The organism is Vibrio mimicus CAIM 602 (assembly GCF_000338875.1).
Taxonomy (GTDB): Bacteria; Pseudomonadota; Gammaproteobacteria; order Enterobacterales; family Vibrionaceae; genus Vibrio; species Vibrio mimicus.
Window position 1 is genome coordinate 230,685 of sequence record NZ_AOMO01000016.1, and the last position, 57,671, is coordinate 288,355.

Consider the following 57,671-nt stretch of genomic DNA (forward strand, 5'->3'; position numbering starts at 1 on the left):
GTCAGCAAAAAGCAAAAAACCCACCATAACACGAGGCTATGATGGGTCTGCAATAGGTGGAGTCGACATATAAGCCGGGTTCTGTTCCGCTTGCGCGGTAGTAGCCATTCCTCTAGGCCAGCAATCACTCACTGGCTCAAGCAACCTACCCGCCTCCTAACGCGAGCAACGCTATGTGGAGGCCTATTTGGTCTTGCTCCGGGTGGAGTTTACCCTGCTACGAACTGTTGCCAGTCGCACGGTGCGCTCTTACCGCACCCTTTCACCCTTACCTGATCCTATCCCGAAGGAGAGGCCATCGGCGGTTTGCTCTCTGTTGCACTTGTCGTAGGCTTGCGCCCCCCAGGCGTTACCTGGCACCCTGCTCTATGGAGCCCGGACTTTCCTCCCCCTTATCAGTCTCCCTGGCTATAGGCCAAGGGACGTCAATAAGGCAGCGACTACCCAGTCAACTCCGCGGCGGATTGTAGCGAGAAGTGTGAGCAGAGTCCAGAAACAATCGGTCAGCTCGTCAAATCTCGGTTTAACTGCTTACTTTGCATTCAATTGGGAATCAAAGGCGAAAAAAAACCGCTGCAAGCAGCGGTTTCTTCAAGCAAACACTTTTTAACCAAACCAGTGAATCAGAAATTACTTTTTCTTTTTCGCTTTGGCATTTGGCAGGTCAGTGATGGTGCCTTCGAATACTTCAGCAGCCAGACCAACAGACTCATGCAGAGTTGGGTGAGCGTGAATGGTCAGGGCGATGTCTTCTGCATCACAGCCCATCTCGATCGCCAGACCGATTTCACCCAGCAGTTCACCACCGTTAGTACCTACGATAGCACCACCGATCACACGATGAGTCTCTTTATCGAAGATAAGCTTAGTCATACCGTCTGCACAGTCAGAAGCAATCGCACGGCCAGAGGCTGCCCATGGGAAAGTCGCAACTTCATAGTTGATGCCTTCTGCTTTCGCTTCTTTTTCTGTCTTACCCACCCAAGCCACTTCTGGCTCAGTGTAAGCGATTGATGGGATCACTTTTGGATCGAAGTAGTGCTTCTTACCCGAGATCACTTCTGCCGCTACGTGGCCTTCATGCACGCCTTTGTGTGCCAGCATTGGTTGACCCACGATGTCACCGATCGCGAAGATGTGCGGAACGTTAGTGCGCATTTGCTTATCCACGCGGATAAAGCCTCGCTCGTCCACTTCCAGACCCGCTTTCTCAGCATCCAGCAGTTTACCGTTTGGTACACGGCCAATCGCAACCAGAACCGCATCGTAACGCTCAGCTTGTGCTGGTGCGCTCTTACCTTCCATTGAAACGTAGATACCATCTTCTTTCGCTTCAACGGCGGTCACTTTGGTTTCCAGCATCAGGTTGAACTTATCTTTGATGCGTTTGGTATAGACTTTAACCATGTCTTTATCCGCAGCAGGGATAAGTTGGTCAAACATCTCAACCACATCAATTTTAGAGCCAAGTGAGTGGTAAACCGTCGCCATTTCCAAACCGATGATACCACCGCCCATGATCAGCAGTTTTCCAGGCACTTCTTTCAGTTCCAGCGCATCGGTTGAATCCCAAATACGTGGGTCTTCATGCGGAATGAATGGCAGTTTGATTGGACGAGAACCTGCGGCAACGATCGCGTTATCGAAAGTCACAACAGTTTTGCCGTCTTCACCTTCCACTTCAATAGTGTTCGGGCCAGTGAATTTACCGTAGCCGTTCACTACGTTCACTTTACGCATTTTTGCCATACCAGCCAGACCGCCGGTCAGCTGATTGATCACTTTTTCTTTCCACAGACGAACTTTGTCGATGTCTGTTTTTGGCTCGCCAAACACGATACCGTGCTCAGTCAGCGCTTTAGCTTCTTCAATCACTTTTGCAACGTGCAGCAGTGCTTTAGAAGGAATACAACCAACGTTCAGACACACACCACCTAGCGTGTTGTAACGTTCGATGATGACGGTATCCAGACCTAAGTCTGCACAGCGGAATGCGGCGGAGTAACCAGCAGGACCGGCACCAAGCACCACGACTTGGGCTTTAATTTCTTTGCTCATTTCGACCTCTTGTAGTCAATATCCCTAACAGGCTGATGGGTGTTCTATCTAGTTGTTTTATTTACAAACGAATCAAAAACGAATGTTTCAAATCAAGCATGTAAAACGATTACTTTCAGACCGCAACAGTTTACAGAGATGTTAATGGTGTGAAAAGTAAATCCATGTAGCCTGTGAGCTAGACAACAATTCAACGGAAAAATCGGTTTCAACGTCAAATTGGGAGATAACCATTAAATCGGGTGGCTTTCGCCACCCGAGAATGCGCTTACAGTACCAGACGACGGATGTCGCTTAGACACTCGTTCAGGTAAGTAATGAAGCGTGCACCTTCTGCACCGTCGATCACGCGGTGATCATAAGACAGTGACAGTGGCAGTTGCAGACGTGGCGCGAACTCTTTGCCGTTCCACACTGGCTTCATCTCAGACTTAGACACACCCAGAATAGCAACTTCTGGTGCGTTAACGATTGGGGTAAACGCAGTACCGCCGATGCCGCCTAAGCTAGAGATAGTGAAACAGCCACCTTGCATGTCAGCTGCAGTCAGCTTACCGCCACGCGCTTTCTTCGATACTTCAGCCAGCTCTTTTGACAGCTCGTAGATGCCTTTCTTGTTCACATCTTTAAACACAGGAACCACCAGACCATTTGGTGTATCCACTGCGATACCGATGTTCACGTATTTCTTCAGGATCAAGCTTTCGCCGTCGTCAGACAGAGAAGAGTTGAACGCAGGGAAAGCTTCCAGCGCTTTAGCGGCTGCTTTCATGATGAAGACCAGCGGAGTGATCTTCATGCCTGTGTCGCGCTTCGCTTCCATCGCGTTTTGCTCTTGACGGAATTTCTCTAGCTCAGTGATGTCTGCATTGTCCCATTGGGTCACGTGCGGGATCATCACCCAGTTACGGTGCAGGTTAGCACCAGAGATTTTCTTGATGCGAGACAGTGGTTGCACTTCGGTTTCACCGAACTTGCTGAAATCCACTTTTGGCCAAGGCAATAAGCCCAGAGCAGCGCCATCACCTTTGCCTGAAGCGGTTGCTTGCGCGCCAGATTCCAGACGTTTCAGCGCTTCTTTCACGTAGCTCTGTACGTCTTCTTTCAGGATACGGTTCTTACGGCCAGAGCCTTTTACTTTGGCTAGGTTAACGCCAAATTCACGAGCCAGACGACGCACTACTGGAGAAGCGTGTGAGTACTCATGGTTTTCTTGGAATTCGCCACTTGCTGCTGGTGCAGCCGCCGCAGGAGCTACTGCTTGAGCAGGTGCTGCCGCTGGTGCAGAAGCTTGAACAGGTGCCGCTACTGGCGCTGCGCCAGCAACTTCAAACACCATGATCAGCGAGCCAGTTTTCACTTTATCGCCTGCTGCTACTTTGATCTCTTTTAGAGTACCGGCAAATGGTGCAGGTACTTCCATAGAAGCCTTATCGCCTTCTACTGTGATCAATGATTGCTCTTCGCTGATGCTGTCGCCCACGTTAACCATGATTTCCGTTACGGTCACTTCGTCACCGCCGATATCAGGTACTTGAACTTCTTTCAGTGCTGCAACGGCTGGAGCAGCGGCTACCGCTGGTGCCGCAGCTTGGACTGGTGCTGCAACTGGCGCAGCGCCTGCTACTTCAAACACCATGATCAGTGAGCCAGTTGATACTTTGTCGCCAGCTGCGATTTTGATCTCTTTAACCGTACCTGCAAAAGGTGCTGGTACTTCCATTGACGCTTTGTCGCCTTCAACGGTGATCAGAGATTGCTCTTCAGCAACCACATCGCCAACTTTAACCATGATTTCAGTCACTTCAACTTCATCACCGCCAATGTCTGGTACTTGCACTTCTTTCAGTGCAGCTGCCGCTGGAGCCGCAGCAACAGGTGCCGCCGCTTGAGGCGCAGGAGCTGGTGCAGCCGCTGCTGCACCTTCCGCTTCAAATACCATGATCAGAGAGCCAGTAGACACTTTGTCACCTGCAACCACTTTGATCTCTTTAACGATACCCGCTTGAGAAGCAGGAACTTCCATAGAAGCTTTGTCGCCTTCAACCGTGATCAGAGATTGCTCTTCAGCCACTTTGTCGCCTACTTTGACGAGAATCTCAGTGACTTCAACCTCATCCGCACCGATGTCAGGTACATAAATTTCGATTGCCATTACTTTTCCTACCTTCAATTAAGCGTACAGCGGGTTGGTTTTTTCAGTGTCGATGTCGAATTTCTTGATTGCTGCTGCAACCACTGATTTCTCAACATCACCACGTTTAGCCAATTCATTCAGCGCTGCGACTACAACGTAGCCTGCATTCACTTCAAAGTGACGACGCAGGTTTTCACGGCTGTCTGAGCGGCCGAAACCATCAGTACCCAGCACTTTGTAAGACTCAGCAGGAATGAACGCACGTACTTGATCCGCGTAGTTCTTCATGTAGTCAGTTGCTGCGATAGCAGGCTCAGTACCCATCACTTGTGCGATGTAAGGTACTTTCACGTCTGCTTCTGGGTGCAGCATGTTGAAACGATCACAAGCTTGGCCATCACGCGCCAGCTCGTTGAATGAAGTCACAGAGTAAACGTCAGACGCTACACCGTACTCTTCACTCAGAATTTGTGCTGCTTTACGCACTTCGTTCATGATGGTGCCTGAGCTCATCAGTTGAACTTTTGCTTTGTTACCTGCGTAAGTTTCCAGCTTGTAGATACCTTTACGGATACCTTCTTCAGCACCAGCAGGCATTGCTGGGTGAGCGTAGCTTTCGTTCATCAGTGTCAGGTAGTAGAACACGTTCTCTTGCTCACCGTACATACGACGGATACCGTCTTGCAGGATTACCGCAACTTCGTAAGCGAAGGTTGGGTCGTAAGAGATACAGTTTGGTACTGTGCCCGCAAGAATGTGCGAGTGACCATCTTCGTGCTGTAGACCTTCACCGTTCAGCGTTGTACGACCCGCAGTAGCACCCAGTAGGAAGCCACGCGCTTGCTGGTCGCCCGCCATCCACGCCATGTCGCCAACACGTTGGAAACCGAACATAGAGTAGTAGATGTAGAACGGGATCATCGGCAGGTTATTGGTGCTGTATGAAGTTGCAGCCGCAACCCAAGATGACATTGCACCCAGCTCGTTGATACCTTCTTGCAGTACCTGACCTGAAGTCGCTTCTTTGTAGTAAGAAACGATATCGCGATCTTGTGGAGTGTAGTTCTGACCGTGTGGGTTGTAGATACCGATTTGACGGAACAGACCTTCCATACCGAACGTACGTGCTTCATCCGCGATGATAGGAACAATGTTTTGACCAATGTTCTTATCTTTCAGCAGGATGTTCAGTGAACGGACATACGCCATGGTTGAAGAAATTTCACGGCTTTGCTCTTCCAGCAGTGGCTTGAAGTCTTCCAGTGCAGGCACGATGAATTCGCCAGTGAAGTTAGGCAGACGCTGAGGTGTGTAACCATGCAGTGCTTTACGACGAGCGTGCAGGTACTCAAGCTCTTTTGAGCCTTCTTCCAGTTTCAGGTAAGGCAGGTTCTTCACGTCTTCATCAGAGATCAGATCTTGCAGACCTAGGCGGTTACGCATTGCCAGAACATGGGTCATATCCATCTTCTTAACTTGGTGCGCAATGTTCTTACCTTCAGCTGCATCACCCATGCCGTAACCTTTAACAGTTTTCGCTAGGATAACGGTTGGGCGGCCTTTGGTGTCTTGTGCATTCTTGAACGCTGCGTACAGTTTAGATGACTCGTGACCACCGCGTTTCAGAGCGAAGATCTCATCGTCAGTCATGTCAGCAACCAGTGCTGCTGTCTCTGGGTACTTACCAAAGAAGTGCTCACGTACGTAAGCGCCATCTTTAGCTTTGAACGTTTGGTAGTCGCCGTCGATGGTTTCATTCATCAGTTGCAGCAGTTTACCAGTGCTGTCTTTCGCCAGCAGTTTGTCCCAGCCGTTGCCCCAAATCACTTTCACTACGTTCCAGCCTGCGCCACGGAACAGACCTTCCAATTCTTGGATGATCTTGCCGTTACCCATAACAGGGCCGTCCAGACGTTGCAGGTTACAGTTGATCAGGAAGCATAGGTTATCCAGCTTCTCACGCGCTGCGAAAGAGATCGCGCCGCGTGATTCTGGCTCGTCCATCTCACCGTCACCAAGGAAGGCGTATACGCGCTGTGCCGTGGTGTCTTTCAGGCCACGACCATTCAGATACTTCAGGAAACGAGCTTGATAAATTGCAGAAATTGGACCCAGACCCATAGATACGGTTGGGAATTGCCAGAATTCAGGCATCAATTTCGGGTGTGGGTAAGAAGGAAGACCTTTGCCATCCACTTCCTGACGGAAGTTGTCCAGTTGCTCTTCGGTCAAACGGCCTTCAACGAAAGCACGCGCGTAGATCCCTGGAGAGATGTGACCTTGATAGTAAACCAAGTCGCCACCGTCTTTCTCGTTTGGAGCACGGAAGAAGTGGTTGAAACAGGTTTCGTAGAAAGCAGCGGAAGATTGGAAAGAAGCCATGTGGCCACCCAGTTCCAGATCTTTCTTCGATGCACGCAGCACGATCATGATCGCGTTCCAGCGAATGATTGAACGGATACGACGTTCGATCGTGGTGTCACCTGGGTAAGCAGGCTCCTGCGCCGTAGGAATGGTGTTGATGTAGTTGGTGGTGACGCCTGTTGGCATGTCTACCCCATCCAAACGCGCTTTTTCCAGTACTTGTTCAAGCAGGTACTGCGCACGCTCTACGCCTTCTTCACGGACAACGGATTCAAGGGCAGCAAGCCACTCCTGAGTTTCCAGTGCATCTACGTCATGCTTCATGTCAGACATGGCGATCTATCCTTCTGTTGGTTGGATTTAAATTGAATCGCAATGGCCGCTATTGCGGCTCATTACCTTGCTGAATTCGACGCAGAGATCGCTCACGGCGAGTCTGTTCACGAGTCAAATCCAACAACGTTTCTTCGATATAAGCTAAGTGAGAATGGGACATTTCACGTGCCTTTTCTGGCAGACCCGAAACAATCGCATCCACAATGTTAGCCCGGTGTTTGCTTACTTTCTCTACCGCTTCAGGGCGGCGATGTAAGAGTTTAAAATTCTGACGAATATTCTGCTCAAGCAGTGGACTCAAGCTGCGTACAATGTGCAGTAGCACAACGTTGTGCGCCGCTTCAGTAATGGCAATCAAAAAGGCCATCACCCGCTCCGCTTCTTCATCCACATTGTTCAATGCCTGAGCTTCCGCGATACGCGTGACACAGTGTTGAATGCGAGCAAAATCTTCTTCGGTACCACGCAACGCCGCAAAATAGGCGCAAATGCCTTCCAGCGCATGACGCGCTTCCAGCAGATCCAGTTGAGTTTCGGAGTGGCTAGACAATAAATTTAGCAGAGGATCAGAAAAGCTCTGCCAAATACGGTCGCTAACGAATGTACCGCCACCTTGACGGCGGGTGAGCAAGCGTTTGGCTTCCAAGCGTTGTATGGCTTCTCTGATCGAGGGACGAGACACTTCAAACTGTTTAGCCAGCTCGCGTTCCGGAGGAAGTTGCTGACCGGGTGAGAGTGTTCCTTCCACTATCAGTCTCTCCAGTTCCTGTTCAATCACATCGGAGAGCTTTGGCTGACGAATCCTTTGATAAGCCATAATTTATTGTTCTTCTACTCTTATTCTTATTGCTGGCAATTGGTAATACCAATTTTAAGTTGGTGCAGAAATTAACATAATTAAAACGCCAGTGTCCAGCCGAAAATTGACCTAAATCATAGAACAGGTCACACATAAACATCTTGCTAACAATAGTTGATTAAAACAGCAAAAATATTGGTAAGACCAATTACAAGTTATATACAGATGGGGAGTTTCCGCGCTAGAAGTGTCAAAGCGTGGCAGCTTTTGAAGAAAAATGAAGGTTTTCTTAGCAAGAAAAATTTTTCTGATTTAAGCGAAATGGTAAACGCTGCTAAAAGAGGGTTGTGTAGCCTCATTTTCATCACTCACCACAAGATGCAATAAGATGTGTGGCGAGATTTCCCAATGAAACAAATCTTTACGCTTACCTTATACGCTCACCTCTCCTAAATTTGCTTATCTCTCACAATTCAATGCAACTCATTAAGTCATTTCATCGTTTTATCAACACCAATCACGTTTACTTATTATTCAATTGGTTAGTATGCAGTCGGTTTTAACTGATAACGTGACTGACAATGAAAAAAACAATTTTAACCAGCGCTATCGCGCTCTCCTTTGCTTTTCCAGCCCTCGCCGCCAATGGCGATATCCACAATGTCACCATTTTGGGCACTTCAGATCTGCACGGCCATTTCATGCCTTGGGATTACTCTGCAGATAAGCTCAATCTAAGTGGCAGCTTGAGCCAAATTGCTACCAAGGTGAAGACGATTCGCCAAGAGCAGCCGAACGTAATTCTGGTCGATGCTGGCGACACCATTCAAGGCAACTTTGTCGAGACCTTCAAAGATGAAGAGGTTGATCCCATGATGTTGGGCTTCAACGAAATGAAGTATGACGTCTGGGTTCTTGGTAATCATGAGTTCGATTTTGGCCTCAAGGTACTCAATCGCTCTTTAACTCAATTTAAAGGGCAATCTCTGGCGGGCAACATCCAGCGTTCTGATGGCAACCCTTTCCTGCCCGGCTACACCATTATTGAACGTGGCGGTATCAAGATCGGAGTGATCGGTATGGATACTCCGATGACTCAGGTGTTTGCCGAAGGGACTAACCGACTGGAAGGTATGACCTTTACTAACCCGACCCTCGAAGTGAAAAAGATCATCAAGCAAATTGATCCTCAAGTCGATGCGATTGTGTTAGTGGCACACATGGGGCTTGAGAATGAAAACGACATCGCCAACACCGGTGTAACCGACATTGCCAACGGCAACCCAGAGCTGGATGCGATTGTGGCTGGCCACATGCATACTCGCATTGATAAAGCCGTGGTGAACGGCGTGATCATCACCGAACCAGACAAATACGGACGTGCGCTATCGCGCATCGATCTGCAATTTGAAGAACAAAACGGCAAGTTCACTCTCGTCAACAAAGATAGCCTGACCTACAAAATCAAAGACATCACTTCCGACAGTAAGATGGAATCGATCTACGAGCCTTACCATAAACGCTTACGTGAAATGGCTAACCGCGAAATTGCCCAACTTAGTGGGGTGAACTTGGTGCCGGAAAACGAAATTCGTGGCATCCCACAAGTGCATGTGCAGGACACAGGCATCAGCGCACTCTTCCAAGAAGCAAGCTTTTTCTATGCACCAAAAGCCAATGTCATTGCGCTGCAAATTGATAACGACAATGCCAAATTGGATGTGGGCCCGATCAAAGCCAAAGACATCGCCTACAACTACCAATATGCAGGAGGGGAAATCACGGTTTACCAAATGACGGGCAAAGAGCTGAAGCAATATATGGAATGGTCGGCGGGCTATTTCAACTCCGTCAAACCGGGTGATGTCACTTACAGCTTTAACCCAGAGCGTCGTGCGTCAAAATACTCCACCAACGATTTCTTTGCTGGGGTGACTTACACCATCGATCTCACTCAGCCAGCAGGGCAACGCATTACCGAGTTGAAATTTGCTGATGGCACACCAGTAGCTGACAACAGTGAAATTCGCTTGGGTATGAACAGCTACCGAATGGGGCATCTCACCCAGAAAGGAGGCGTACTGGAAGGGCAACAATTCCCAGTGCTGTTTGATACCGAAGCCGAATACGGAGAAGAACAAGGCACCATCCGCAATCTAACCATTCGTTACCTCACCGAGCAAAAGCAAGGCAAGTATGAAGGTAAACCGATGCAACGTTGGAAACTGTCTGGCTTAGAAGGATTTGAGAAGGAACGTGAGATCGTTAAAGAGCTGATCAATAGCGGTAAAATTGATGTCCCAGCCAGCGCTGATGGCCGCTACACCAATATTGAATCAATTAATGTCCAAGACCTGATTTTGAAAAACTCAGAAGAGAAAAATGCTTCAATCATGAAGCGCTTATCCCGCTTGGAAACCGCGCCAAGTGACGAAAAAGCCACGCTAAAACGTGAGCTGATTTTGCTGGAAGCGCTCAACCCTTAAAACATTAAAACGCTCTCTTCTTTTTATTGGAGAGGGCGTTTCTTCAACTTAGGTTCTTTGTCGTTGAGATTTAGACAGTTTTAGCGCCTAACACTCACACGCAAATTACATCGCTTCGATGGCTTTTTGAATCGCTGGGCCAATTTGGCGCTTACGCGAAGTCACACCGTCTAGCACTAAAATGTCGCCTTTGATTTTTACATCGAACGCATTGGCAAGGACTTTCTCATCTTGCTTATCTGCCCACAGGATATTTGCGCGATTGTTTTTCGTGTCGGTGATAGAAAAGAAGAGGTAGTCTAGACCCTGTTCCTTTTTATATGCTTTTATCGCTTTCAGGAAATCATCTTTACGATCAACTAACTGCTGAGCCATCAAGGTTTCAGCCACACCAATCCCAACTTTCTTACCACCGAATTCAAAATTCTTGTAGTCCATCGTCAAAATGGTTTCTGCCGAGAAATGGCTTAAATCCGACTTCGCCACCAACATTTGCTGACCGAAATCTTGAATGTCTTTCACGCCAGCAATCTTCGCCAGCTTTTCGGCGTACTTTTTGTCGTACTCAGTTGTCGTGGAAGACTGGAATACCACCGTATCAGAAAGAATCGCGCCTAAACCCGCACACGCAACCGACTTAGGCAGTGTAACGCCCAATTTTTCTGCATTGTCAGCCAGAATTGTTGCGGTAGAACCCCAAGCACGAATATCCATGCTGACGATTTGCGGCATGCTGATTGGCTTACTGCCGAAAGCATGGTGATCGATGATCGCAACGATAGAGGTTGGATCAACCGATTTTGCCAACTGAGTAGATTGGTTGAAATCAAGCAGACCGATTTGGTGTGATGAGAAATCGGCTTTCAGTTTTGGCGCTTCGATACCACAATATTTGAAAACAAATTGACTCTCTGGGTTGATCTCTTCTGCAACGGCCGCTGTACCGCCATAGATACTCGCGGCAACCAGCACAGACGCAGCACTGTCAGTATCTGGGCTTAGGTGGCCAACCCAAACGAGGTTTTCAGTATTGTTGTTCTTTAGTGTTTCTAGATCCAAAGCCGCGTTTGCTACACCGCTAAGCGAAGCAAGAATAGTCAATCCAAGTAATGAGCGTTTCATCTGAGTCCTTAATATCGATAAGAATTGAAGGCAGGTAAGCTACCTGAGTTTTGCTGCAATTTAGATGCGTAAACATTTCAATTCATTAGATATTTACGAGAGGCTTTGTTTTTTTTCGACAAACCACACATTTACTAAATAGTTATTAAGGAAAACGCTTACTAATTAACCTAGGTCAAACACGGCAACGACTATGAATGCTACTGGCTTCGAGCTCGCTCCTAAAGGCACATCTCACCCTCTAGGCTAACTGCACCTTGCTCAACCACACGCTGTAAACCACTTTTTGTGATTGTGAAGACATGGTTTGCCGACAAATTCCATCACTCAGCATCTAAGAGTTTCAATACCAACCTACTTCGCTTCGATATGATCAATCATGAGCTGCAAAGACTGACTCCCACGAAACTCGTTAATATCGAGTTTGTAAGCCAAACGCACCGTCTTGACTGACGCATCCGGCCAGCGGCGTAAATCGACATTAAACGCAATACCATCAATCATCACATTGGTGGGAAAACCTTTATACAGCGGCTCTAACATCAGTTTGAGATGCTTTTCACCCACCAGTTTTTGGTGCAGCACTTTAAATTCACCATCAAACAGTGGCTCAGGAAACGCTTGTCCCCACGGGCCTCCTGCACGCAGCATCTCGGCCGTATGCAGAGAAAACTCTTCCGGTTTCAGTTCACCATCGCTGAGAATAATGCCTTTAAGTGCTGCTTCATCCAGCTCTTCACGCACCAAGTTGTCAAACAGTCGGCAAAAACGCTCAAAATTCTGCTCTTCAATGGTGAGACCCGCCGCCATCGCGTGGCCACCAAACTTGAGGATGATGCCCGGATTTTGGGTATCAATCTTATCCAGCGCATCACGCATATGTAGACCGGGAACCGAACGACACGAGCCTTTGAGTTTGCCATCGCCGCCTTCGGCAAATGCAATCACCGGGCGGTGGTATTTCTCTTTGATGCGCGAAGCCAGAATGCCGATCACCCCTTGGTGCCAATCGCGCTGAAACAGCACTAAACCGTAAGGTAATTCGCGATCATCGCTCAGTTGCAATCGCTCACAAAACGCGACTGCCTCTTGCTTCATCCCTTCTTCAATCTCTTTACGCGTTTGATTAAGGCCATCCAGTTCACTGGCCATACGCCGCGCGGCATGAATGTTGTTACACAGCAGCAGTTCGACACCAAACGACATATCATCCAAACGCCCCGCCGCATTAATTCGCGGCCCAAGTGCAAAACCAAAATCGGCAGCCACCAAACGGCGCGCATCGCGTTTGGCCACTTCAATCAGTGCTTGAATACCGGGACGTGCTAAGCCTGCACGAATACGCTGCAAACCTTGATGTACCAGAATGCGGTTGTTGTCATCCAGCGGTACTACATCGGCAACTGTGCCAAGCGCCACTAAATCAATCAGCTCCATCAATTTAGGTTCGGCAATGCCTTGCGCGGCAAACCAACCTTGCTGACGCATGTGTACGCAGAGTGCCATCATCAGATAGAACGCCACGCCCACCCCAGCAAGCGCCTTAGAAGGGAAAGCACACTGCTGCAAATTAGGGTTCACCATGGCATCCACTTCCGGCAGCTCTTGCCCCGGTAAATGGTGGTCGGTCACCAGAACTTGCAAGCCCTTCTGCTTGGCGTAACGGACACCTTCTAGCGAAGAAACTCCGTTATCCACCGTCATGATCATCTCTGCGCCACGCTCAATCGCTTGATCAACGACTTCTGGACTGAGGCCATAACCATCTTCAAAACGGTTCGGCACCAAGTAATCCACATTGTGACTACCCAACATGCGCAGCGCCAATACCGAAAGTGCCGAGCTAGTCGCGCCATCGGCATCAAAATCCCCTACCACTATGATGCGCTTTTGTTCGGCAATCGCTGCGAACAGCAGCTCAACCGCACGTTCAATGCCATGCAGTTGTTTAAATGAGTGCAGTGCTTTGGCGGCTTTTTCGAGTTGCACGATATCACGCACGCCACGGTTGAGGTAAAGCCTGCGCAATAGAGGAGCTATGGTGTCAGGAAGAAGAGAGAGATCGGGTTCAGGGCGTCGCTGTATTTCTATCATGCTGTGACAGGCCAAAGTTACCTCTGGCCTGTTTCCTTAATTAATTGGAGATTATTGTGTGGCTTGCAGGCGTTGCAGCAGTTGTGGTGCAGGCAAGTAACCGCCGACCATTTCACCATTTGGCAAGAAGATCGCTGGTGTGCCGCTAATACCTAGCTCATGACCGAGCATATAGTGCTGTGCAATAGTCTGCTGACACTGAGCAATATCTTTATCGGCAGTAATGGTTTTACGATTCACTTTCGCATCGTGCATCGCAGCTTTTGGATCATTAGAACACCAAATTGCGGCCATTTGATCTGCCACTTGACCTTTTGGTCCCTGACGTGGGTAAGCAAGGTAACGTACAGTAATACCTAAATCGTTATAGTCTTGGATCTGGCTATGCAGACGCACACAGTAACCACAAGTGATGTCGGTAAACACGGTAATCGCGTATTTTTCATTTGGTGCTTTGAACTCAATCATGCTGTCTCGTAACGCAGCCAGCTTCTTAGCATTCAGCGGAGCTTGGCGCTGCGCCAACACATCTACATAGCTACCATCAGCGTCCAGCGCATAAAGCGTTCCTGCAATAAAATGCTCACCATCCGGTGAGGAAAACAGTATCCCGCCGGAAGTCTGTACTTCGAGCAAGCCTTTAATATCAGCAGGTTTGATGTCTTGAACCTGTAATCCAAGCTTGGCAAAACGCTGTTCAAGCTCGGCTTTATTGAACTGGGTTGGTGCGGTGCTCGCTTGTACGTTGAATGCAATACTCAGTAAAGGAAATGCCAGCCATTTTAGTCGGCGCAGTACGCTCATGAAAATCACCTTATTTTCAAGCCCTTGGATGGTGCTCGTTGTGGAGTTGTTTAAGCCGCTCAGTCGCGACATGAGTATAAATTTGTGTGGTGGATAAATCACTATGCCCAAGCAGCATCTGCACCACCCGCAGATCCGCTCCGTAATTGAGCAAGTGAGTCGCAAACGCATGGCGCAGCACGTGAGGTGAGAGCAGCTCAACATCAATTTCTGCAATCACCGCATAGTGTTTGATGCGATGCCAAAACGTTTGACGTGTCATCTGTTGACCACGGCTACTAGGGAAAACAATGTCTGACGTCTGCTCCCCCAGGAGTAAAGACCGCCCCTTCTGCAAAAAAGTTTCAATCCATTCAATCGCATTTTCACCCATTGGTACGAGTCGCTCTTTACCGCCTTTACCAATCACTCGCACTACACCTTGGCGCAAACTCATGTTTTCCATGGTCAGCGACACCAGTTCCGTCACTCGCAAACCGGTAGCATATAGCAGTTCGAGCATGGCTTTATCGCGCAGCTCAATCGGTGTTTGTGGATCTGGCGCACTTAGGAGCGCTTCAACTTGCGCTTCGGTCAAATCTTTCGGTAAGCGAGTCGGTAATTTTGGGCTGATCAGCAGCGCACTAGGATCATCAGCGCGTACCTTCTCACGATGTAAATACTGAAAAAGACGGCGAATAGCAGAAAGCATACGGGCTTTAGAGGTTGGTTTGTAATTCTGCTCCGACAACCAACTTTGGTACTCCTGCAAACCGGAGAAACTGATAAAATCCAGCTGATACTGATGCTGTGCCATCCACTCCAGTAGTTTGCTCAAATCATTACGATACGAAGCAACGGTATTTTCCGCCAAACCACGCTCGAACCACATCGCATCTAAAAATTGTTCTACCAATCCCTGATCGGGAGACAAGGCTTCGCTCACTCTATCCTCAGCTTTAGCTATATCTTTACAGCGCGTTTAATAGCATAAAAAAGCGCGTGATGCAGGATATTGGCTGCATTCCGATCATTTTTATGGTTAGAATTTGCTATTCCTTCGCAGACAGATACAAATAATTGATGAAGATTGGTCTATTTTATGGCTCAACCACCTGCTACACCGAAATGACCGCGGAGAAAATTCGCGCCATTATTGGTGAAGAGCTAGTGGACATCCACAATGTAAAAGATTCTCCGCTCACTTTAATGAGTGATTACGATCTTTTACTGCTGGGCATTTCAACGTGGGATTTCGGTGAAATTCAAGAAGACTGGAGTGCGGTATGGGATCACATCGATGGCGTGTCGCTAAAAAACAAGTACGTCGCGTTATTCGGCTTAGGCGATCAAGAAGGCTATGGCGAATGGTATCTGGATGCGATGGGGCTACTGCACGACCAGATCAAGAAGAGCGGAGCTAAAATGATTGGCTATTGGCCAATTCAAGGTTATGAGTTCGAAGCATCAAAAGCCCTGACCGAAGATGGCCAACACTTTGTCGGTCTTGCGCTGGATGAAGATTCGCAATATGACTTGAGTGATGAGCGTATCGCGACTTGGGTTGAACAAGTGCTGACTGAGTATCACGACGCTATTTAGCTTCAACCAGCTGAACCGTTAAAATTCCTTCCCCTAATCGGGGAAGGAATACAACTTTATCGAGAAACCAACCCCACGCGAAAACGTCGCCAGTCAAAAACCAGGCCGGGGTCAGTCTTACGCAATGGTGCAATATACTGATGACCCGTAACACGCGGCAGAGTGATCTGCGGATAACGCACCATCAATGTTTGAGTAAGCTCGGTCAGAGATTGGTATTGCGCATCCGTGTATGGGACAAAATCACTCCCCTCCAACTCAATCCCAATCGAGTAGTCATTACATTTATCTCGCCCAGCGAAAGATGACACTCCTGCATGCCACGCTCGCTGATGAAACGGCACAAACTGCACTACTTCTCCATCACGGCGGATCACACAATGTGCTGAAACACGCATCTTGGCGATCACAGAAAAAAATGGGTGATCATTAGCATTCAGTTGGCCAAGGAAAAACTGCTCAATGTATGGGCCACCAAACTGTCCGGGCGGTAAGCTGATGTTGTGTACCACCAACAGTGAAACATCCTCACTATCACTACGTTCATCGCAATGCGGAGAAGGTACTATTCTGGCTCGGCTGTACCAGCCTTGGTGATCAATCATCCTTGCTCCTTCATTTGATATCTCATTGGTTGAAAACCTGCTCACCCAAATAACATGCGCCAGATTCTACCTCGCTGCGGGCGAAATGCGAGATTAGAGGCTGAATTTCTAGGCGACAGCCAGTATCATGGCACCGTTAGGTTTAATACTGCAATTAACACGGACATTCGACTTGCGATGAAAGAGACTCACAACAGTCAGGATCGCCTTGCGTACCTGAAACAGCAACTGCCTGCCGATATTACTCGCAGCGTGATAGATACTCTCAAGGAAGACTTAGGGGGAACACTCGATCCTGCCGCCGATATTACCGCAAGCCTGATCCCAGCCGGTCGCATCAGCACCGCGACTATCATCACTCGTGAAGCGGGCGTATTTTGTGGCCAATTGTGGGCGGATGAAGTGTTTAAGCAGCTCGGTGGTCAAGTCACTATTAAGTGGCATGTGCAAGATGGCGATACACTCTCGCCTAATCAAACCTTATGCACCTTAACCGGCCCGGCTCGCATTCTGCTCACTGGTGAGCGCAATGCAATGAACTTTATTCAAACCCTTTCTGGTTGCGCAACTATTACGGCTCGTTATGTACAAGAGCTGCAAGGCACGCAGTGTCGACTGCTTGATACGCGCAAAACCATTCCCGGCCTACGTAGCGCATTGAAATACGCAGTAGCCTGTGGTGGTGGTTATAACCATAGAATCGGCGTATTTGATGCTTACCTAATTAAAGAGAACCACATTATTGCTTGTGGTGGCATTACTCAGGCCATCCAGACCGCAAAACAGCTTAATCCGGGCAAACCCGTGGAAGTGGAAACTGAAACTTTGGCTGAATTGGAAGAAGCGATCAATGCCGGCGCTGACATCGTAATGCTGGATAACTTTAGCCTTGAGATGATGCGTGAAGCGGTCGTGATTAACGCAGGGCGCGCCGCATTGGAAAACTCGGGCAATATCACGTTAGAGAACCTGAAAGAGTGCGCCGAGACGGGCGTTGATTACATCTCGGTTGGTGCACTGACCAAGCACCTCAAAGCCTTAGATCTCTCGATGCGTTTCAAGTCGTAATACTTGAGACTAACCTCAAATATTTCAACTAGTTAACAGGAGGCTTTCAGCCTCCTGTTTTTCTTTCAAAACATTGATTTTCCAATATAAGCTTTTAACTGACTCGAAGTTTTTTGCATTCACTATGCAAATCAGTGAGTTAAAACCTTATTTGCCTCGAAGAGCGCTTGTGATTCGATTTCCCCTCCATCCGCCAAGGCATATGCTCACAGCGCTTCATACGCAAACACCTACGGAGGGAATTATGAAAGCGTATAAAAACAAACTGCAGAAAGGTTTTACCTTAATTGAATTGATGATTGTGGTGGCGATTATTGGGATTCTGGCAGCTTTTGCTGTACCGGCATACCAAGACTACACAAAGAAAGCGACATTGTCAGAGTTCCCTAAAGCAGCAGCAGCAGCCAAACTAGCTGTAGAACTTTGTGCTCATGAAAACTCTTCCGACTCAACTAGCTTTGGAACCAACTGTATTTCTGGAAGTAATGGCGTTCCTTCAACATTCACTTTAAATCAGATCGAAATTACAGTGAAGAAAGCTGCCGATGCGAGCGTTTCTGGCGCAATTGCTGTTGTGGCAAAAGCTGCAGCCAATAAAGGACCTATCGCACAGAATGAATCTTTCATTATGGCTGCCACATACAAGGCAGAAGGCCTTGAATGGGCAAACTCATGTAAAGATAAGAACGGAACAGCTCAAACGTCCTATTGCCCAGACTAAGTACCAATGCTCACCAATCTTGTTGCTATCTTGCGTCAGGCTGAGTTAATCAGCTCGACGCAAGAACAAGCGGTGGTCGAACAAGTCAGCGCTTCTGGCACTTCGGTGCCGGAAGCGCTGCTAGAGTTAAGTATTTTCCACGCTCAAGAACTCACTGAACAAATCAGCCATATTTTCGGCTTACCGGAAACCGATTTAAGCCACTACGATTACCCAAATCTCTGCCAACAACTTGGTTTACGCGAGCTGATTACCCGTTATGAAGCGCTCCCCATTGCCAAACAAGGCAATCTGCTTCAACTCGCCGTCTCTGACCCCACTTTACTGCAAGCTGAAGAAGAGTTTCGCTTTGCCACCGGATTGCAAGTGGAGTTGGCACTCGCAGATCATCGTGCACTTCAAGCAGCCATTCGTCGTTTGTATGGCCGTTCCATTCAGGGGGCTGCCAACCAAGGTAAAGAGATCAGCCAAGATGAACTAGCCAATCTCGTCAAAGTCGGGGATGAAGAACTTCAATCAATTGAAGATCTAAGCCAAGACGACTCTCCAGTCAGCCGCTTTATCAACCAAGTGCTGCTGGATGCGGTGCGTAAAGGAGCTTCGGATATTCATTTCGAGCCTTATGAAGCGCAATATCGCATTCGCCTGCGCTGCGATGGGATCTTGGTGGAAACCCAACAACCTGCCAGCCATTTAAGCCGTCGCTTAGCCGCCCGAATTAAGATTCTCTCTAAACTGGACATTGCTGAACGCCGCTTGCCACAAGATGGCCGAATAAAGCTGCGCCTTAATAGTGATACTGCGATTGATATGCGCGTATCAACTTTACCCACCTTGTGGGGTGAAAAAATTGTATTGCGTCTGCTCGATAGCAGTGCTGCAAATCTGGATATTGATAAGCTTGGTTACAACCCGCAGCAGAAGCAACTTTATCTCAATGCACTAAAAAGACCGCAAGGAATGATATTGATGACGGGGCCGACTGGGAGCGGCAAAACCGTCTCACTCTATACTGGACTGCGCATTCTTAATACCTCGCAAATTAATATTTCCACCGCCGAAGATCCGGTGGAAATTAACCTCTCCGGCATTAACCAAGTGCAGGTGCAACCGAAAATCGGTTTTGGCTTTGCCGAAGCACTACGCTCTTTTCTACGCCAAGACCCCGACGTGGTGATGGTCGGTGAAATACGCGATCTGGAAACCGCTGAAATTGCGGTCAAGGCGGCGCAAACGGGTCACTTGGTGCTTTCAACTTTGCATACCAACTCAGCTGCAGAAACCGTCATTCGCTTAGCCAACATGGGGGTTGAACCCTTTAACCTCGCTTCATCACTTAGTTTGATTATCGCCCAGCGCCTTGCTCGCCGCTTATGTAAACACTGCAAAGTGGCGGTACGTCCATCAGCCATACTGCAAAATCAGTTTGCCTTTCAGCCTCAAGAAATTTTGTATGAAGCGAATGCGGCAGGCTGCAACGAATGTACCGGTGGTTATTCAGGACGAGTCGGCATCTACGAAGTCATGGCATTTAATACTGAACTGGCAGAGGCGATTATGCGCCGTGCCACCATTCACCAAATTGAAAGTTTAGCCAAAACCAATGGCATGCAAACCTTGCAAGAGTCCGGCCTTGAAAAGCTGCGTAAAGGCATCACCAGTTTTGCCGAACTACAGCGTGTGCTTTATTTTTAACCATTTTATTTTGTAACCCTGCAATAACGAGCCTGAACATGAAAGCGACCCAAAATGTAGCCTTGAAAAACTATCGCTGGAAAGGTATCAACAGCAACGGAAAAAAAGTCTCCGGACAGATGTTGGCGCTAACCGAATTAGAGGTGCGCGACAAACTAAAAGAACAACACATTCAAATCAAAAAAATCAAGAAAGGCAGTGTTTCCGTGTTTGCGCGTATTACTCATCGCGTCAAAGGCAAAGACATCACCATTCTCACCCGACAATTGGCCACCATGCTCACAACCGGTGTACCCATTGTGCAAGCGCTCAAACTGGTGGGAGATAACCATAGAAAGGCTGAGATGAAATCGATCTTGGCACAAATCACCAAAGGCGTTGAAGCAGGAACACCACTTTCAAAAGCCATGCGCACTGCGAGCACCCATTTCGATGCCTTGTATGTCGATCTGGTGGAAACGGGAGAAATGTCCGGCAATCTGCCCGAAGTATTTGAACGTTTGGCTACCTATCGTGAGAAAAGTGAACAACTTCGCGCCAAGGTGATCAAAGCATTGATCTACCCAAGCATGGTGGTACTGGTGGCTTTAGGGGTTTCTTACCTGATGCTCACTATGGTTATCCCTGAATTTGAATCCATGTTTAAAGGCTTTGGGGCGGAGCTTCCTTGGTTTACTCAACAAGTGTTAAAACTCTCACATTGGGTTCAGGCATACAGCCTATGGGCATTTGCCGCGATTGGAGCTGCAATATTTGGACTCAAAGCGCTACGTAAAAACTCTTTTCAGATTCGCTTAAAGACCAGCCGGTTAGGGCTGAGATTTCCAATTATCGGCAATGTGCTGACTAAGGCATCGATCGCCAAATTCAGCCGAACTCTCGCCACAAGCTTTGCAGCGGGTATTCCGATCCTCGCCAGTTTAAAAACCACCGCCAAAACCTCTGGCAATGTGCACTTTGAAACTGCAATCAACGAAGTATACCGAGATACTGCCGCGGGTATGCCCATGTACATTGCAATGCGCAATACCGAAGCCTTTCCAGAGATGGTGCTGCAAATGGTGATGATAGGTGAAGAATCAGGCCAATTGGATGACATGCTCAACAAGGTCGCCACCATCTACGAATTTGAAGTCGATAATACAGTCGATAACTTAGGTAAAATCCTTGAACCCTTGATTATCGTATTTCTTGGCACTGTCGTGGGTGGCTTGGTCGTGGCTATGTACTTGCCTATCTTTAACTTAATGAGTGTATTGGGTTAGTATGGCGGCAAAAGGCGAGTCTCGTGCAGAAACGCGCCATTAATTCGCTTAGAGCATATCGGATGGAACTGTTTTTCTACTACCCTTGGCTGTTTCCGGTTTTGGCTACCTTATTTGGGCTTATCGTCGGCAGCTTTCTTAATGTGGTGATTTATCGCTTACCGAAAATCATGGAGCGTGAGTGGCGTGCCGACTGTGCGGCCAGCTTTCCGGAATATGGAATAAGCCCACCAGAAGGCCAGCTTACACTCAGTTTGCCGCGCTCAACCTGCCCACATTGCCAAACACCCATTCGAGTGATTGATAATATTCCGGTAGTCAGTTGGCTTGCACTGAGAGGAAAATGCTCACACTGCAAAGCACCGATCAGTGCCCGCTACCCTTTAATTGAGTTATTCACCGCTTTAGTGAGTTTAATGGTTTCTACTCAGCTCAGTTTTAGCCCTTTTGCGGTTGCTGCACTCCTGTTTAGCTATGTACTGATTGCAGCTACGTTTATCGATCTCGATACTATGCTGTTGCCTGACCAGCTCACTTTGCCTCTGCTGTGGAGTGGCATTGCGTTAGCCCTGTTTGAACTGTCCCCGGTGTCGCTTACCGATGCAGTGATTGGTGCAATGGCCGGTTACCTCTCTCTTTGGTCGATTTACTGGTTATTTAAATTATTGACTGGCAAAGAAGGCATGGGTTATGGGGATTTCAAATTGCTCGCTGCTCTTGGAGCTTGGCTGGGTTGGCAACAGTTGCCAGTCATCGTACTGCTCTCGTCTGTGGTTGGTCTTCTCTTCGGTTTAATTCAGTTACGCCTACAGAAACAAGGCATAGATAAAGCTTTCCCATTTGGCCCATATTTAGCCATTGCTGGGTGGATTGCCTTACTATGGGGCAATACGGTGATTGACTGGTACTTAACCTCTTGGGTAGGGCAACCATTATGAGTTTTGTTGTCGCGCTGACCGGAGGCATCGCCAGTGGCAAAACCACGGTTGCCAATTTGTTTCACGAGCACTTTGGCATAGATCTAGTCGATGCCGATGTGATTGCCCGAGAGGTCGTTGAACCGGGTACCGATGGCTTAAAAGCGATTACCGCCCATTTTGGTCAAACTATCTTGAATCAAGATGGCTCTCTCAACCGCACTGCACTTCGTGAACGTATCTTTGCCGATCCAGAGCAAAAAACGTGGCTCAATCAACTGCTACATCCGATGATCCGCCAGCGTATGCAACAGGCACTTGCCCAAACCACATCACCTTACACGCTGCTGATTGTGCCACTCTTAGTAGAAAACCAATTGCAAAACATGGCTGATCGCGTTCTGGTGGTGGACGTGGAAGAACATGTCCAGATAGAGCGAACCATAGCACGCGATAATGTTTCGATAGAGCAAGCACAAGCGATCCTTGCTGCTCAAGCCACACGCGCTCAACGTTTGGCCATCGCCGATGACGTGCTCAAAAATGACGCAAAAAACCAGAAACTTTTGCCTCAAATCACACTATTGCACCAAAAGTATCTAGCCATGAGCAGGCAAAATTTGTGAGAATAAGTGCAAATAATCCAAGGCTAGCCCAATGACCACGCACCAGTTTGAACACCCTCTCAATGAAAAAACACGCATCTACTTGCGTGTAGAAGCCCTGCTTAATCAGATGGAGCGAGCGTCCACTTTCACTGATGGTATTCAACATCAACTTTTCTTTCGTTCTCTATTCGACATGCTCGACATTTTTGAGCAGATCCAACTAAAGAGTGAACTGGCGAAAGATATGGAAAAGCAGCGCTTAACCTACCGCAGTTGGTTGAATGTGGAAGGCGTGGATCAAGAGATGCTGAAATCGCTTCTTGCCGAAGTCGATGAGGTACACCGTGATTTAATGAGCGCGGAGCGTTTTGGTCAATCCTTAAAGGAAGATCGTTTTCTCAGTGCGATTCGTCAGCGCTTTAATTTACCGGGTGGTTCTTGCTGTTTTGATTTACCTGCACTGCATTATTGGCTACACCTGTCGCTGGAGCGCAAAATACGTGATGCCGAACAGTGGATGAAAACACTAACTCCACTGTCTAATGCACTCAAACTTTGGCTTAAATTAACTCGTGAAACGGGGCATTACCGCTCGCGTATGGCCAATAATGGTTTCTATCAAAGTGATGCGGAAGATGCCAATATTCTCCGCCTTGCTATTCCGCTTGAATACGGTGTTTACCCAATGATTTCTGGGCATAAGAACCGTTTTGCCATTAAGTTTATTGATTTTCACAGCGGACAAGCCTGCACCCAAGATGTAGCGTTTGATTTGGCGGTTTGCTGCTAGTTTCCAAATGCAACTCTATTCTCTGTGACTTTTTCTCTGGCTCTTGTTCCTTTCAAATTCAGAATAAGGCCTTATCATGTTTAACGAGCATGAAATCTATACCCAAACTACTTGGCGTTGCAGATTGGTGGCAAATCAGCACATCCCCATGGACATAAATAACGATGTCATTGGGATGAACATACACAGCCAACACCGCAACGACTTCAAGTGGGAAGGGGATATTTATCCTGACTAATAGGACTGTGTTATGACCAAAAAACTCACCATAGTGAAATGCCCACAATGTGGCACTGATGTGGAATGGGGTGAGCAGAGCCCACACCGCCCATTTTGCAGCAAACAATGTCAAATGATTGATTTTGGCGAGTGGGCGGATGAAGAAAAAGCCATTCCTGGTGCACCCGATATGTCTGACAGTGATGGTTGGTCGGAAGATCAGTATTAAATCAACTTTCGAGTAAAAAAGAGGAGCCAAATGGCTCCTCTTTTCTATTCTTCTTCGTTGCTGTTGTTCGTTTTGCTCGGCTCAGCTGAATTTTCTATTTCAATCGCCGTGACACGTTGTAAACCACGAGGCAGCAAGCCACCTCTGCGGCCGCGTTCACCACGGAAGTTATCCAGATCACTTACCTTCAAGCCCAGTTTGCGTTTACCCGCATACAGGGTAATTGATGCACCTTGCGGTAACACCATCAGGTTCGACAACACTTCCTCACGGGTTTTCGCTTTCGCCGCTGGAATATTGATAATCTTGTTGCCTTTACCTTTGCTCAGTTGCGGCAGATCCTTAATCGGGAACAGCAGCATGCGACCTTGGTTGGTAATGGCTAAGATCTCATCCTTATCCAGATCGGCAATCACTTGTGGAGTCATCACTTCCGAGTTTTCCGGCAGGTTGATCAACGCTTTACCACTGCGGTTTTTCGACAGCAGATCATCGCCTTTACACACAAAGCCGTAACCCGCATCTGAACCCACTAGCCAAAGCTGATCTTCTTCGCCCATCACCACCTGACGAATAGAAGTCCCTTCGGCAACATTCAAGCGTCCAGTGATTGGTTCACCTTGGCCACGCGCCGATGGCAACGTGTGCGATTCTAACGAGTAACTACGGCCATCACTGCCTAAGAACACCGCTTGCTGGTTGCTCTTACCACACGCATGAGTGAGGTAATTATCCCCTGCTTTGTAGTTCAGGCTTTGGCAATCTACGTCATGCCCTTTGGCATGGCGGATCCAACCTTTTTCGGACAGCACCACAGTGATCGCTTCACTTGGCATCAGGTCACGCTCGGTCAATGCTTTGGCTTCTTCACGTTCTACCAGTGGTGAGCGGCGATCATCGCCAAACTTGTCGGCATCAGCTTTGATCTCTTTTTTGAGCAGATTATTGAGACGACGTTCAGAGCCGAGTAGCTCTTCCAGTTTTTTACGCTCTTTTTCGAGCTCATCTTGCTCGCCGCGGATCTTCATCTCTTCCAGTTTCGCCAAGTGGCGTAACTTGGTATCTAAAATCGCGTCGGCTTGAATATCGGTCAGATCGAAACGCGCCATCAGCACGGCTTTCGGATCATCTTCGGTGCGGATGATCTCAATCACTTCATCAATGTTGAGATAAGCGATCAACAAACCTTGCAAAATGTGCAAACGAGCCAGCACTTTATCAAGACGATATTGCAGACGCGAGCGCACCGTTTCACGGCGGAAGGAGATCCACTCACTCAAGATCTGCACTAAGCCTTTGACCTGAGGACGATTGTCGAGACCAATCATGTTCAGGTTCACTCGGAAACTCTTTTCCAGATCCGTCGACGCAAACAAGTGGTTCATCAGCAGATCACAATCAACCCGGTTTGAGCGAGGCACGATCACGATACGCGTTGGGTTTTCATGATCCGACTCATCGCGCAGATCTTCCACCATCGGCAGTTTCTTGGCGCGCATTTGCGCGGCGATCTGCTCTAGCAGTTTCGCACCAGAAACTTGATGAGGCAGCGCGGTGATCACAATGTCAGAACCTTCTTTGCACCATACCGCGCGCATTCTGACGCTGCCACGACCCGAGCGATAGATCTTCTCTAGCTCAACCGTTGGGGTGATGATTTCAGCTTCAGTCGGGAAATCCGGGCCTTTGACATACTGCATTAAATCGGTCAGTGGCGCGCTTGGATGATCGATCAAGTGAATCGTCGCATCCGCCACTTCACGCACGTTGTGCGGAGGAATGTCAGTCGCCATACCCACTGCGATACCCGTGACACCATTGAGTAGAATGTGTGGTAGGCGAGCGGGCAACATTTTCGGCTCTTGCATCGTGCCGTCAAAGTTAGGCTGCCATTCCACTGTGCCTTGACCTAATTCGCTGAGCAGAATCTCCGCAAACTTAGAGAGCTTGGCTTCGGTATAACGCATCGCCGCGAACGATTTCGGATCATCCGGCGCACCCCAGTTACCCTGACCATCCACCAACGGATAGCGATAAGAGAATGGCTGCGCCATCAGCACCATGGCTTCATAACAAGCTGAGTCGCCATGCGGATGATATTTACCGAGTACGTCACCTACGGTACGAGCGGATTTTTTGTATTTAGCCGATGCCGAAAGCCCAAGCTCGGACATCGCATAGATAATACGTCGTTGAACCGGTTTTAAACCGTCGCCAATATAAGGCAACGCACGGTCCATGATGACGTACATCGAATAGTTGAGATAAGCGTCTTCGGTAAACTTGCGCAGCGGCAACTGTTCAACGCCATCAAAGCTGATTTCTGTAGACATTCGTTACACCTCTGCCATATCGCCGTTGCGTTGCAGCCAAGTACGGCGGTCATCCGCACGTTTTTTACCCAGCAGCATATCCATCATCTCATCGGTCGCTTCTGCATCATCAATGGTCAATTGCACCAAGCGGCGAGTGTTGGGATCCATCGTGGTTTCACGCAGTTGCAGCGGGTTCATTTCACCCAGACCTTTAAAGCGTTGCACGTTCACTTTGGCTTTTTTCTGGCTAAGACGTTCTAACACACCCTCTTTTTCCTGATCATCCAGTGCGTAGAACACTTCTTTACCACAGTCGATGCGGTAGAGTGGAGGCATGGCAACATAGACGTGACCGGCTTTCACTAACGCGCGGAAATGACGGGTAAACAGCGCACACAATAGAGTGGCGATATGCAGACCGTCGGAGTCCGCATCAGCAAGGATACAGACTTTGCCGTAACGCAGTGATTCAAGATTGTCACTATCCGGATCAATACCCAGTGCGACCGAAATGTCGTGTACTTCTTGTGATGCAAGTACCTGATCGGCAGAAACTTCCCACGTATTGAGGATTTTACCGCGCAGCGGCATCACGGCTTGGAATTCACGGTCGCGCGCTTGTTTAGCCGAACCGCCCGCCGAATCCCCTTCCACGAGGAAAAGTTCAGTACGGTTAAGATCTTGCACAGTACAGTCGGTCAGTTTACCGGGCAGTGCAGGACCAGAGGCGATTTTTTTACGCACTACTTTTTTGCTGGCACGCATACGACGATGCGCGTTAGCAATACATACTTCTGCTAACTGTTCAGCCAGTTGTGGTTTCTCATTGAGCCACAGGCTGAATGCATCTTTCACCACACCCGAAACAAAAGCAGCAGATTGGCGAGAAGAGAGACGCTCTTTGGTTTGGCCAGCAAACTGCGGATCTTGCATCTTGACCGACAGAACATAAGCACAGCGATCAAACACGTCTTCGCCCGTCAGTTTCACACCGCGTGGCAGCAGGTTTCGGAATTCACAGAACTCGCGCATCGCGTCCAGCAAACCTTGGCGCAAACCGTTCACATGCGTACCGCCTTGGGCAGTCGGGATCAGGTTAACGTAGCTTTCGGTGATCAGCTCACCACCTTCTGGTAGCCAAATCACAGCCCACGTTGCTGCTTCAGTTTGTGCGGTAAATTCGCCAGTAAAAGGCTCTTCCGGGAGCAAGGTATAACCCTTAACCCCTTCGGCCAGATAATCTTTCAGGCCATCTTCGTACAACCAACGATGCTCGTTGTTGTTGACCTTATCGGTAAAAATGATCTCTAAGCCCGGGCAAAGTACGGCCTTAGCACGCAAGTTATTAATCAGACGTGATACGGAGAAATTTGGTGAGTCAAAGTATTTAGTGTCCGGCCAGAAATGCACGCTGGTGCCCGTATTGCGGCGACCACATGTGCCAGTAACTGCCAGTTCAGTGACTTTATCGCCATGTTCAAAGGCAATTTCATACACTTGACCATCACGACGAACAGCCACTTCAACGCGTTTCGACAGAGCATTCACTACCGAAATACCTACCCCGTGCAAGCCGCCGGAGAATTGGTAATTTTTGTTGGAGAACTTACCACCCGCATGCAGTTTGCACAGAATAAGCTCGACCCCTGAGACTTTCTCTTCGGGGTGAATATCCACAGGCATCCCTCGCCCGTCATCAATCACTTCTAGCGATTGATCGGCATGGAGAATTACCTGAATTTTGGAGGCGTATCCGGCCAACGCTTCATCGACTGAGTTGTCGATAACTTCTTGCCCAAGGTGATTAGGGCGCGTGGTATCGGTATACATTCCCGGTCTGCGACGCACTGGTTCTAAGCCATTGAGGACCTCAATGGCTCCAGCATTATATTGTTCAGTCATAATACGGAATGCTTTATTTGCTCAATGATTGGTAACTTTATCAGCGCTGTGTGAAAACCCGTTTTTTTGTGCATAAATTGTGCGAAAAATCGCATTAATTGAGGTATTCACTCAAGCAAACCGAAGCTGGATATCTGGGCAAAGCTAGCGATTGATTCTCGCTTTATACCCTGCAAACCAGTCGGCACTTTCACGCTAAAGTCTAAGGGGAACATAGTCTGGAAGCAGCCCTCTGATGTCAAGGGCACAGCGCAAGTATCAGGTAAATTTATGAGGCTTTGCGCAGCAAAACCTTGATTGAATCCGAAAACAACAAAAGTCGCCAGTCAATCAAAGTCCTAGGAATTGAATGATCTGCTCTGGATAACGTTCAAAATCCACAAAACTGTGATCTCCATTGTCTTCAACCGTCTGCTTCGCAGCACGGTATTTTTCCACGGCTTGACGATAATCCAACACTTCATCCCCTTTTTGCTGGAGTAACCAAAAATCGCTTGGCTGCTTGATATATGGTGTATCCAGCGCTTTCAGCTCATCAATATGACACGCTTCGAGCACATAGTGCTCTTGAGTGTAAGGGTTGATCTGCTCACCTAGAAAATTGACTAGTAGCTCGTAAGGTTTAACGGCGGGATTAATCAGTACCGCGCGAAATCCAAATTGAGCGTTTAACCATGTCGAAAAGTAACCACCTAACGAACTGCCGACAAGCCCGATTCGATACTCCTCACGATATTGCTCAACCACAGATAAGAGATGTTGCGCGGCTTGAGCAGGAAAACTCGGCAATCTGGGAACCACGACCTTGATGTCAGGACGATGTTGCTGACAGTACTGCTGCATCACTTGCGCTTTATGTGACAAAGGCGAGCTGTTAAAACCATGAATATAGAGCAGTAGCGAAGGGCGTGAGGCCATATCAGTATCCGTTAGAGTTAAAATCGGGTAAGAAGCGACCTTGTTTCAGCCGTTTAATTTGAGTACTTACTTGCCCATCGGCATGCAGTGTCAATTCACGCCAACCCGGAGAGCAATTATCTAACGCGAAATCCTGCGAATTAGGCTTAAATTGCACACAAGTTGAAGGCGTTGCCATGACTCGAGCACCTAAGTGAAGGCGATCCATATCCTGATGCACATGGCCACACAACACGGCTTTCACATTGCTGTGCTTAGCAACTACCGCCCAAAATTGCTCCCTTTCTTTAAGGGTATGCTGATCAAGCCAAGCGCTACCCACAAGCAGTGGATGATGATGCAGTAGCACTAAGGTATGGCGTTCAGAATGCTGAGTGAGCTTAGTCTCAAGCAACTGCAGTTGTTGATCGCTAAGTTTGCCGTGAGGAACACCTACCACCTGTGAATCAAGCAATACAATTTGCCAATGTTCGCCAAGTAGAACATGTTCTATTGCCTGAATTTGGCCGGTGGGTAATACACTTTGCATACTCGGCTTGTAGTCATGATTTCCAGGTAGCCAATAGCAAACCTTTTGCAATGGTTGGATACCACTGACAAAACGCTGATAAGACTCCGGCGTATGATCTTGCGAAATATCACCCGTGGCCAGAATGGCGTCAAATTCCACCTTTTCCTCGCCAATGGCCGCAACCACCGCCGCAAAACTGTCAGCTGTATTCACACTCAGCAAGCTACCATCTTCGGCCGCAAACAAATGCGTATCCGTGATCTGAATTAGCTTGATGGATGAATCCTCTGATTGAGACGACACTTTCAAAATCGGTAAACCTAACTCTGTTATTTATTGTGATAATGGGATTGGACTACGACTGATGCCATGCTTTAAACAGAAAGTCAGCCAATCACCTAAAAAGCGGTTTAATTGCGCTTTTTCATCGGGTTGCACCATGTTTTCATTCGGATAATCGTAGCGTGGTAACACTCGTCTTAATTGTTCACTCGTGCAAACTTCGGCCACGCGAGCATCGTGGTACAGCCTGACAGACATGGTTGGCAATGGAAATACTGACAAGTCATCACTTTGACAAACCTCCAACAAAGTTGTGTACTTTGTGACCTCTAGCACTTCCAATTGATAGGTCATTTGAGCAGCTTGATAGCAACGCACCTCTCCAACCTCCGGCTGTGTTGGCAGCAGAGCATTCAGTTTGGCGTAGTTGGTCTCATAGACCCGCATCAATTCGGGGAGATCAACGTGATAAGGTTTTTTTGCTATCAATTGACTCATAACTCATTACTGCCATTGTTCTTTTAATGGCTGATAATTCAGTTCCAACCATTGCAGTGCAATGATCGAAGCACCATTTTCAATTCGCCCTTGTTTGACTAACTGATAGGCTTCAGCGCGACTCATCACATGCACTTTAATATCCTCTCCTTCACAGTCTAAACCATGAATGCCGCCTGCTTGTGAACAGTCTACTTCACCAATAAAAACATCCAATTTTTCAGAACATCCACCCGATGACGGATAATAAGAAGTAATTTTCTCAATGCGCCCAACAGTCAGCCCAGCTTCTTCAATCGCTTCACGACGAACCACTTGTTCTGAGCTTTCTTCGGTATCAATTACCCCAGCCACAATCTCTAGTTGCCAAGGTTGTTCATGTTCTAATGCTCCCACGCGGATCTGCTCAATGATCACCACTTGGTCGCGAATAGGATCGTACGGCAACATAGCAGCAGCATGGCCACGTTCAAACATTTCTCGTTCGATCGGCTCACTCCAGCCACCTGCAAAGCGCTTATGCTTAAAGCGATACTTCACCATACGGAAAAAGCCTTTAAACAGTGTCTCTTTATTAAGGATTTCGACATCTTTCTTATTAAAAGAGACTGGCTGCTGATTTGCGTGTTGCATTCGCACCTCCTATTGATGAATTTTATAGTTTACTCGTGGAATTTGCCGACTACCAAGTAGTGACTCAACTTTTTATATAAAAATTATCTTATTTTTTAAGTGGCTCATAAAATTTATTGCACAAGTGGACAGTTAAGTGTAAAAAAGTGCAAAGTTTCGAGTGAATTACCACCAATTTGAGTTAAACTCTTGAGGCATAAATCCTTTCACATCACGTCAGGAATAGGACCGATGAAAAAACTGCTTCCATTATTTGTTAGTGCTGCGCTAGGCACACTAAGTTCTGCCGTTTGGGCAGAAAACCTGGCAGAGATTTATAACCAAGCGAAAGACAATGATCCCCAATTACTCAGCGTAGCTGCCCAGCGCGATGCTGCGTTTGAAGCTGTTACCTCAAGCCGCAGTACCCTTTTACCGCAAATCAATCTGACGGCTGGCTACAATGTAAACCGTAGTGATCAAGACCCACGCGAAAGTGATCTCTTCTCTGCTGGCATTAACTTTTCACAAGAACTGTATCAACGCTCAAGCTGGGTGACCCTGGATACGGCAGAGAAAAAAGCACGTCAAGCTGACTCAGAATACGCTGCGATCCAACAAGGCTTAATTTTGCGCGTATCGAAAGCTTATTTTGAAGTGCTACGCGCTCAAGATAATCTTGAGTTTGTGCGTGCGGAAAAAGCCGCGGTTGGCCGTCAACTAGAACAAACCAAACAACGCTTCGAAGTCGGCTTATCCGCAATCACTGACGTGCATGATGCACAAGCACAATACGATGGCGTATTGGCAGATGAAGTGTTGGCGGAAAACAACCTCACTAACAGCTACGAAACACTGCGTGAAATCACTGGCCAAGAATATTCTAAACTGGCGGTATTAGACACCAAACGCTTCGCTGCGAGTCGCACGACAGAATCAACCGATGCGTTGATTGAACAAGCGCAACAGAAAAACCTGTCGCTACTGTCTGCTCGTATCAGCCAAGATGTAGCGCGTGACAATATCTCTTTAGCCAGTTCAGGCCATCTACCATCACTGACTCTGGATGGTGGTTATAACTATGGCAACAACAGTAACGACAGCGCCAAAGGTACCTCAGGTGAAGAGTACAACGATTTCAAAATCGGAGTGAATCTGTCTGTTCCTTTGTACACTGGTGGTAACACGACTTCACTAACCAAGCAGGCTGAATTTGCTTACGTGGCAGCAAGCCAAGATTTGGAAGCTGCTTACCGTTCAGTTGTTAAAGATGTACGTGCGTACAACAACAACATTAATGCTTCGATTGGTGCATTGCGTGCCTACGAGCAAGCGGTGATTTCTGCTAAATCTGCTCTTGAAGCAACCGAAGCGGGTTTTGATGTAGGAACACGTACGATTGTTGACGTGCTTGATGCAACACGCCGTCTGTACGATGCCAACAAAAACCTCTCTAATGCTCGCTACGACTACATTCTCAGCGTACTGCAATTGCGTCAAGCGATCGGCACTCTGAGTGAGCAAGACATCATGGATGTCAACGCAGGCCTGAAAGTCGCGAAGAAATAATCCATAGATAGATGGATTAGTGAGAAAAAGAGTAATGAGATAAACAAAGGGGCCGATTGGCCCCTTTTGCTATTTGCTTATTCACGTGAGTGATAAACGGCGAATTATTCGTGACGCAGTATTAACCGCGACCACCTTTAATCGCTTCGATGATTTCCGTGGTTGAACAGCCTTCTTCAAAGTTCAACACTTTGACTTCACCGCCAGCTGCAATCACTTCTTTTCCACCCGCAATATCTTCTGGTTTGTAATCGCCACCTTTCACCAACAAGTTCGGTAAAACGGCCGCGATCAAACGCTGTGGAGTGTCTTCACTAAATGGCACAACCCAGTCAACCGCACCTAGGCCGGCCAATACCGCCATACGACGATCAGTACTGTTCACTGGACGGCCTGGGCCTTTCAGTCGTTTAACTGACTCATCGGTGTTCACGGCAACAATCAAGCGATCGCCCAATTCAGCCGCATGGTTAAGGTAGGAAACATGGCCAGCATGCAGAATGTCAAAACAACCGTTGGTCATGACGACTTTTTCGCCGCGAGCTTGTGCTTTTTTCACCGCTTCGATCAAAGCTTCTTCGCTGATCACGCCAAAATCAGTATCTCTGCTGCCGTGTACAGCTTCCGCCAGTTCAATAGTAGAAACGGTCGAGGTACCGAGTTTACCAACGACCACACCCGCTGCGGCATTGGCTAATGCACAAGCTTCATCCAACAGTTTACCCGCTGCGACAGAAGCCGCTAGAACGGAAATCACGGTATCACCAGCACCTGTCACGTCATACACTTCTTTCGCTTGAGTAGGCAAATGGAAAGGCTCCATACCACGGCGCAGCAGTGTCATACCGTGCTCACTACGAGTCACCAGTAATGCCCCCAGATCGAACTGTTCAATCAGTGCAAAGCCTTTTTCCACCAACTCTTGCTCGGATTTCACTTTGCCGACCACAGCTTCAAATTCAGACATGTTAGGCGTAAGCAGTGATGCGCCACGGTAACGCTCAAAATCGCTACCTTTTGGATCGATAAACACGGGAACGCCAGCCGCATTGGCTTTCTGAATAAACTGCTGCACGTGCTCTAAAGCACCTTTAGCGTAGTCAGAAAGGATCACTGCACGGACTTTAGGCAAAGCACTTTCCATGCGCGATAAGATTAACTGCGCATCTGTATTCTCAAACTTATCTTCGAAATCCAGACGGATCAGTTGCTGACCACGGCTCAATACGCGCAGTTTTGTGATGGTCGGATAATTCGGCAGCGCAACAAAATCACAATGTACTTTCAGCGAAGTGAGCTTATCTGTGAGTACACTCGCTGGCTCATCTTGCCCTGTGAGGCCAATAATGTGCGCGTGGCCACCTAAAGAAGCGATGTTCATCGCCACGTTGGCAGCACCACCCGGACGCTCTTCACTCTGCTCTACTTTCACTACAGGCACTGGGGCTTCTGGTGAGATGCGGCCAGTTGGGCCATACCAGTAACGATCAAGCATCACGTCACCGACAATTAATACACCCGCTTTGCTGTAGTCAGGTAGGACTGGTTTCATTATCAATCTCCAATAATCAGATTGAGGCGGAGTTTATCACAGCCGCCTAGGCGGCAGAAGTGCTCAACCGAGCCACTGCTGCCAAGCTTGTATCACTTGTTCACGTTCAATCAAAAATTGTGAATCACGCACATCCGCCGATTGGTTGAGCAAATTGCGGTGATGAATCTGGTCGCGCATGCTGGTGTACGCATGGGTCAAAGCAAGTGCTTGCGATTCTTCCATCACTTGATGATTCATCAAAGACTCAAAAATGCGCACGTTATCCGACCAACGGGTCAGCTTAGGCTGTTGATGACTAAAGCGTAAGACCAGATATTGCGCTAAAAATTCAATATCGGTAATCCCGCCTTCATCTTGCTTAAGCATAAAGCGCCCAGCTTTTTTGCCACCAAGGTGATCGCGCATTTTGATCCGCATCTCGACTACGTCTTGTTTGAGTTTTTGTTCCTCACGTAGCAGACAAAGGATCTCATGGCGTGTGGTGGCAAATGCTTGTTGCAATGGTGCATCACCATAAATCATCCGTGCGCGAACCAACGCTTGGTGCTCCCAAGTCCACGCCTCGTTACGCTGATACTCATCAAAGGCTTGGGTCGGGCTCACTAGTAATCCAGAAGCCCCAGAAGGGCGCAATCTGGTATCCACTTCATACAAAATGCCGGATGCGGTACGAGTGGAGAAAATATGGATAATCCGCTGCGCCAAACGCAGATAGAACTGGCGGCCATCAATGCTTTTCTCGCCATCGGTGTTCACCTCAACCGGACAGTCGTGCATAAATACGATATCGAGATCGGAGTTATAACCTAGCTCCCAGCCCCCCACTTTGCCATAACCGACCACCGCAAAACCTCGTCCATCACGATCTTTAAGATGAGTAGGTTCGCCGTATTTACTGCTCACTTGCAACCAAGCTTGGCTCACAACCGCCTCAACAATCGCTTCTGCAAGATAGGTTAAGTGATCGCTCACTTTCATTACCGGTAGTACGCCTGCAATATCTGCTGCGGCAATGCGCAGGATCGAAATCTGCTTAAACTGACGCAGCGCTTCCATCTGCTGCTCCATATCCTCTTCCGGAATACGCGCCAGAAAATCACGCAATTCCGTTTGATAAGACTCAAGTGGGATCGGGTTATACAGATGTTGCGGATCGATCAACTCATCAAGCAAGATCGGATAACGCGCCAGTTGCTCGGAAATCATCGGGCTGGCAGTACACAGGCGCACCAATTGCACCAATGCGGCTGGGTGCTCATCAAGCAGTTCAAGATAGGTTGTCCGAGTGGCGATACTGTGCAGCAGCGCTAAAACTCGGGAAACACCAAACTCCGCTTCTGGATGAGCAAAAACCGCTTGATACACTTTCGGCATCAGTCGGTTCAGTACCTCACGCCCACGCGGGCCAATGGTGCGCTTGGCGAGATCTTCTTTAAATTGAGTGATAGTACGGATTTGCTCCTCAGCATTCGGTAATCCGAGATCCTGCTGAATAATGTTTTCAATCACTTCCGGTTTATGCGCCATATCCCACAGCTCATGGAAATGACGAGCTACCGCCAGCTCTTCTTCCTCATCTTCCTCGCCAATTAAAGTGGCAAACACGCTATGCACACGTTGCATTTGTTCGCTCACTTCATGCTGCAGATTCGGCCAATCAGCAAACCCCATCGCGACCGCAAGGCGCAATTGATCGTCTTCTTTGTCGGGCAGAGTTTGTGTTTGCTTATCCGCCATGGCTTGCAACAGATTCTCTAATCGGCGCAAGAAACGATAGGCATCACACAGATCTTGGACTTGCTCACCAGTAAGGAGATCCAACTCGGCAATCGCATCGAGCGTTTCCAATAAGCCGCGTTTACGCAGCTCGGCTCACGCCCGCCACGAATCAATTGAAATACTTGCGCGATAAATTCCACTTCACGAATACCGCCCGCCCCGAGCTTGATATTGTTGCTCAACCCACGGCGACGCACTTCACTGCTGATCATGGATTTCATCCGACGCAGTGACTGAATCGCGCTGAAGTCGATATAACGGCGAAATACAAACGGACGCAGCATCTGACGCAGTTCTTGATATTGCGGGTACATTTCACGCCCCATCACCCGCGCTTTGATCATGGCGTAGCGTTCCCAATCACGCCCCTGCTCTTGGTAGTAGTCCTCTAAAGCCGCGTAACTCATCGCCAGTGGACCACTGTCCCCAAACGGACGCAAACGCATATCCACCCGGTAACAGAAACCATCCGGTGTGGATTGATCCAGCAATTTGATCAAGCGCTGCCCTAAACGTGTGAAAAACTGAGCATTGGCAATCGAACGGCGCGCACCTTGCGTTTCGCCATTTTCGGGATAGGTGAAAATCAGGTCTATATCGGAGGAGAAATTGAGTTCGCCGCCACCCAGTTTTCCCATTCCGATGATCAGCATGGGCTGTGCTTCACCTTGCGCATTACACGGTGTACCCATCTCCTGACAACAGCGCTGATACAGCCATTGATAGCTCTCGAAAATCAGTGGCTTCCGCCAGTTGAGAAAGATGGGAGAGACTTTGTTCCAGCGTCCAACTTGCACAAAAATCGCGCCACGCGATATAGACCATTTCTTGATTGCGAAACTGGCGCAAACGCTTCTGTGCTGCGGCTTCATCCTGACACTCAGCTAGCCACTGGGCTAACTCAGCGTGATAGTTCTGCTCACGACTTGGCTGCGCTAATAACGTGGGTAGCACCTGACACAGTTGCCCATCACGCTGTAAGGTCTGTGCCACAAACTGACTCAAACCGAGCACATAGTGCAACTCACTGAGTAATGATGCAGACCAATTTGCGACTTGAGGATGATGGGAAATAAGTGTTTGGTAGTGCAATTCGGCTGAAGGCAAAAGCGCGCTGGGCAGTGACATAATGCTTCCTTGTCTTTGAATGTTCACTAGTTATATCGCAAACTTGGGCTTAAAAAAAACGCCTACAGAACCCTTGTAGACGTTTTATTTTGATTTTTATTGAACTGGGTTACACAACCCAGCCGATGTTGCTGGTTTACACACGAAATGCGGTAATTTTTCGGTCCAATTCTTCGGCGTTGTTTTGCATGATTTCTGAAGTTTCGAGCAGCTCAGTCATAACAGTCACTGAACCTTCCACCAACTCACGGACATTATTGAGGTTTTCATTCATCTCTTCCGCCACACTGCTTTGTTGTCCTGCCGCGGTAGCAATCTGGAAGTTCATGTCATTAAGCTGCTGAACTTGGCTTACAATGCCATCTAACTCACTGCCTGCGTTGGTGATAAGTTCAACCCCATCGGCCGCTTGCACCACGCTCTTTTCCATTAAATCCACTGCACTTTTCGCACTGTTCTGCAATTGTGAAATCATCTCTTGGATTTCCACCGTCGCATTTTGTGTACGCTGCGCCAAATTACGCACTTCATCGGCTACTACCGCAAAGCCACGTCCCGCTTCTCCAGCACGCGCTGCTTCAATCGCTGCGTTGAGAGCGAGCAAGTTGGTTTGTTCGGAAATGCCACGAATCGTTCCCACCACGCTGCTGATAGCAACCACACGCTCTTCCACCTGATTCACCGCTTGTGCTGAAGAACTGATGTCTTTCGAAAGCTCACTCATTTTGCTAATCGTGCTTTTGACAAACTGCTGGCCTGTTTTTGCTTGCTGAGAGGCATTCTCAGTCAAAGATGAAGCACTCTGTGCATGTTCAGCCACCGTTTGTACCGTTGACGACATCTCACTCATCGCGGTCGCCAGTTGGTCAATCTCGTTGAACTCTTCTTGCGCCGAATCTTTAGTTTCCGACATGCTCATGGTCATCACTTCAGTGAGAGACGTCAGCTCCTGAGAAGCATCAATTTGCAGCTTAATCAGATCTTGCAACTGACGGCGGGTTTTCTCTAGCTCACGCGCCACATCACCATACTCGTCTTTACATTCCATTTTGATTGGCTCGGACAAATTGCGCTGCGCCATGAGCTTGATTGAATCACTCAAGTATTGGGTTTGACGCAACATGATGCGCGCTGCAAACAGTAGCAACACCACAAACACCACAATCAGCAATAGAGTTTGCCAAACCACCTGCATTAGATAGTTATCGTAATGCTGTTGGGCCACTTCCACACTATTGGTTGCGGTCAATAAAGATTGATAAAAAATGTGCGCATCCCAAAGCTGTTTGCCAACGATCAACACCGTACTGAACACCATCAGCATCACCATTTTGGGGACGAGACGAACATCCGTAATTACCCGTTCCCATGGCTTAAAGGACATCGTTGCCATTGTCAGTTCTCCATTCTCTTTTTATATTGCGACTGAGTGAGGATTGCAGATGATCCGCAACCTATTATTTCGAGCCTCGTATGAAAACCGATGATATCAAAAATGAAACAAAGCCAATGAGCTTGTTGTCGCTAATTCTCTCATTCATGGCGCTATTTGTGATCTCCGGCTTATTGTTTGTACCGATAGATCATGAAACCCGACAAGTCCTTATCGGCATTGACTTTGTCATCTGTAGCATTTTCTTACTGCAACTGACGGTAGATTTGATCCGCGCCAAAGATCGTCTGCAATATCTGAAATCACATTGGATTGATATCCTCGCCAGCATCCCGGTCATTGAGCCGCTGCGTTTCGCTCGAATCTTCCACATTTTGCGCGTGATTCTTGTAATACGCTCCGGTAAAACCATTTTGCGTGCGTTAACCGCCAACCGCCGAGAAACCACCTTAGCTACGATTTTATTGTTGTTGGTGGTGCTGCTGACGTTAGGCTCTAGCATGATGCTGATGTTTGAAAGTCATGATCCGCAAGCCAATATCCGCACCGGAGGCGATGCGCTCTGGTGGTCACTGGTGACCATTTCCACTGTGGGTTATGGCGATCATTATCCCGTCACCGATGCGGGTAAATTAGTCGCAGCAGCCATCATTCTTTGTGGGGTGGGAATGTTCGGTATGATCTCAGGGCTGATCACCTCGTTTATTACGTTGCCGGAACATCATCGGCGCCATTCACAAGCGACAGAGAAAGAATCCGCGCTACAACAGCTATTAGAGAATCAGCAGAAATTGTTAGATCGTATGGAACGCTTAGAACAGCGCCTGCAACGCCGCTCATCGGATGCAGAGAAAGCAGTAGAAACGAAAGACAAACTCAAATAAAACAAAAAAGAAAGGGAAGCTCACTGCTTCCCTTCCCAATCAATTTTTTAGTCGGAACTACTCACGCCAATACGGATGTGCTTCTACACCCATAGTGCGGCTTTGCTCCATGGCATGCAAAATGGAATTCTCTTGGCGGATTAGCCAACGTTTGAGTTGATCTTGCTCTTCACCTTGCAGCAACTCCACCAAACGCTCTAACGGTTTAAGGCGCAATAAATCATCGATGCCATGCAATAAATCCGCCCAAGGCATACGAAATGCCTGACGATCTTCTGCATCATACAAGCTCGCAAAACTGACACCCGTATAGAGATTGCGCATCAAACGGTACTGCTGCTCGATGTAATCTTGCACGGTTAAGGTTTTACCCGGAGGGAAAGCTTCCATTAGCTCAGCCCAAGTACGGTCGAGTTGTTTCACGGAGAAGGCTTCGAGTGACAGCGCCATTTTTTCGCGCGCTTTGTCATCCAAGAATGGCTGCCAACCACGAGTCAACACCCAACGACTTAAGTCCAGCAATAAACCGGTGTAGCGAGCGCTATTGAGCAAACGCAACGTATCTTCACGCTGTGGCAAGCCTTCTTGCAAGGTTTTGAGTGCAGCAACTAAAAACTTACGCGCATCCAGTTTACGCAGCGCATAGCCTTTGTCTTCTTGCAAACTCTCAAGGTATTCGAACTCTTTCAGCCACTGCAATTCCTGCTCTAACCATTTCAGTTCTTGGCGCAAAATGGCACTGGCACGGCGCGGAATAATGCCACCGTAGACGGAAAGCAATTGGCGCAGATAACTCACCGCATGGCGAATTTCATGCAATGCCGCCACACCCTCACGTTCAGTGTAGATTTGCTCATGGTAATGCCAGTGTGAAAGTGCATGCTCAAGTGCGCGAATAAAACAAGATTCAGCCGTGTCATTTTTATCGACACTCACCAAGGCCATTGTCTTGATTTCATCACCCGTATAATTGGCCGCTAAGCGATAGCCACGCGCAGCTTTACTAAGATTACCTAAGCGCATGCCACCGTGTTCACACAACTGGCGTGCCAACGTAAACAACGCATCGGTTTGACCAGACTTAAGTTCCAGCTCCACTTCGCAAATCGGTTCTTGGCGATCACCCGCAACCACGAGGCCTTGGTCAAATGCTACTTCGACTTGGCTACCATCGGCCATGCCAATCAGCCATTGTTCACGCGTGAAGTTGGTCGAGAAAAGCGGCATAAGCTCCGCTTGTAATTGAACCACTTCTTTGCCTTGCGGCCAGATATCGGCAGGATGCAAAGAGAGATCGGGGTCATTGCTGTGATGTTCAGCATTGAATTCCGGACGCTGATGTAGACCTGCGACCACACGACCTGCGGTTTTCACCGTTTGGACATACACCTCATCAAAGCGACGGATACGCAGTCCAATATCATGCTGACGCAACCAGTTATCGGGGGTATCAAAGTAAGTGTTTCCTAGCTCCCGACAGCTGTGCTGAAGTACTTTAGTCTCAGAAATCTTCGCACGTAAAATCGTTGAAAATTCAGGAGAAACAAAAAACTTCAGTTCTATCTCGGTTTCCATAGTTATCCCTTTCGATGCAGATGCCGACAGGATATTGCCTTATAGGCACAGGAGCAAGAGAGAAATATCAGCCTAATGATGATCTAAAACAGTTTTATTGCGACGGTGTTTGGGTTAACATGCGCGCCTTTATAGCCAACGCTCAACATTTCACCATAATATGGTGTATGTTATTTCAAGGTTATAGTTATTAGGTTGAATGACCATGCCAGTAAATACAATCATGGGGTTATTTGCAAAGTCCCCGATTAAGCCTTTGCAACGCCACGTTGTGTGTGTGAATGAATGCTGCTCTCATCTGATCAACTTCTTTGAAGTCTGTAACAAAGGTGATTGGGAAAAAGCAGGTGAAATTCGTGCGCAGATTTCTCATCTAGAGAAAGAAGCTGACGTGTTAAAGCGTGAAATTCGTCTTAAACTCCCTCGCGGTTTGTTCATGCCTGTTGATCGTAGTGACATGCTTGAGCTTCTCACTCAACAGGACAAACTAGCAAACCTCGCCAAAGACATTGCTGGCCGTGTATATGGCCGACAGCTTGTTATCCCTGAGCCTCTCCAAGAAAACTTCATCGCTTACGTTAAACGTTGTTTAGACGCGGCTAACCAAGCGCAGAATGTGATCAACGAGCTCGACGAGTTATTGGAAACTGGATTTAAAGGTCGTGAAGTAACACTCGTGGCTGAAATGATCCATCAACTGGATGTGATTGAAGATGACACCGATTCCATGCAGATTCGCCTGCGCCAACAATTGATGGCCATCGAATCGAAAATGAATCCGATTGATGTCATGTTCTTGTACAAAATTCTGGAATGGGTGGGCGGCATTGCCGACCAAGCGCAGCGCGTTGGTGCTCGCTTAGAGCTAATGCTTTCTCGTTCTTAAATTTAAAGTTAACCAAATAACGAAGAGCAACCACACTATGACGACCCGCTAGGCGATGAGTATTTTCTACGCTGAAGGTCGTCATCTGCGTCAAAAACAAGCTTGGGTTGCTCCGCTTGTTATCAACAACTAGGTATTACGATGGAAATCCTTGCGAACTACGGCACCGTCTTGATTATTGTGGCAGCTGTCTTCGGTTTCTTGATGGCGATTGGTATTGGTGCGAATGATGTCGCCAATGCAATGGGCACTTCAGTAGGATCAAAAGCTCTCACAGTTAAACAAGCCATTATCATTGCGATGATTTTTGAATTCGCAGGCGCTTACTTAGCTGGTGGCGAAGTTACAGAAACTATCCGTAATGGGGTTATTGAAACCTCTCTTTTCGCAGATAAACCCGATGTTCTGATTTACGGCATGATGTCAGCACTGCTGGCAGCGGGCACTTGGTTGCTAGTGGCGTCTTACATGGGTTGGCCGGTATCTACCACTCACTCTATCATCGGTGCCATCATTGGTTTTGCTTGTGTATCTGTCGGTACAGAAGCGGTCGATTGGAGCTCAGTACAAGGCATTGTGGGTAGCTGGATTATCACGCCTGTGATTTCGGGCTTCTTTGCCTACCTCATCTTCGTCAGCGCACAAAGCCTCATTTTCGATACTGAAAAACCGCTGATCAACGCGAAACGTTTCGTCCCTGTGTACATGTTCATCACCACTATGGTGATCGCACTGGTCACCATCAAAAAAGGTCTGAAACACGTTGGTTTGCACCTTTCAAACCCAGAAGCGTGGATGTGGTCTGCAGTGGTATCAGCCATCGTTATGGTGGGCGGCTACCTGTACATTCAGAAGAAGTTTGCTAATCGCGATGAAGACCACGGTTTTGCTGGCGTGGAAAGTATCTTCAGTACGCTGATGGTGATTACTGCGTGTGCCATGGCATTTGCTCACGGCTCAAACGACGTTGCGAACGCGATTGGTCCTTTGTCTGCAGTGGTTTCAACCGTTGAACACATGGGTGAAGTGGCTGCGAAAAGCTCTATCGCATGGTGGATTCTGCCACTAGGTGGTTTCGGTATCGTTGTGGGTCTAGCGACGTTAGGCCACAAAGTAATGGCAACTATCGGTACTGGCATTACTGAACTGACACCAAGCCGTGGTTTTGCTGCTCAGCTAGCTACTGCTTCTACTGTTGTTCTAGCTTCAGGCACTGGTCTACCTATCTCTACCACTCAAACACTGGTAGGTGCGGTACTGGGTGTGGGTTTTGCGCGTGGTATTGCTGCACTGAACTTAGGTGTAGTACGTAACATCGTTGCGTCTTGGGTTGTTACTCTACCTGCGGGCGCACTATTGGCAGTTGTTTTCTTCTACGCGATTCAAGCTATGTTTGTCGGCTAAGCCGCTCGTAAGCTCAGTGTTAGCGGACTGTCATTATTGACTCAAACGCACAGAAAGGGAGGCTTTGCCTCCCTTCTTTGTTGCAGCGCCTGCCAAAACTGCATACTATTTGCCACAAACTTTATGAGACTTATCGCCAAATCTATCTTTAAATTAAGGGATTTACTGTGAAAAAACTGATCTGCATGGTGCTCTTTTCCATGTTGGCCGCACCAACGTTCGCGCAAGACCGCTACATCGCGGACAAACTCTTCACTTACATGCATTCCGGCCCAAGTAATCAATACCGTATTCTTGGCAGCATTGATGCTGGAGAAAAGGTCAAACTGCTTGATGTGAACAAAGATAGTGGCTACAGCCAAGTTGCTGATGAGCGTGGCCGTACAGGTTGGGTAGAAAGCCGTTTTATTACCCGTGAAGTGAGTAATGCCCTGCGCTTACCTGCTCTAGAAAAAGAACTAGCTGAAGTGAAAAAGCAATTAGCTAATGCACGCCAAAATGCCGATAGTGAAAAAGCGGGTTTGGCAGAATCTCTCGAATTGCGTAACCAGCAGATTGCTGATCTGGAACGTAACTATGGTGATATCAGTAAGCAGCTTACCGATTCACAAACTGAAATTCGTGAACTGCGCGCGAAACTCGATACGCAAAAAGAAGACCTGCTGTTGAAATACTTCACCTATGGTGGTGGTGTTGCAGGTATTGGATTACTGCTTGGCCTCGTGCTACCACACATTGTGCCACGTCGTAAGCGCCACCCTGCTGGCTGGGCATAATTGCCATCATTAACGTAGCAAAACGGTCACTTAGGTGACCGTTTTGTTTTGGTTCTCTCTAAGAAAAAAACCTAGCCTTTCCAATCGTGCAGAGCGGGGATCTCTATCTGCTCGCCCGTGAATAAGATGATGCTGCTTTGCGGCTTGATGCTTTCAAGCTTCACTTCTGGGGTTAACATATCCCCTTCGCGATACTCTACGCCATTCACTTTTACCCAGCGCTTTTGTTCATTAGTGGAAAAAGCATGCATCTGGAAATTCAGTGCTGGCAACCGACCTGCATAGCGATCGCTGTGCTTAGTTAATTCCACCGCAGAAGAAGCTGGAGTTGTGGGCAATGCAGGTTGATCACGCATAATCGTCCGAACACGCAGTGCTAATTCAGGAGAAAGCTGGGTTAAATCCAGATCACCCAATCCCTGATTCGGTTGCGTAGAGGCTTCCAATGTCGCCGGCGGTGCTATTGTATTTTCCGCCAATGCAGTTGAATCATCGTCACTGCCTGTATCCGCCAGCACTGGCTCAATAAAGGTAGATTGTAGTTCGTCCCATTCGGGATACGTTAAGCGTTCAAGTGGGGCATCCACTTCCACAATCACAGGTTCGGTTTGTCGTGCCGCAAACGCCTGTTCAGCTTGTTCAAAGCGTTGGTAAGTCATCACTCCAGCAGTTACTAACCCCGGTACCAACCACAGCGCTATGTGTAGCCAGCGCGACGTATTGGCACTGGTGGGTTCTTGTTCTGCATACGTACGATAAGTGACTTGTTGAGCTTGCAGATAATCTTGCTGAGATTGCTTTAAGGCATTCATCACTTTTGACATTAGCCTTCCTCCTTCAAACTCGGCGCTTGTTGCTGGGTCAACAGCTCTAGGCGGCGCAAGGTTTGCCGACCCGCAATGCCATCCACCTGCATATTCTGCCAGCGTTGAAATAACTCAACCTTACGCGATAAATCCTTATCAAACTGATCACGTGGGCGTTCAGGCTCACCCAAGACTTGTGAGAGTTTACTCTCCAGTAAAGCTACATCAGCTCCCTGCATCCCCTGTTTCAAAGTACGAGAAAAGCCACCTTGCCAAAGCAAAGAATATTGACCACGCCATAAAGGCTCAAGCCATTGGCGTGCAATGCGATAACGCTGATCACCAACTAAAAGCTCAGCTTCATCCGCATTTAAACGAAACAACACAGCATAAGTGCGAATATCATCAATCACTAAAGTGAGCACGGCAGGTAAATCAAATGCTTGTAAGGTCGACCAATCTCCGGTTTGCTGCTCACACCAAAGCACAGCATCCGCCTGAGTTTGGCAAAATCTCTCCATCACGGAGGCTTGATAACCCCAAACGGCGTACAGAGTTTCAACGGCATCTTCGCTACTGGTAGCATTGAGTAACGCGCTGCGCAGCGGTTGTGGAAAAACCGTATGCTCGGTAGGCGGCACAATCTCTTGCGCTGGGAAATAGGCTTGTACCGCTCGATCAAGTTGAGGAGGTAATTGCCATGCCAATACAACCGCGAGAGCAATACCACCCAGCGCACTGGAGAGATAAGACATCTTGTGTGCTTGTGGCTTACTGGGAGCAATCTGATAGACGGAAGACTGGAAACTCATCACTTCTTGGCAGGCTCGTTTGATTCTGTCCAAACTCAGTTCTTGCTCACCTGCTTGATAAGCCTGCTTTAAGGCCGCATCACACACCAGATTGATTAAACGAGGAATGCCATGGGTTTGCTGGGCAATCCATTGGCATGCCTTACGGTTAAAGAGTTCTGGGTTTCCCCCCGCTTGCTCAAGCCGGAAACGGATGTAGTCAGCACTTTGCTCTTCACTCAGGGGGAGTAAATGGTAGCGCCCCGTAATGCGCTGCGCAAGTTGGCGCAACTGCGGCATACGCAGCTTTTCTTGCAATTCCGGTTGGCCAATCAGCAATACTTTGAGCAACTTATGATTTTCGGTTTCCAAATTGGTCAATAGGCGTAACTGCTCTAACACATCGGGAGCCAAATGCTGCGCTTCATCAATCATCAGCAGCACTTGTATGCCTTGCGCGTGTTCCGCCAACAAAAACTCATGCAGCACTTGGGTCAGCTTCTTCAAAGTCGCCTTTTTCGGATAGTTCAGCTCAAACTCATCACAAATGGCTTCCAAAAGTTCTAGATCCGAGAAAGTCGGATTGAGGATCATCCCCGCGCGAGTTTTGCCCGGCAAAGTCGCCAAAATGGCTCGTGCCACGGTCGTTTTCCCAGTCCCAACTTCCCCCGTGAGCATGGCAAAACCCCCACCATCGCCCAATCCGGCTTGCAGGTGTACTATGGCTTCCTGATGACGCTGACTCAGGTAGAGATAGCGCGCATTGGGGACGATAGAAAACGGTAATTCGTCAAACCCAAAGAAGTTCAGATACATGCTTGTTGACCCTATTCATCGCAGTGGGTGCAACGTATCATTGCTGACTAAGATTAGCCAATGTCATTCATGCAATTTTTTGAGACTCTACGATGCAAATTTACCTAGTCGGTGGCGCAGTGCGCGATCAATTGCTTCAACTGCCTGTTTATGATCGTGATTGGGTCGTCGTGGGCAGCAGCCCACAAGCGATGTTAGCCGCCGGGTTCCAAGCCGTAGGTAAAGATTTCCCGGTATTTCTGCATCCCAAAACCAAAGAAGAGCATGCCTTAGCGCGTACGGAACGCAAAACGGGAGTTGGTTACACTGGCTTTGCCTGCCACTACGCGCCCGATGTAACGTTAGAAGAAGATTTATTGCGCCGCGATCTCACCATCAATGCCATGGCACAAGATGAGTTAGGGCAAGTCATTGATCCTTATGGCGGTCAGCGCGATCTTGCTGCGAAAGTGCTCCGCCATGTTTCGCCAGCCTTCGTGGAAGATCCCTTACGCGTACTGCGCGTGGCTCGCTTTGCGGCCAAGTTAGCTCATCTCGGCTTTACAGTCGCCGAAGAAACCATGCAGTTAATGACCGACATTGCTCAATCAGGCGAATTGGGGCACTTAACCGCTGAGCGCGTTTGGCAAGAATGGCATAAATCGCTCTCGACGAATCATCCAGAAGTTTTTTTACAGGTGTTACGTGATTGTGGCGCGCTGGCTGTTGTGCTTCCCGAGCTCGATCGTTTATTCGGTGTCCCACAACCCGAAAAATGGCACCCAGAGATCGACACAGGCATTCACACTCTCATGGTGACCAAGCAAGCCGCACTACTTTCTGATTCACTCCCCGTGCGTTTTGCCGCACAAGTGCATGATTTAGGTAAAGGCGTTACACCACGTTCTGAATGGCCAAGCCATAAGTTGCACTGTCATACAGGGTTAAAAATCATTGAATCTCTGTGCGATCGCATTCGTGTACCTAACGAATTTCGCGATTTAGCGCTGGCCGTTTGCGCTCAACATTCCAATATCCATCGAGCCGACGAGTTAAAACCTGCCACCAAACTTAAAGTGCTTGGTCTCTTGGATGTGTGGCGCAAGCCAGAGCGCCTTGAGCAAGTCTTGTTGTGCTGTGAAGCGGATCATCGTGGCCGTCTAGGTTTAGAAGATAAACCTTATCCGCAGCGAGATATCTTCCTGCGAGCTTACCAAGCCGCCCTTAGCGTAGAGGTACAAGCAGTGATTCGTGATGGTTTTCAGGGCAAACAGATTAAAGAAGAATTAGATAAGCGGCGAATACAAGCAATTAGTGAAGTATAAAAACTCCCTATTTATTCCAACTACCCCCTCTCAACAACTATCGAGAAGGTAATATCCCACAAGTTTTTACTTGTGGGATGTTCGAACGAATTTTCCATTTATAACAAGCTCATACATCAATTATTAGCCAATTAATAAACACTCTCTATTGCACTGCATTTTAATGCTATTAAATGAATACCACCTTACGTTGATAAATACTGCAACACTGATCTTCACAGAATTTTTATCCCTAAATGTAAAATATTTATGTATATCTGGATTTACATTTTAAATTTAGCCGTATCTAGCAAAAGATCACAGTTTTACATCTAAAATCACATATTAAATTATTTGTCAACTTACCGCATCGCAAACATGAATATTTCATTTATGTGCTGTGCCAAATTATAATTGAATTATTTATGTTACCTTTTTTATACACGGAATTAATTTATCTCGGATAGCGAGATATTTTCTTTTCAAAATAAAATCATTTAAATACTCCTATCACTAAGCCCAACCAATAAAAACATTGGAGTATTACAATCATGAAAAAATACCCTGCAGAACCATTTAAAATTAAAGCCATTGAAACCATTGCTATGATTAGCCGTGAAGAGCGTGCAATAAGGATGCGTGAAGCTGGCTATAATACCTTTTTACTTCGGTCAGAAGATGTCTACATTGATTTTTTAACTGACTCTGGAACTTCAGCGCTTTCGGATAAGCAATGGGCTGCACTGATGACAGGTGATGAAGCTTACGCGGGTTCAAAAGATTTTTATCGATTAGAGGAAGCGATTCAACGTCTATATGGATTCCCTTATATCGTCCCAACACACCAAGGTCGAGGTGCTGAAAATATTCTTTCAACCATAGCGATCCCTAAAGGACAAGGGCAACAATACGTACTGGGAAATATGTATTTCACCACCACACGGTTCCATCAGGAAATCAATGGCGCAAAATTTATAGATATTATTATAGATGAAGCACACAATGCCGAGCTAGATATTCCTTTCAAGGGTAATGTTGATCTCAATAAATTAAAAGCTGCGATTAAAGATATAGGTGAAGAAAATATTGCTTATGTCTGTTTAGCCATTACCGTTAACCTTGCAGGTGGCCAGCCTGTTTCTATGGAAAATATGCGTTCAGTAGCGGAAATTTGTCGAGCCCATGGAATAAAAGTAATGGGCGATGCGACACGTTGTGCAGAGAACGCATATTACATTAAAGAACAAGAAGAGGGTTACGCGGATAAAACTATCCATGAAATTATGTTAGAGCAGTTCTCTTATATGGATGGTGCAACCTGTTCAGCGAAGAAAGATGGCCTACAAAACTGTGGTGGTTTCCTAGCTCTTCGTGACGAAGATCTATTCAACGAAGCGAAAGAGTGGGTAGTTGTATACGAAGGAATGCCTTCTTACGGTGGTATGACTGGCCGTGACATGTCGGCCTTAGCCCTTGGTATCGAAGAAGCCATGGATTACCACTACCTGGAACATCGTATCAAACAAATTCGCTACCTAGCTGATCGCCTACGTGAAGCAGGTGTTCCAATGGTTGAGCCTACAGGGGGACATGCCGTATTCATTGATGCTCGTCGTTTCCTACCTCACCTGACGCAAGATCAATTCCCCGCTCAAACACTTGCAGCTTCTGTCTATATTGAAACTGGATGCCGTACCATGGAACGTGGCATCGTTTCCGCCGGCCGTAATATTGAGACAGGAGATCATCACCGACCAGCACTTGAAACCATTCGCCTAACCATTCCTCGTCGTGTGTACACGTATGCACATATGGATGAAGTCGCCGATGGAATCATTTCACTTTATAAAAACCGAGATCAAATAAAAGGCTTGAAGTTCACCTACGAGCCGAAGCAATTACGCTTCTTTACATCAAGGTTTGAATACATTACCGAATAATTAAAAAAAATCCTCTAGTCATCATTATGAACTAGGGGATTTTTTAATAACTGGGAGGAAATAATTTATGGAAGCTACAAACACAACAGTGCCGAAAATAAAATCCAAAACAATTGGTGGTGGTTTAATAATCGCTGGAACAACAATAGGTGCTGGAATGTTATCTATTCCTTTGGTCTCGGCTGGGATAGGTTTTGGTTTTTCAGTATTAATATTATTAGGTTATTGGGGATTAATGACCTATACCGCTTTGTTAATGTTGGAAGTTCATCAGTTTTCTGACAGCAACGCAACACTTCATACTTTAGCTAAACAATTTCTTGGCGACAAAGGAAAGTATATTGCAGCGGCTGCTATGTTTTTCTTATTTTATTCATTGTGTGCAGCATATACCGCAGGTGGCGGAGCAAACCTAACAATTCGTATAGATGAGCTATTTGGGATAAAAATACCAGCGGCAATAGGGTCTATCGTATTCGTTATTCTTGTCGCGGTAATGATTACCGCGGGAACACATTTGGTAGACAAAGTTAATCGTGTCCTTTTTGGATTAATGGTTCTTTCAATGGTTTTGGTTCTTATGTCCCTTTCACCGAACATTACTAAAACTTATCTCTCGAGTGCTCCTATAGGATACGGTTTAATCTTTGTTGCTCTGCCCGTGGTTTTTACTTCATTTGGCTTCCACGGCTCAATACCCGCTATTGTGTCATACCTCGATGGAAATACCAGTCATCTAAAAAAGGCAATGTATATAGGTTCAACAATACCATTAGTTATTTATATTTTATGGCTGATGTGCACCCTTGGTGTATCTCATCAGGATGAACTAAGTCAGATTTCTGAATTAGGTGAAATGGTTAGTGTGTTATCCATGACACTAACAGACTCAAAATTATCATTGTTAATTGGTTTCTTTGCTGATTTGGCATTAATTACCTCATTTTTTAGGCGTTTCCTTAGGTCTTTTTGAATTTATAAGAGATACAACAAAAACCTATATTAAAGGTAATCGTTTATATCTGGCACTTATCACTTTTTTACCACCTCTAATATTCGCTCTTTTCTTTCCTGAAGGTTTTATATTGGCTTTAGGTTATGCATCGATAGCTCTTGTTGTTCTTGCAATTTTTCTTCCAGTGGCAATGGCATATAGATCTCGAAAATTATATAAATTAACCAACTACTACCGAGTAAAAGGTGGACAATTTCCAATGCTAATTAGTGTGATGGTTGGCATAATCATTATTACTTCTCAATTAATTTAATATACTTGAGGAATGCAAATGAAAAGTGTGATTTCGATTCAAAGACAAGAATTGCATGGAAAAATTGGCAATGATTTATTAGTTTTATTGTTAGAAAAAATGGGGTTAAAAATAATCCCAATCCAGGCTGTCCAGATTTCAAACCACACAATAAACTTTGGTTATATAGAAAGAAAATCAGAAAATATAAACAACTTAGACTATTCAGAAAATGAGAAAAAAACTAATGATAGTTTTTCTAACTTTTACATAAGGCTCACTATGTCAAAAAGTTATATGGAATTATCTAGCTATATAGACATTATTGTTAAAGACATTCCATTTGATACCATACATGTTTTATTCTCTATCTTTGAAAACATTAATAATAACCATAATATTAGATATAATCCTTATGGAATTATAACTAATCTAATCCCTATAGCAGATGTTGTGATTCTCAGCCAACCTGAGTTAGAAAAAATAACGAATATTGAAATAGCAACTTTTGATAATATTATTTCATCTTGTAAAGCATTAATGAACTATGGTGCAAAGGTCATCCTAATAAATAAACCATTACTGGCGTTAGATAAACAACACACCCTAATGCTTGGATATAATGGTCAATGTTATATTACAAATTATCCTGATGTATCACTTAACTTCATAGATATTGGATATTTAACTTCTACATTATTTATAGCAGGATTATTAGACTCTATGTCTCCATGTGATGCATTGAATTATTGCAATACCGCATCTTATATTGCGATAAAAGAAGCCAAAAATTCAGAAGGAAATGAGATTAGTATTATAACGACTAAAGAATACATGACGAATCCATTAACACATTTCCCTATTGGAAAGTGTGTTGAGGATGCTTCTATCACTTATTATTCATTTTAATGTTTCTGTGCTCATCATTTATATTCAAAGCATGCTAACAACTCGATGCTACGTGTATTTACCTAACATTTTCCCCACCCATATAGTCATGATGACTCCGAATTACTTTTGGGTAAGAATTTAACCTCCTAATCTAGATCTATACATCATTCTCAGAGAAAAACAAAACGCCCTGCAATGCAGGGCGTTTTTTCATTAATCGCGAATGCGCTCAGCTTAGAATTAAGCTTGGCCTTTCACTTCTTTCAGACCGTTGAAAGGAGCACGTGAACCCAGTGCTTCTTCGATACGGATCAGTTGGTTGTACTTAGCAACGCGGTCAGAACGGCTCATAGAACCAGTCTTGATTTGACCTGCTGCAGTACCTACCGCTAGGTCAGCGATAGTTGCGTCTTCAGTTTCGCCTGAACGGTGAGAGATAACTGCAGTGTAGCCAGCATCTTTTGCCATCTTGATCGCAGCCAGTGTTTCAGTCAGAGAACCGATTTGGTTGAACTTGATCAGGATAGAGTTAGCGATACCGTTGTCGATACCACGCTTCAGGATCTTGGTGTTAGTTACGAACAGATCGTCACCAACGATTTGGATTTTCTTACCCAGTTTCTCAGTTTGGTATGCGAAACCTTCCCAGTCAGACTCGTCCAGACCGTCTTCGATAGAAACGATTGGGAACTTCTCAGTCAGCTCTTCTAGGAAATCAGAGAAACCATTAGAAGTGAAGATACGACCTTCGCCTTTCAGGTTGTATTCTTTCTTCTCTGCGTCGTAGAACTCAGAAGCAGCACAGTCCATCGCTAGAGTGATGTCAGTACCCAGTTTGTAACCTGCAACAGCAACGGCTTCAGCGATGACTTCTAGCGCTTCTGCGTTAGATTTCAGGTTAGGAGCGAAACCACCTTCATCACCAACTGCAGTGTTGTAGCCTTTAGACTTCAGTACTTTAGCTAGGTTATGGAACACTTCTGCGCCCATACGTACTGCTTCTTTCAGAGTTTTTGCGCCAACTGGTTGGATCATGAACTCTTGGATGTCTACGTTGTTGTCAGCGTGCTCACCACCGTTGATGATGTTCATCATTGGTAGAGGCATTGAGAATACGCCAGGAGTGCCGTTCAGCTCAGCGATGTGCTCGTACAGAGGCATGCCTTTTGCTGCCGCTGCTGCTTTCGCGTTTGCTAGAGAAACCGCCAGAATCGCGTTTGCGCCGAAGTTTGACTTGTTCTCAGTACCGTCTAGGTCGATCATGATTTGGTCAATAGTTGCTTGATCTTTTGCATCTTTGCCAACCAGAGCGTCTGCGATTGGACCATTAACCGCAGCCAGCGCTTTCAGAACGCCTTTACCTAGGAAACGAGACTTGTCACCGTCGCGCAGTTCAAGCGCTTCACGAGAACCAGTAGAAGCACCAGATGGAGCTGCTGCCATACCAACGAAACCACCTTCCAGATGAACTTCCGCTTCTACCGTTGGGTTACCACGTGAGTCGATGATTTCACGACCTAGAACTTTAACGATCTTAGACATTAATGTTTCCTCTCAATTGAATTTAAATGTCAAAACTAAAAGGGTAGCCACACTGCTAGAGTGGCTACCCGTATCCTTTTACTTCAATTCACCGCGTTGGTACTGACCTGCTGCTTTCACAAAGCCAGCAAACAGAGGGTGGCCATCGCGTGGGGTTGAGGTGAACTCTGGGTGGAACTGCGCTGCAATAAACCATGGGTGAGCAGGGTTCTCAATCACTTCAACCAGCTTCTTATCTGCTGACAGACCAGAAACCTTCAAACCTGCTTTTTCAATCTGAGGACGCAGCAGGTTGTTCACTTCGTAACGGTGACGGTGACGCTCATGAATAGTCGCGCTACCGTACAGTTCGTACGCTTTGGTACCTTTCTCAAGGTGGCATAGCTGTGAACCTAGACGCATGGTGCCGCCAAGATCCGATTTTTCGCTACGCTCTTCGACATTGCCTTCGCCATCTACCCATTCGGTGATCAAACCAACCACTGGGTATTTGGTATTTTTATTGAATTCGGTTGAGTGTGCACCTTCCATACCCGCAACGTTGCGTGAGTATTCAATCAGTGCCACTTGCATACCCAAGCAGATGCCTAGGTAAGGAATTTTGTTTTCACGTGCATATTGCGCAGCACGGATCTTGCCTTCGATACCACGATCGCCAAAGCCACCTGGTACCAGAATCGCATCAAGACCAGCAAGAACATCAACACCTTTGGTTTCAACGTCTTGTGAATCTACGTATTTGATGGTCACACTCAGACGGTTCTTCAGACCCGCATGTTTCAGAGCTTCGTTCACTGATTTGTAAGCATCTGGCAGTTCGGTGTATTTACCGACCATACCGATAGTCACTTCACCGGTTGGGTTCGCTTCTTCGTAAATCACTTGTTCCCATTCAGACAGATCTGCTTCTGGAGCGTTAATGCCAAAACGTGCACAAACCAGATCATCCAAACCTTGAGAACGGATCAGTTGCGGGATCTTGTAGATAGAATCAACGTCTTTCATAGAGATAACGGCTTTTTCAGGCACGTTACAGAACAGAGCGATCTTCTTACGCTCGTTCGCTGGGATCATACGATCGCTACGGCAAACCAGAATGTCTGGCTGAATACCTATTGAAAGCAGTTCTTTTACAGAGTGTTGAGTTGGCTTAGTTTTCACTTCACCGGCTGCCGCTAGGTAAGGAACCAGAGTCAGGTGCATGAACATTGCGTTTTCACGGCCAACTTCGATTGCTAGCTGACGAATCGCTTCCATGAATGGCAGTGATTCGATATCACCCACAGTACCGCCAACTTCAACGATAGCGATATCGTGGCCTTCTGAGCCTGCAATCACACGATCTTTGATCGCGTTAGTGATATGAGGGATAACCTGAATGGTTGCACCTAGGTAGTCGCCACGACGCTCTTTGCGCAGTACGTCAGCGTAAACACGACCTGCAGTGAAGTTGTTGCGCTTGGTCATTTTGGTACGAATGAAACGCTCGTAGTGACCAAGGTCTAGGTCAGTTTCCGCGCCATCTTCCGTAACGAACACTTCACCGTGTTGAGTTGGGCTCATTGTGCCTGGGTCAACGTTGATGTAAGGGTCAAGCTTCATCATGGTCACTTTAAGACCACGAGCTTCGAGAATCGCTGCAAGGGATGCCGCTGCAATACCTTTACCTAGAGAGGATACAACCCCGCCAGTAACAAAAATATAATTTGTCGTCATGTTTAACCTGAAAATGGTTGAATGAGGGAAATGGATTTCTTCTGGACGGGACAAAACTATACCAGAAGCCCCCCATTGCCACAACGTGAAATCTATCACACTCAATTTTTTATTTTTTGCTTCAAATCAAACCAAATTGAAGCGAAGCACGCAGGTAATACATTATCTGAGTCAATTTTGTCCCAAACTGCGCTATTTTTCAGCACCTACTAAATTGGCTGCTTAATCAACCATTAAGCTCATCAATGAGTTAGCTTTCTTTTTTAATGCTCAGCCATTAAAACGGCTTTATCGCCTGTTTTTCTTCAAGTTTTACTTCATCCCAAAAGCCATCCAACTCAGCCAAGGTAAAGTCCTGTAGTGGCTTATTTTTCGCTCTCGCTTTGTCTTCTACACCTTGAAAACGACGCACAAATTTGGCGTTGGCTTTGCTCAAAGCCAGCTCAGGGTCATGCCCTAAATGGCGCACCAAATTGACGGTAGCGAACAATAAATCGCCTAACTCTTCTTCCACTTTTTGAGTATCCACATCAACTTGCAGCGCTTCTTCCATCACCTCTTCGACTTCTTCGTGCACTTTGTCGACAACCGGGCCTAAGCTATCCCAATCAAATCCGTATTTAGCGCACTTTTTCTGGATCTTGTGAGCACGCGATAATGCGGGTAATGAACGTGGTACAGAGTCTAGGATACTTTGCTCACTTTTTCCTGCTTGGGCTTTTTCTTTGGCTTTTTCTGCCTCCCAATTGGCGTGAATTTGCGCTTCATTCTCAAACGTCGCATCACCAAACACATGAGGATGGCGGCGAGTCAGCTTCTCATTGACTGCATCCACCACATCACGAAACTCAAACAGCCCCTGTTCTTTGGCCATTTGGCTGTAGAAAATTACCTGAAATAGCAAATCCCCCAACTCTTCACGCAAGTTAGACCAATCGCGCTGGGTAATGGCATCCACCACTTCGAAGGTTTCTTCAATGGTGTATGGCGCAATGGTGTCAAAAGTTTGCTCTTTATCCCACGGGCAACCCTGCTCTGGGTCACGCAGGCGGCTCATGATCTGTTCGAGTTGTTCAATCGGGTGTGACATACATATCCTCACTGCTGGCCTAACATTAGATTTTTGAGAGCCTAAAATAGAAACGAGGTGGAAGTTTTCACTTCACACCTCGCTGTTTGAGTTGGATTTAACCTAAGCGTTTGACCAACATAACATCTTTTATCTGCTCGATGCGTTTGGAGACTCGCGCTAAGGCTTCAACGTTGTTCACCTCAAGATCGAAATCCATGATGATGATTTGCCGTTTGTAATCGGAACGACTCTTCATACTCGCAACTTTCACTTTTTCATTGGCGAGCAAGGTGGTGATGTCTTTGAGCAGCCCACTGCGCTCCATCGCTTCTACGCGTACTGTCAGCAAGTACGAGCCGACAAAGCCACTGCCCCACACGGTATCAATGATCCGCTCCGGTGCGTGATGGCTCAACTCTTCCAACTGTTCACAGTCACTACGATGCACCGAAATGCCACGGCCTTGGGTAATGTAGCCGCGGATCTCATCACCGGGGATCGGCTGGCAGCAACGCGCAAGGTGAGTCATCAGGTTATCGACTCCTTCCACCACCACCGCATCTTTATGCGGACGATTAGGAATTAGTGCTTTGTTTTCCTGCAGTTTTTCCAGCGCGAGCTTATCTTCTTCCTCGGCGGTCGGTTTATTCACTAACGCATTGATATGGTTAACGATCTGATTGATACGCAGATCACCACTGCCGATACCGACGTACATTTCATCCACGCTATTGACGTTAAAGCGCTTGAGCGCATACGCCTCGGCGTGCTTGAGATTGGCACCGATTTTCGCCAGTTCGATTTCGAGAATTTCCCGTCCCGCTTCGAGATTTTTTTCACGGCTCTGTTTGCGGAACCAAGCATTGATCTTGGCGCGCGCACGACCAGAGTGAACGAACCCAAGCGATGGGTTTAACCAATCACGCGAAGGGTTTGGCTCTTTCGCAGTGATAATTTCGACCTGATCGCCCATCTGTAATTTGTGGGTGAACGGCACGATACGCCCTGCGACTTTCGCACCGATACAGCGATGCCCCACTTCGGAGTGAATGTGGTAGGCAAAATCGAGCGGTGTGGCGCCCATCGGCAAGTCGACCACATCGCCTTTCGGGGTAAAGGCGTAAACGCGATCATCAAACACTTGGCTACGCAGCTCGTCGAGCATTTCGCCCGAGTCGGACATCTCTTCTTGCCAATCAAGCAGTTTACGCAGCCAAGTGATCTTCTCATCGTAGCCACTGCGGCCAGCGCTGCTGCCTTCTTTGTATTTCCAGTGTGCCGCCACCCCAAGCTCTGACTCTTCGTGCATCTGCTTGGTACGGATCTGGATTTCGATGGTTTTGCCTTCTGGCCCCAAAATCACGGTATGGATTGACTGATAGCCGTTCGGCTTCGGGTTTGCCACGTAGTCATCAAACTCGTTTGGCAAATGTTTGTACTTGGTATGCACAATACCGAGCGCGGCATAACAGTCTTGCAGCTTGTCGGCAATAATCCGCACCGCGCGCACATCAAACAGCTCATCAAAGGCGAGGCTCTTTTTCTGCATTTTGCGCCAGATGCTGTAGATGTGTTTCGGGCGACCGCTGACTTCGGCGTTGATGCCTAACTGCTTCATCTCAGCGCGCAGATCGCTGACAAAATCACGGATGTACTGCTCACGCACAATACGGCGCTCAGAA

At 47.2% G+C, this 57,671-nt stretch carries 45 protein-coding genes, 1 other RNA gene and 1 pseudogene (1 of these 47 only partly in view); 19 read left to right on the forward strand and 28 right to left on the reverse strand.

The annotated features are described in order from the left end of the window. Window positions 1-54: 54 nt before the first annotated feature. From rnpB to pdhR, 5 genes are all read right to left on the reverse strand, one after another. Window positions 55-456: RNase P RNA component class A (rnpB, locus tag D908_RS20170), an RNA gene on the reverse strand. A 174-nt stretch (window positions 457-630) separates the two neighbouring features. After that, window positions 631-2,058 (reverse strand): dihydrolipoyl dehydrogenase, encoded by a 1,428-nt coding sequence (lpdA, locus tag D908_RS16555; RefSeq protein WP_000031532.1) that lies wholly within the window; start codon window positions 2,056-2,058, stop codon window positions 631-633. Window positions 2,059-2,326: 268 nt separating this feature from the next. After that, complete coding sequence (gene aceF, locus D908_RS16550) at window positions 2,327-4,213, reverse strand: pyruvate dehydrogenase complex dihydrolipoyllysine-residue acetyltransferase (RefSeq protein ID WP_005522561.1); 1,887 nt, start codon at window positions 4,211-4,213, stop codon at window positions 2,327-2,329. Between the two features lie 18 nt (window positions 4,214-4,231). After that, window positions 4,232-6,892 carry a pyruvate dehydrogenase (acetyl-transferring), homodimeric type gene (gene aceE, locus D908_RS16545; protein WP_005522563.1) on the reverse strand — a complete coding sequence of 887 codons (2,661 nt, stop codon included), beginning with the start codon at window positions 6,890-6,892 and terminating at the stop codon, window positions 4,232-4,234. Window positions 6,893-6,941: 49 nt separating this feature from the next. Continuing rightward, on the reverse strand, window positions 6,942-7,712 hold the full coding sequence (gene pdhR, locus D908_RS16540; RefSeq protein ID WP_005522565.1) for a pyruvate dehydrogenase complex transcriptional repressor PdhR: 771 nt from the start codon (window positions 7,710-7,712) through the stop codon (window positions 6,942-6,944). A gap of 563 nt (window positions 7,713-8,275) precedes the next feature. Between pdhR and D908_RS16535 the strand changes: the two genes are divergently transcribed. After that, the gene (locus tag D908_RS16535; protein ID WP_005522567.1) at window positions 8,276-10,180 is read left to right on the forward strand and encodes a bifunctional metallophosphatase/5'-nucleotidase; all 1,905 of its coding nucleotides are present in this window, start codon (window positions 8,276-8,278) and stop codon (window positions 10,178-10,180) included. 105 nt (window positions 10,181-10,285) lie between these two features. Here the strand turns inward: D908_RS16535 and D908_RS16530 are convergent, their stop codons facing one another. From D908_RS16530 to xerD, 4 genes are all read right to left on the reverse strand, one after another. Beyond that, window positions 10,286-11,302, reverse strand: a complete 1,017-nt coding sequence (locus tag D908_RS16530) for a manganese-dependent inorganic pyrophosphatase (RefSeq protein WP_000830793.1) — start codon at window positions 11,300-11,302, stop codon at window positions 10,286-10,288. Window positions 11,303-11,656: 354 nt separating this feature from the next. Further along, window positions 11,657-13,396: a single-stranded-DNA-specific exonuclease RecJ gene (recJ, locus tag D908_RS16525; RefSeq protein ID WP_005522570.1), complete on the reverse strand. Its 1,740-nt coding sequence runs from the start codon at window positions 13,394-13,396 to the stop codon at window positions 11,657-11,659. 51 nt (window positions 13,397-13,447) lie between these two features. Next, window positions 13,448-14,200, reverse strand: coding sequence for a bifunctional protein-disulfide isomerase/oxidoreductase DsbC (gene dsbC / locus D908_RS16520; protein ID WP_000115042.1), 753 nt, complete (start codon window positions 14,198-14,200; stop codon window positions 13,448-13,450). 16 nt (window positions 14,201-14,216) lie between these two features. Then, window positions 14,217-15,095, reverse strand: coding sequence for a site-specific tyrosine recombinase XerD (xerD, locus tag D908_RS16515; protein WP_172462051.1), 879 nt, complete (start codon window positions 15,093-15,095; stop codon window positions 14,217-14,219). Window positions 15,096-15,262: 167 nt separating this feature from the next. On the opposite strand from xerD, the gene fldB reads away from it, so the two are divergent. Further along, window positions 15,263-15,781: a flavodoxin FldB gene (fldB, locus tag D908_RS16510; protein WP_000690114.1), complete on the forward strand. Its 519-nt coding sequence runs from the start codon at window positions 15,263-15,265 to the stop codon at window positions 15,779-15,781. Window positions 15,782-15,837: 56 nt separating this feature from the next. On the opposite strand, the gene ampD is transcribed toward fldB, so the two are convergent. Further along, window positions 15,838-16,386 (reverse strand): 1,6-anhydro-N-acetylmuramyl-L-alanine amidase AmpD, encoded by a 549-nt coding sequence (gene ampD, locus D908_RS16505; protein WP_005522573.1) that lies wholly within the window; start codon window positions 16,384-16,386, stop codon window positions 15,838-15,840. Between the two features lie 177 nt (window positions 16,387-16,563). Between ampD and nadC the strand changes: the two genes are divergently transcribed. The 8 genes from nadC to yacG all read left to right on the forward strand — a co-directional run bounded on the left by nadC (window position 16,564) and on the right by yacG (window position 23,898). After that, the gene (gene nadC / locus D908_RS16500; RefSeq protein ID WP_005522574.1) at window positions 16,564-17,454 is read left to right on the forward strand and encodes a carboxylating nicotinate-nucleotide diphosphorylase; all 891 of its coding nucleotides are present in this window, start codon (window positions 16,564-16,566) and stop codon (window positions 17,452-17,454) included. Between the two features lie 244 nt (window positions 17,455-17,698). Then, window positions 17,699-18,175: a pilin gene (locus D908_RS16495; RefSeq protein ID WP_005522575.1), complete on the forward strand. Its 477-nt coding sequence runs from the start codon at window positions 17,699-17,701 to the stop codon at window positions 18,173-18,175. Window positions 18,176-18,181: 6 nt separating this feature from the next. After that, window positions 18,182-19,870, forward strand: coding sequence for a type IV-A pilus assembly ATPase PilB (gene pilB, locus D908_RS16490; RefSeq protein WP_005522576.1), 1,689 nt, complete (start codon window positions 18,182-18,184; stop codon window positions 19,868-19,870). A gap of 38 nt (window positions 19,871-19,908) precedes the next feature. Continuing rightward, complete coding sequence (locus tag D908_RS16485) at window positions 19,909-21,135, forward strand: type II secretion system F family protein (RefSeq protein ID WP_005522577.1); 1,227 nt, start codon at window positions 19,909-19,911, stop codon at window positions 21,133-21,135. A 62-nt stretch (window positions 21,136-21,197) separates the two neighbouring features. Continuing rightward, complete coding sequence (locus tag D908_RS16480) at window positions 21,198-22,073, forward strand: prepilin peptidase (protein WP_005522578.1); 876 nt, start codon at window positions 21,198-21,200, stop codon at window positions 22,071-22,073. After that, window positions 22,070-22,678, forward strand: coding sequence for a dephospho-CoA kinase (gene coaE / locus D908_RS16475; protein WP_005522579.1), 609 nt, complete (start codon window positions 22,070-22,072; stop codon window positions 22,676-22,678). The genes D908_RS16480 and coaE overlap by 4 nt, the downstream gene beginning before the upstream one ends. A gap of 31 nt (window positions 22,679-22,709) precedes the next feature. Beyond that, entirely contained in the window at window positions 22,710-23,450 is a 741-nt protein-coding gene (gene zapD, locus D908_RS16470) for a cell division protein ZapD (protein WP_000207201.1), read from the forward strand. Between the two features lie 250 nt (window positions 23,451-23,700). After that, window positions 23,701-23,898 carry a DNA gyrase inhibitor YacG gene (gene yacG, locus D908_RS16465; RefSeq protein ID WP_000162865.1) on the forward strand — a complete coding sequence of 66 codons (198 nt, stop codon included), beginning with the start codon at window positions 23,701-23,703 and terminating at the stop codon, window positions 23,896-23,898. Between the two features lie 44 nt (window positions 23,899-23,942). Here yacG and parC read toward each other — a convergent pair whose 3' ends face one another. From parC to nudF, 6 genes are all read right to left on the reverse strand, one after another. Further along, on the reverse strand, window positions 23,943-26,231 hold the full coding sequence (gene parC / locus D908_RS16460; protein WP_005522580.1) for a DNA topoisomerase IV subunit A: 2,289 nt from the start codon (window positions 26,229-26,231) through the stop codon (window positions 23,943-23,945). A gap of 3 nt (window positions 26,232-26,234) precedes the next feature. Further along, entirely contained in the window at window positions 26,235-28,115 is a 1,881-nt protein-coding gene (gene parE, locus D908_RS16455) for a DNA topoisomerase IV subunit B (protein WP_000139790.1), read from the reverse strand. A gap of 330 nt (window positions 28,116-28,445) precedes the next feature. Then, window positions 28,446-29,033: an esterase YqiA gene (gene yqiA, locus D908_RS16450; RefSeq protein WP_005522581.1), complete on the reverse strand. Its 588-nt coding sequence runs from the start codon at window positions 29,031-29,033 to the stop codon at window positions 28,446-28,448. A 1-nt stretch (window position 29,034) separates the two neighbouring features. Then, the gene (gene cpdA / locus D908_RS16445) at window positions 29,035-29,847 is read right to left on the reverse strand and encodes a 3',5'-cyclic-AMP phosphodiesterase (protein ID WP_172462038.1); all 813 of its coding nucleotides are present in this window, start codon (window positions 29,845-29,847) and stop codon (window positions 29,035-29,037) included. Between the two features lie 30 nt (window positions 29,848-29,877). Further along, window positions 29,878-30,324: a DUF1249 family protein gene (locus D908_RS16440; protein WP_000080451.1), complete on the reverse strand. Its 447-nt coding sequence runs from the start codon at window positions 30,322-30,324 to the stop codon at window positions 29,878-29,880. A 6-nt stretch (window positions 30,325-30,330) separates the two neighbouring features. Then, on the reverse strand, window positions 30,331-30,957 hold the full coding sequence (gene nudF, locus D908_RS16435; RefSeq protein ID WP_001163364.1) for an ADP-ribose diphosphatase: 627 nt from the start codon (window positions 30,955-30,957) through the stop codon (window positions 30,331-30,333). 231 nt (window positions 30,958-31,188) lie between these two features. Between nudF and tolC the strand changes: the two genes are divergently transcribed. Next, window positions 31,189-32,505 carry an outer membrane channel protein TolC gene (gene tolC, locus D908_RS16430; protein ID WP_005522583.1) on the forward strand — a complete coding sequence of 439 codons (1,317 nt, stop codon included), beginning with the start codon at window positions 31,189-31,191 and terminating at the stop codon, window positions 32,503-32,505. Between the two features lie 121 nt (window positions 32,506-32,626). Here the strand turns inward: tolC and hldE are convergent, their stop codons facing one another. The 5 genes from hldE to D908_RS16420 all read right to left on the reverse strand — a co-directional run bounded on the left by hldE (window position 32,627) and on the right by D908_RS16420 (window position 38,360). Then, window positions 32,627-34,057: a bifunctional D-glycero-beta-D-manno-heptose-7-phosphate kinase/D-glycero-beta-D-manno-heptose 1-phosphate adenylyltransferase HldE gene (hldE, locus tag D908_RS16425; protein ID WP_005522584.1), complete on the reverse strand. Its 1,431-nt coding sequence runs from the start codon at window positions 34,055-34,057 to the stop codon at window positions 32,627-32,629. Between the two features lie 63 nt (window positions 34,058-34,120). Then, entirely contained in the window at window positions 34,121-35,908 is a 1,788-nt protein-coding gene (gene glnE, locus D908_RS23155; RefSeq protein WP_420919638.1) for a bifunctional [glutamate--ammonia ligase]-adenylyl-L-tyrosine phosphorylase/[glutamate--ammonia-ligase] adenylyltransferase, read from the reverse strand. Further along, window positions 35,815-36,531, reverse strand: coding sequence for a [protein-PII] uridylyltransferase family protein (locus tag D908_RS23160; RefSeq protein ID WP_420919639.1), 717 nt, complete (start codon window positions 36,529-36,531; stop codon window positions 35,815-35,817). The genes glnE and D908_RS23160 overlap by 94 nt, the downstream gene beginning before the upstream one ends. Next, window positions 36,515-36,967 (reverse strand): hypothetical protein, encoded by a 453-nt coding sequence (locus tag D908_RS23165; RefSeq protein ID WP_420919640.1) that lies wholly within the window; start codon window positions 36,965-36,967, stop codon window positions 36,515-36,517. The genes D908_RS23160 and D908_RS23165 overlap by 17 nt, the downstream gene beginning before the upstream one ends. 136 nt (window positions 36,968-37,103) lie before the next feature. Then, a complete protein-coding gene (locus tag D908_RS16420) occupies window positions 37,104-38,360 on the reverse strand; it encodes a methyl-accepting chemotaxis protein (RefSeq protein ID WP_005522585.1) in 1,257 nt (418 codons plus the stop codon). 80 nt (window positions 38,361-38,440) lie between these two features. Between D908_RS16420 and D908_RS16415 the strand changes: the two genes are divergently transcribed. Further along, window positions 38,441-39,244 (forward strand): potassium channel family protein, encoded by an 804-nt coding sequence (locus tag D908_RS16415; protein WP_005522586.1) that lies wholly within the window; start codon window positions 38,441-38,443, stop codon window positions 39,242-39,244. Between the two features lie 57 nt (window positions 39,245-39,301). On the opposite strand, the gene D908_RS16410 is transcribed toward D908_RS16415, so the two are convergent. Further along, window positions 39,302-40,819 carry a CYTH and CHAD domain-containing protein gene (locus D908_RS16410; RefSeq protein WP_005522587.1) on the reverse strand — a complete coding sequence of 506 codons (1,518 nt, stop codon included), beginning with the start codon at window positions 40,817-40,819 and terminating at the stop codon, window positions 39,302-39,304. 205 nt (window positions 40,820-41,024) lie between these two features. Between D908_RS16410 and D908_RS16405 the strand changes: the two genes are divergently transcribed. The 3 genes from D908_RS16405 to D908_RS16395 all read left to right on the forward strand — a co-directional run bounded on the left by D908_RS16405 (window position 41,025) and on the right by D908_RS16395 (window position 43,885). After that, window positions 41,025-41,705, forward strand: a complete 681-nt coding sequence (locus D908_RS16405; RefSeq protein WP_005514779.1) for a TIGR00153 family protein — start codon at window positions 41,025-41,027, stop codon at window positions 41,703-41,705. Between the two features lie 141 nt (window positions 41,706-41,846). Continuing rightward, window positions 41,847-43,109, forward strand: coding sequence for an inorganic phosphate transporter (locus tag D908_RS16400; protein ID WP_000404207.1), 1,263 nt, complete (start codon window positions 41,847-41,849; stop codon window positions 43,107-43,109). A 167-nt stretch (window positions 43,110-43,276) separates the two neighbouring features. Next, window positions 43,277-43,885 (forward strand): TIGR04211 family SH3 domain-containing protein, encoded by a 609-nt coding sequence (locus D908_RS16395; RefSeq protein WP_000733231.1) that lies wholly within the window; start codon window positions 43,277-43,279, stop codon window positions 43,883-43,885. A 71-nt stretch (window positions 43,886-43,956) separates the two neighbouring features. Here the strand turns inward: D908_RS16395 and D908_RS16390 are convergent, their stop codons facing one another. Together D908_RS16390 and D908_RS16385 are read right to left on the reverse strand one after the other, a co-directional pair. Further along, the gene (locus tag D908_RS16390) at window positions 43,957-44,709 is read right to left on the reverse strand and encodes a general secretion pathway protein GspB (RefSeq protein ID WP_005522589.1); all 753 of its coding nucleotides are present in this window, start codon (window positions 44,707-44,709) and stop codon (window positions 43,957-43,959) included. Further along, window positions 44,709-46,298 carry an AAA family ATPase gene (locus D908_RS16385; protein WP_005522591.1) on the reverse strand — a complete coding sequence of 530 codons (1,590 nt, stop codon included), beginning with the start codon at window positions 46,296-46,298 and terminating at the stop codon, window positions 44,709-44,711. The genes D908_RS16390 and D908_RS16385 overlap by 1 nt, the downstream gene beginning before the upstream one ends. A 92-nt stretch (window positions 46,299-46,390) precedes the next feature. Between D908_RS16385 and D908_RS16380 the strand changes: the two genes are divergently transcribed. The 4 genes and pseudogenes from D908_RS16380 to D908_RS16370 all read left to right on the forward strand — a co-directional run bounded on the left by D908_RS16380 (window position 46,391) and on the right by D908_RS16370 (window position 51,677). Next, window positions 46,391-47,602, forward strand: coding sequence for a multifunctional CCA addition/repair protein (locus D908_RS16380; protein WP_005522592.1), 1,212 nt, complete (start codon window positions 46,391-46,393; stop codon window positions 47,600-47,602). A 530-nt stretch (window positions 47,603-48,132) separates the two neighbouring features. Beyond that, the gene (locus D908_RS16375; RefSeq protein WP_005522595.1) at window positions 48,133-49,521 is read left to right on the forward strand and encodes a tyrosine phenol-lyase; all 1,389 of its coding nucleotides are present in this window, start codon (window positions 48,133-48,135) and stop codon (window positions 49,519-49,521) included. Between the two features lie 67 nt (window positions 49,522-49,588). Then, window positions 49,589-50,789, forward strand: a pseudogene (locus D908_RS0118840) (aromatic amino acid transport family protein). 18 nt (window positions 50,790-50,807) lie between these two features. Then, window positions 50,808-51,677, forward strand: a complete 870-nt coding sequence (locus tag D908_RS16370; RefSeq protein ID WP_005522599.1) for a carbohydrate kinase family protein — start codon at window positions 50,808-50,810, stop codon at window positions 51,675-51,677. 222 nt (window positions 51,678-51,899) lie between these two features. Here the strand turns inward: D908_RS16370 and eno are convergent, their stop codons facing one another. The 4 genes from eno to relA form a co-directional block, all read right to left on the reverse strand. After that, window positions 51,900-53,201: a phosphopyruvate hydratase gene (gene eno, locus D908_RS16365; protein ID WP_000036742.1), complete on the reverse strand. Its 1,302-nt coding sequence runs from the start codon at window positions 53,199-53,201 to the stop codon at window positions 51,900-51,902. A gap of 78 nt (window positions 53,202-53,279) precedes the next feature. Continuing rightward, window positions 53,280-54,917: a CTP synthase gene (locus D908_RS16360; RefSeq protein WP_000210852.1), complete on the reverse strand. Its 1,638-nt coding sequence runs from the start codon at window positions 54,915-54,917 to the stop codon at window positions 53,280-53,282. 277 nt (window positions 54,918-55,194) lie between these two features. Then, a complete protein-coding gene (gene mazG / locus D908_RS16355) occupies window positions 55,195-56,007 on the reverse strand; it encodes a nucleoside triphosphate pyrophosphohydrolase (RefSeq protein WP_005522601.1) in 813 nt (270 codons plus the stop codon). A gap of 97 nt (window positions 56,008-56,104) precedes the next feature. Further along, window positions 56,105-57,671, reverse strand: partial view of a GTP diphosphokinase gene (relA, locus tag D908_RS16350; RefSeq protein WP_005522603.1) — the 3' portion only. It continues 650 nt past the right edge of the window; only the last 1,567 of its 2,217 coding nucleotides appear in the window; its start codon lies beyond the right edge, outside the window; its stop codon occupies window positions 56,105-56,107.

Excerpts from the sequence above, each read along its gene's own strand:
- pilB (WP_005522576.1), top strand. The coding sequence starts at position 18,182 with ATGCTCACCAATCTTGTTGCTATCTTGCGTCAGGCTGAGTTAATCAGC.
- mazG (WP_005522601.1), bottom strand. The coding sequence starts at position 56,007 with ATGTCACACCCGATTGAACAACTCGAACAGATCATGAGCCGCCTGCGT.
- aceF (WP_005522561.1), bottom strand. The coding sequence starts at position 4,213 with ATGGCAATCGAAATTTATGTACCTGACATCGGTGCGGATGAGGTTGAA.
- D908_RS23165 (WP_420919640.1), bottom strand. The coding sequence starts at position 36,967 with ATGTCACTGCCCAGCGCGCTTTTGCCTTCAGCCGAATTGCACTACCAA.
- parE (WP_000139790.1), bottom strand. The coding sequence starts at position 28,115 with ATGACTGAACAATATAATGCTGGAGCCATTGAGGTCCTCAATGGCTTA.
- tolC (WP_005522583.1), top strand. The coding sequence starts at position 31,189 with ATGAAAAAACTGCTTCCATTATTTGTTAGTGCTGCGCTAGGCACACTA.
- D908_RS16405 (WP_005514779.1), top strand. The coding sequence starts at position 41,025 with ATGCCAGTAAATACAATCATGGGGTTATTTGCAAAGTCCCCGATTAAG.
- D908_RS16530 (WP_000830793.1), bottom strand. The coding sequence starts at position 11,302 with ATGAAACGCTCATTACTTGGATTGACTATTCTTGCTTCGCTTAGCGGT.
- eno (WP_000036742.1), bottom strand. The coding sequence starts at position 53,201 with ATGTCTAAGATCGTTAAAGTTCTAGGTCGTGAAATCATCGACTCACGT.
- D908_RS16480 (WP_005522578.1), top strand. The coding sequence starts at position 21,198 with ATGGAACTGTTTTTCTACTACCCTTGGCTGTTTCCGGTTTTGGCTACC.
- dsbC (WP_000115042.1), bottom strand. The coding sequence starts at position 14,200 with ATGAGCGTACTGCGCCGACTAAAATGGCTGGCATTTCCTTTACTGAGT.
- coaE (WP_005522579.1), top strand. The coding sequence starts at position 22,070 with ATGAGTTTTGTTGTCGCGCTGACCGGAGGCATCGCCAGTGGCAAAACC.
- hldE (WP_005522584.1), bottom strand. The coding sequence starts at position 34,057 with ATGAAACCAGTCCTACCTGACTACAGCAAAGCGGGTGTATTAATTGTC.
- D908_RS16415 (WP_005522586.1), top strand. The coding sequence starts at position 38,441 with ATGAAAACCGATGATATCAAAAATGAAACAAAGCCAATGAGCTTGTTG.
- recJ (WP_005522570.1), bottom strand. The coding sequence starts at position 13,396 with ATGATAGAAATACAGCGACGCCCTGAACCCGATCTCTCTCTTCTTCCT.
- yqiA (WP_005522581.1), bottom strand. The coding sequence starts at position 29,033 with ATGGCCTCACGCCCTTCGCTACTGCTCTATATTCATGGTTTTAACAGC.
- D908_RS16370 (WP_005522599.1), top strand. The coding sequence starts at position 50,808 with ATGAAAAGTGTGATTTCGATTCAAAGACAAGAATTGCATGGAAAAATT.
- zapD (WP_000207201.1), top strand. The coding sequence starts at position 22,710 with ATGACCACGCACCAGTTTGAACACCCTCTCAATGAAAAAACACGCATC.
- D908_RS16400 (WP_000404207.1), top strand. The coding sequence starts at position 41,847 with ATGGAAATCCTTGCGAACTACGGCACCGTCTTGATTATTGTGGCAGCT.
- lpdA (WP_000031532.1), bottom strand. The coding sequence starts at position 2,058 with ATGAGCAAAGAAATTAAAGCCCAAGTCGTGGTGCTTGGTGCCGGTCCT.
- yacG (WP_000162865.1), top strand. The coding sequence starts at position 23,701 with ATGACCAAAAAACTCACCATAGTGAAATGCCCACAATGTGGCACTGAT.
- D908_RS16360 (WP_000210852.1), bottom strand. The coding sequence starts at position 54,917 with ATGACGACAAATTATATTTTTGTTACTGGCGGGGTTGTATCCTCTCTA.
- D908_RS16410 (WP_005522587.1), bottom strand. The coding sequence starts at position 40,819 with ATGGAAACCGAGATAGAACTGAAGTTTTTTGTTTCTCCTGAATTTTCA.
- D908_RS16535 (WP_005522567.1), top strand. The coding sequence starts at position 8,276 with ATGAAAAAAACAATTTTAACCAGCGCTATCGCGCTCTCCTTTGCTTTT.
- parC (WP_005522580.1), bottom strand. The coding sequence starts at position 26,231 with ATGTCTACAGAAATCAGCTTTGATGGCGTTGAACAGTTGCCGCTGCGC.
- D908_RS16485 (WP_005522577.1), top strand. The coding sequence starts at position 19,909 with ATGAAAGCGACCCAAAATGTAGCCTTGAAAAACTATCGCTGGAAAGGT.
- D908_RS16380 (WP_005522592.1), top strand. The coding sequence starts at position 46,391 with ATGCAAATTTACCTAGTCGGTGGCGCAGTGCGCGATCAATTGCTTCAA.
- D908_RS16375 (WP_005522595.1), top strand. The coding sequence starts at position 48,133 with ATGAAAAAATACCCTGCAGAACCATTTAAAATTAAAGCCATTGAAACC.
- nudF (WP_001163364.1), bottom strand. The coding sequence starts at position 30,957 with ATGCAACACGCAAATCAGCAGCCAGTCTCTTTTAATAAGAAAGATGTC.
- D908_RS23160 (WP_420919639.1), bottom strand. The coding sequence starts at position 36,531 with ATGGGTACACCGTGTAATGCGCAAGGTGAAGCACAGCCCATGCTGATC.
- D908_RS16495 (WP_005522575.1), top strand. The coding sequence starts at position 17,699 with ATGAAAGCGTATAAAAACAAACTGCAGAAAGGTTTTACCTTAATTGAA.
- D908_RS16390 (WP_005522589.1), bottom strand. The coding sequence starts at position 44,709 with ATGTCAAAAGTGATGAATGCCTTAAAGCAATCTCAGCAAGATTATCTG.
- ampD (WP_005522573.1), bottom strand. The coding sequence starts at position 16,386 with ATGATTGATCACCAAGGCTGGTACAGCCGAGCCAGAATAGTACCTTCT.
- fldB (WP_000690114.1), top strand. The coding sequence starts at position 15,263 with ATGAAGATTGGTCTATTTTATGGCTCAACCACCTGCTACACCGAAATG.
- D908_RS16440 (WP_000080451.1), bottom strand. The coding sequence starts at position 30,324 with ATGAGTCAATTGATAGCAAAAAAACCTTATCACGTTGATCTCCCCGAA.
- nadC (WP_005522574.1), top strand. The coding sequence starts at position 16,564 with ATGAAAGAGACTCACAACAGTCAGGATCGCCTTGCGTACCTGAAACAG.
- aceE (WP_005522563.1), bottom strand. The coding sequence starts at position 6,892 with ATGTCTGACATGAAGCATGACGTAGATGCACTGGAAACTCAGGAGTGG.
- pdhR (WP_005522565.1), bottom strand. The coding sequence starts at position 7,712 with ATGGCTTATCAAAGGATTCGTCAGCCAAAGCTCTCCGATGTGATTGAA.
- D908_RS16420 (WP_005522585.1), bottom strand. The coding sequence starts at position 38,360 with ATGGCAACGATGTCCTTTAAGCCATGGGAACGGGTAATTACGGATGTT.
- D908_RS16385 (WP_005522591.1), bottom strand. The coding sequence starts at position 46,298 with ATGTATCTGAACTTCTTTGGGTTTGACGAATTACCGTTTTCTATCGTC.